General features: G+C 68.6%; 49 protein-coding genes and 1 tRNA gene (2 of these 50 cut by a window edge). 12 read left to right on the top strand and 38 right to left on the bottom strand.

Going from position 1 to position 56,684, the window contains the following annotated elements; genetic code table 11:
• Together WG898_RS22615 and WG898_RS22610 are read left to right on the top strand one after the other, a co-directional pair.
• A protein-coding gene (locus WG898_RS22615) for an ATP-binding protein (protein WP_339605044.1) crosses the window boundary here: on the top strand, positions 1-2,295 show its 3' portion. Its footprint begins 492 nt before the window's first position; the window shows 2,295 of its 2,787 coding nt (coding positions 493-2,787); its start codon lies beyond the left edge, outside the window; it ends in the stop codon at positions 2,293-2,295.
• A 124-nt stretch (positions 2,296-2,419) separates the two neighbouring features.
• A complete protein-coding gene (locus tag WG898_RS22610; RefSeq protein ID WP_339605043.1) occupies positions 2,420-5,170 on the top strand; it encodes an ATP-binding protein in 2,751 nt (916 codons plus the stop codon).
• Between the two features lie 10 nt (positions 5,171-5,180).
• On the opposite strand, the gene WG898_RS22605 is transcribed toward WG898_RS22610, so the two are convergent.
• The 9 genes from WG898_RS22605 to WG898_RS22565 all read right to left on the bottom strand — a co-directional run bounded on the left by WG898_RS22605 (position 5,181) and on the right by WG898_RS22565 (position 14,984).
• Complete coding sequence (locus WG898_RS22605; RefSeq protein ID WP_339605042.1) at positions 5,181-7,580, bottom strand: putative bifunctional diguanylate cyclase/phosphodiesterase; 2,400 nt, start codon at positions 7,578-7,580, stop codon at positions 5,181-5,183.
• Between the two features lie 10 nt (positions 7,581-7,590).
• Positions 7,591-8,190, bottom strand: a complete 600-nt coding sequence (locus tag WG898_RS22600; protein WP_339605041.1) for a methylamine utilization protein — start codon at positions 8,188-8,190, stop codon at positions 7,591-7,593.
• A gap of 74 nt (positions 8,191-8,264) precedes the next feature.
• Positions 8,265-9,338, bottom strand: coding sequence for a DNA polymerase III subunit delta (gene holA, locus WG898_RS22595; RefSeq protein ID WP_339605040.1), 1,074 nt, complete (start codon positions 9,336-9,338; stop codon positions 8,265-8,267).
• A 12-nt stretch (positions 9,339-9,350) separates the two neighbouring features.
• Complete coding sequence (locus WG898_RS22590; RefSeq protein WP_339605039.1) at positions 9,351-9,845, bottom strand: LPS-assembly lipoprotein LptE; 495 nt, start codon at positions 9,843-9,845, stop codon at positions 9,351-9,353.
• Positions 9,845-12,478 (bottom strand): leucine--tRNA ligase, encoded by a 2,634-nt coding sequence (leuS, locus tag WG898_RS22585; protein WP_339605038.1) that lies wholly within the window; start codon positions 12,476-12,478, stop codon positions 9,845-9,847. The genes WG898_RS22590 and leuS overlap by 1 nt, the downstream gene beginning before the upstream one ends.
• A gap of 38 nt (positions 12,479-12,516) precedes the next feature.
• A complete protein-coding gene (locus WG898_RS22580; protein WP_339605037.1) occupies positions 12,517-12,942 on the bottom strand; it encodes an ExbD/TolR family protein in 426 nt (141 codons plus the stop codon).
• A gap of 1 nt (position 12,943) precedes the next feature.
• Positions 12,944-13,585, bottom strand: a complete 642-nt coding sequence (locus WG898_RS22575) for a MotA/TolQ/ExbB proton channel family protein (RefSeq protein WP_444718989.1) — start codon at positions 13,583-13,585, stop codon at positions 12,944-12,946.
• Between the two features lie 8 nt (positions 13,586-13,593).
• A complete protein-coding gene (dapB, locus tag WG898_RS22570; RefSeq protein WP_339605035.1) occupies positions 13,594-14,403 on the bottom strand; it encodes a 4-hydroxy-tetrahydrodipicolinate reductase in 810 nt (269 codons plus the stop codon).
• The gene (locus WG898_RS22565) at positions 14,403-14,984 is read right to left on the bottom strand and encodes an outer membrane protein assembly factor BamE (RefSeq protein ID WP_285234076.1); all 582 of its coding nucleotides are present in this window, start codon (positions 14,982-14,984) and stop codon (positions 14,403-14,405) included. The genes dapB and WG898_RS22565 overlap by 1 nt, the downstream gene beginning before the upstream one ends.
• 119 nt (positions 14,985-15,103) lie before the next feature.
• Here WG898_RS22565 and fur point away from each other — a divergent pair, with 119 nt between their 5' ends.
• Positions 15,104-15,532 (top strand): ferric iron uptake transcriptional regulator, encoded by a 429-nt coding sequence (gene fur / locus WG898_RS22560; RefSeq protein WP_339605034.1) that lies wholly within the window; start codon positions 15,104-15,106, stop codon positions 15,530-15,532.
• Here fur and hprK read toward each other — a convergent pair whose 3' ends face one another.
• From hprK to hpf, 3 genes are all read right to left on the bottom strand, one after another.
• Positions 15,533-16,498, bottom strand: a complete 966-nt coding sequence (hprK, locus tag WG898_RS22555; protein WP_339605033.1) for an HPr(Ser) kinase/phosphatase — start codon at positions 16,496-16,498, stop codon at positions 15,533-15,535.
• A 17-nt stretch (positions 16,499-16,515) separates the two neighbouring features.
• A complete protein-coding gene (locus WG898_RS22550; protein WP_339605032.1) occupies positions 16,516-16,986 on the bottom strand; it encodes a PTS sugar transporter subunit IIA in 471 nt (156 codons plus the stop codon).
• Positions 16,987-17,217: 231 nt separating this feature from the next.
• The gene (hpf, locus tag WG898_RS22545; protein ID WP_285234072.1) at positions 17,218-17,559 is read right to left on the bottom strand and encodes a ribosome hibernation-promoting factor, HPF/YfiA family; all 342 of its coding nucleotides are present in this window, start codon (positions 17,557-17,559) and stop codon (positions 17,218-17,220) included.
• Between the two features lie 549 nt (positions 17,560-18,108).
• On the opposite strand from hpf, the gene corA reads away from it, so the two are divergent.
• On the top strand, positions 18,109-19,083 hold the full coding sequence (gene corA / locus WG898_RS22540) for a magnesium/cobalt transporter CorA (RefSeq protein ID WP_339605031.1): 975 nt from the start codon (positions 18,109-18,111) through the stop codon (positions 19,081-19,083).
• Here the strand turns inward: corA and WG898_RS22535 are convergent, their stop codons facing one another.
• Genes WG898_RS22535 through WG898_RS22500 form a run of 8 tightly spaced genes read right to left on the bottom strand, consistent with a single transcriptional unit; the run spans position 19,084 to position 26,018 of the window.
• Positions 19,084-19,515 carry a nuclear transport factor 2 family protein gene (locus tag WG898_RS22535; protein WP_339605030.1) on the bottom strand — a complete coding sequence of 144 codons (432 nt, stop codon included), beginning with the start codon at positions 19,513-19,515 and terminating at the stop codon, positions 19,084-19,086.
• Positions 19,512-20,297 carry an SDR family NAD(P)-dependent oxidoreductase gene (locus tag WG898_RS22530; protein WP_339605029.1) on the bottom strand — a complete coding sequence of 262 codons (786 nt, stop codon included), beginning with the start codon at positions 20,295-20,297 and terminating at the stop codon, positions 19,512-19,514. The genes WG898_RS22535 and WG898_RS22530 overlap by 4 nt, the downstream gene beginning before the upstream one ends.
• Positions 20,298-20,299: 2 nt before the next feature.
• Positions 20,300-20,833, bottom strand: coding sequence for a DUF3833 domain-containing protein (locus WG898_RS22525; protein WP_339605028.1), 534 nt, complete (start codon positions 20,831-20,833; stop codon positions 20,300-20,302).
• Positions 20,830-22,113 carry an MFS transporter gene (locus WG898_RS22520; RefSeq protein WP_339605027.1) on the bottom strand — a complete coding sequence of 428 codons (1,284 nt, stop codon included), beginning with the start codon at positions 22,111-22,113 and terminating at the stop codon, positions 20,830-20,832. The genes WG898_RS22525 and WG898_RS22520 overlap by 4 nt, the downstream gene beginning before the upstream one ends.
• The gene (locus WG898_RS22515; RefSeq protein ID WP_339605026.1) at positions 22,100-22,636 is read right to left on the bottom strand and encodes a chalcone isomerase family protein; all 537 of its coding nucleotides are present in this window, start codon (positions 22,634-22,636) and stop codon (positions 22,100-22,102) included. The genes WG898_RS22520 and WG898_RS22515 overlap by 14 nt, the downstream gene beginning before the upstream one ends.
• A gap of 6 nt (positions 22,637-22,642) precedes the next feature.
• Positions 22,643-23,890 carry a class I SAM-dependent methyltransferase gene (locus tag WG898_RS22510; protein WP_444718987.1) on the bottom strand — a complete coding sequence of 416 codons (1,248 nt, stop codon included), beginning with the start codon at positions 23,888-23,890 and terminating at the stop codon, positions 22,643-22,645.
• Positions 23,890-24,663, bottom strand: a complete 774-nt coding sequence (locus tag WG898_RS22505) for a DUF1365 domain-containing protein (RefSeq protein ID WP_339605025.1) — start codon at positions 24,661-24,663, stop codon at positions 23,890-23,892. The genes WG898_RS22510 and WG898_RS22505 overlap by 1 nt, the downstream gene beginning before the upstream one ends.
• Positions 24,660-26,018 (bottom strand): NAD(P)/FAD-dependent oxidoreductase, encoded by a 1,359-nt coding sequence (locus WG898_RS22500; protein ID WP_339605095.1) that lies wholly within the window; start codon positions 26,016-26,018, stop codon positions 24,660-24,662. The genes WG898_RS22505 and WG898_RS22500 overlap by 4 nt, the downstream gene beginning before the upstream one ends.
• A gap of 586 nt (positions 26,019-26,604) precedes the next feature.
• Here WG898_RS22500 and WG898_RS22495 point away from each other — a divergent pair.
• Entirely contained in the window at positions 26,605-27,543 is a 939-nt protein-coding gene (locus WG898_RS22495) for a MerR family transcriptional regulator (protein ID WP_339605024.1), read from the top strand.
• A gap of 81 nt (positions 27,544-27,624) precedes the next feature.
• On the top strand, positions 27,625-28,494 hold the full coding sequence (locus tag WG898_RS22490) for a ferritin family protein (protein WP_339605023.1): 870 nt from the start codon (positions 27,625-27,627) through the stop codon (positions 28,492-28,494).
• Positions 28,495-28,560: 66 nt separating this feature from the next.
• Here WG898_RS22490 and WG898_RS22485 read toward each other — a convergent pair whose 3' ends face one another.
• From WG898_RS22485 to glnE, 7 genes are all read right to left on the bottom strand, one after another.
• Positions 28,561-29,451, bottom strand: coding sequence for a hypothetical protein (locus WG898_RS22485; RefSeq protein ID WP_339605022.1), 891 nt, complete (start codon positions 29,449-29,451; stop codon positions 28,561-28,563).
• A gap of 19 nt (positions 29,452-29,470) precedes the next feature.
• Positions 29,471-30,361 (bottom strand): ABC transporter ATP-binding protein, encoded by an 891-nt coding sequence (locus tag WG898_RS22480; RefSeq protein ID WP_339605021.1) that lies wholly within the window; start codon positions 30,359-30,361, stop codon positions 29,471-29,473.
• Complete coding sequence (locus tag WG898_RS22475; protein WP_339605020.1) at positions 30,358-30,708, bottom strand: GntR family transcriptional regulator; 351 nt, start codon at positions 30,706-30,708, stop codon at positions 30,358-30,360. The genes WG898_RS22480 and WG898_RS22475 overlap by 4 nt, the downstream gene beginning before the upstream one ends.
• A gap of 124 nt (positions 30,709-30,832) precedes the next feature.
• Complete coding sequence (locus WG898_RS22470) at positions 30,833-31,486, bottom strand: glutathione S-transferase (RefSeq protein ID WP_339605019.1); 654 nt, start codon at positions 31,484-31,486, stop codon at positions 30,833-30,835.
• 65 nt (positions 31,487-31,551) lie between these two features.
• Entirely contained in the window at positions 31,552-32,454 is a 903-nt protein-coding gene (locus tag WG898_RS22465) for a DMT family transporter (protein WP_339605018.1), read from the bottom strand.
• Positions 32,441-33,025, bottom strand: coding sequence for a rhombosortase (gene rrtA, locus WG898_RS22460; RefSeq protein WP_339605017.1), 585 nt, complete (start codon positions 33,023-33,025; stop codon positions 32,441-32,443). Before rrtA ends, WG898_RS22465 begins: the two co-directional genes overlap by 14 nt.
• The gene (gene glnE / locus WG898_RS22455) at positions 33,025-35,781 is read right to left on the bottom strand and encodes a bifunctional [glutamate--ammonia ligase]-adenylyl-L-tyrosine phosphorylase/[glutamate--ammonia-ligase] adenylyltransferase (RefSeq protein WP_339605016.1); all 2,757 of its coding nucleotides are present in this window, start codon (positions 35,779-35,781) and stop codon (positions 33,025-33,027) included. The genes rrtA and glnE overlap by 1 nt, the downstream gene beginning before the upstream one ends.
• 102 nt (positions 35,782-35,883) lie before the next feature.
• On the opposite strand from glnE, the gene WG898_RS22450 reads away from it, so the two are divergent.
• From WG898_RS22450 to WG898_RS22440, 3 genes are read left to right on the top strand one after another with little or no spacing between them, the layout of a single operon-like run.
• Positions 35,884-39,981, top strand: coding sequence for a YhdP family protein (locus WG898_RS22450; protein WP_339605015.1), 4,098 nt, complete (start codon positions 35,884-35,886; stop codon positions 39,979-39,981).
• Positions 39,978-40,790 (top strand): carbon-nitrogen hydrolase family protein, encoded by an 813-nt coding sequence (locus WG898_RS22445; RefSeq protein ID WP_339605014.1) that lies wholly within the window; start codon positions 39,978-39,980, stop codon positions 40,788-40,790. Before WG898_RS22450 ends, WG898_RS22445 begins: the two co-directional genes overlap by 4 nt.
• Positions 40,791-40,804: 14 nt before the next feature.
• On the top strand, positions 40,805-41,374 hold the full coding sequence (locus WG898_RS22440) for a hypothetical protein (RefSeq protein WP_339605013.1): 570 nt from the start codon (positions 40,805-40,807) through the stop codon (positions 41,372-41,374).
• Between the two features lie 400 nt (positions 41,375-41,774).
• Here the strand turns inward: WG898_RS22440 and WG898_RS22435 are convergent.
• The 5 genes from WG898_RS22435 to rsmB form a co-directional block, all read right to left on the bottom strand.
• A tRNA-Phe gene (locus WG898_RS22435) sits at positions 41,775-41,850 on the bottom strand.
• A gap of 68 nt (positions 41,851-41,918) precedes the next feature.
• The gene (locus WG898_RS22430; RefSeq protein ID WP_339605012.1) at positions 41,919-42,623 is read right to left on the bottom strand and encodes a response regulator; all 705 of its coding nucleotides are present in this window, start codon (positions 42,621-42,623) and stop codon (positions 41,919-41,921) included.
• Positions 42,624-42,636: 13 nt separating this feature from the next.
• Positions 42,637-44,898 (bottom strand): sensor histidine kinase, encoded by a 2,262-nt coding sequence (locus WG898_RS22425; protein WP_339605011.1) that lies wholly within the window; start codon positions 44,896-44,898, stop codon positions 42,637-42,639.
• The gene (locus WG898_RS22420; RefSeq protein ID WP_339605010.1) at positions 44,895-45,518 is read right to left on the bottom strand and encodes a DUF4390 domain-containing protein; all 624 of its coding nucleotides are present in this window, start codon (positions 45,516-45,518) and stop codon (positions 44,895-44,897) included. The genes WG898_RS22425 and WG898_RS22420 overlap by 4 nt, the downstream gene beginning before the upstream one ends.
• A gap of 15 nt (positions 45,519-45,533) precedes the next feature.
• Positions 45,534-46,883: a 16S rRNA (cytosine(967)-C(5))-methyltransferase RsmB gene (gene rsmB, locus WG898_RS22415; RefSeq protein WP_339605009.1), complete on the bottom strand. Its 1,350-nt coding sequence runs from the start codon at positions 46,881-46,883 to the stop codon at positions 45,534-45,536.
• A gap of 94 nt (positions 46,884-46,977) precedes the next feature.
• Here rsmB and folE point away from each other — a divergent pair, with 94 nt between their 5' ends.
• Complete coding sequence (gene folE / locus WG898_RS22410; RefSeq protein ID WP_339605008.1) at positions 46,978-47,697, top strand: GTP cyclohydrolase I; 720 nt, start codon at positions 46,978-46,980, stop codon at positions 47,695-47,697.
• A gap of 7 nt (positions 47,698-47,704) precedes the next feature.
• Positions 47,705-48,127, top strand: a complete 423-nt coding sequence (locus WG898_RS22405; protein WP_339605007.1) for a BLUF domain-containing protein — start codon at positions 47,705-47,707, stop codon at positions 48,125-48,127.
• Positions 48,128-48,131: 4 nt separating this feature from the next.
• Here WG898_RS22405 and WG898_RS22400 read toward each other — a convergent pair whose 3' ends face one another.
• The 6 genes from WG898_RS22400 to WG898_RS22375 form a co-directional block, all read right to left on the bottom strand.
• Entirely contained in the window at positions 48,132-48,677 is a 546-nt protein-coding gene (locus tag WG898_RS22400) for a LemA family protein (protein WP_339605006.1), read from the bottom strand.
• On the bottom strand, positions 48,674-49,375 hold the full coding sequence (gene queC, locus WG898_RS22395) for a 7-cyano-7-deazaguanine synthase QueC (protein ID WP_339605005.1): 702 nt from the start codon (positions 49,373-49,375) through the stop codon (positions 48,674-48,676). Before queC ends, WG898_RS22400 begins: the two co-directional genes overlap by 4 nt.
• 109 nt (positions 49,376-49,484) lie before the next feature.
• Entirely contained in the window at positions 49,485-50,759 is a 1,275-nt protein-coding gene (locus WG898_RS22390; RefSeq protein ID WP_339605004.1) for a glutamate-5-semialdehyde dehydrogenase, read from the bottom strand.
• 57 nt (positions 50,760-50,816) lie between these two features.
• On the bottom strand, positions 50,817-52,685 hold the full coding sequence (locus tag WG898_RS22385) for an ATP-binding protein (RefSeq protein ID WP_339605003.1): 1,869 nt from the start codon (positions 52,683-52,685) through the stop codon (positions 50,817-50,819).
• A 62-nt stretch (positions 52,686-52,747) separates the two neighbouring features.
• Positions 52,748-53,653, bottom strand: coding sequence for a pyridoxamine 5'-phosphate oxidase family protein (locus tag WG898_RS22380; RefSeq protein ID WP_339605002.1), 906 nt, complete (start codon positions 53,651-53,653; stop codon positions 52,748-52,750).
• Positions 53,654-53,861: 208 nt separating this feature from the next.
• On the bottom strand, positions 53,862-56,480 hold the full coding sequence (locus tag WG898_RS22375) for a DNA topoisomerase III (protein WP_339605001.1): 2,619 nt from the start codon (positions 56,478-56,480) through the stop codon (positions 53,862-53,864).
• Positions 56,481-56,615: 135 nt separating this feature from the next.
• Here WG898_RS22375 and WG898_RS22370 point away from each other — a divergent pair, with 135 nt between their 5' ends.
• Positions 56,616-56,684: the start of an SET domain-containing protein gene (locus WG898_RS22370; protein WP_339605000.1), read on the top strand. Its footprint extends 435 nt past the window's final position; 69 of the gene's 504 nt are visible here — the first part of the coding sequence; it begins with the start codon at positions 56,616-56,618; the stop codon falls past the right edge of the window.

The raw sequence follows: 56,684 nt of genomic DNA, 5'->3' as shown, positions 1-56,684 counted from the left end.
TTTCGCGAGCTCTCCGGCGCGCGCCAGACCTGGGCGGCGCTGCTGGGCCTGGACGTCGAGAGCCTGAGCCCGGTGGTGGGCGCCGCCGTGGCCGATCTGCAGGGCCTGGTGGCGGGCATGGGCGCCGAGTTTCCCGGCGCCATCGCCGCCATGACGCGGGCCTTCGAGCTCTCGCAGCAGACCGGCCAGTTGCGCCGCGCCATCGCATTGGCCAGCAACCTCGGCCGCGCCTACTGGGGCATGAGCGAGTTCCAGGCCGCGATGGAATGGCTGACGCGCGGCCTGACGCTGGCGCGCGAGGCCGGCTGGCCGGCCTCGATGGCGCTGTGCATGGCGCAGACAGGCGAGACGCTCAGGCGACTGGGGCGCCGCGACGAGGCGCGCGCGCAGCTGCAGGATTGCCTGCGCATGCTGGGCCCGCATCCGGCCTCGCGCACCGCCGCGCTGGCGCTCAAATACCTGGCCCATACCGAGCAGGACGATGGCCGCACCGAGGCGGCGCTGCAGGCCTTCGACGCGCTGATGCAGCGCGCCTTGCATGCCGATGCCAACGATCTGAAGATCGACGCGCTGCTGGGGCGCGCGCGCGCGCTGCTGGCGCTGGGCCGCCATGCCGAGGCGCGCAGCGCTGCCGAGGCGGGCCTGCAGCTGGCGCAAGGCCAGCTGGAAACCAGCGTCGATCTGCTCTGGATCCTGGGCGAGGTGAGCCTGGCCGATACCGGCTCGCCGCAGCAGGCCCTGCATTGCTATCAGCAGGCCATAGCGCGTGCCGAGGCCGTCGAGGGCTTTGTGCCGCCGCCCCAGTTGCTGGAGGCGGCGGCGCGTGCCCATGCGCTGGCGGGCGGCTACCGGCAGGCGTACGAGCTGTCGCAACGCGCCGGCGTGCTGCGCCAGCAACGCTTCACCGAGGAGGCAGGCCAGCGTTCGCTGGCGCTGCACACCCATCACCAGATCGAACGGGCGCGCGCCGACAGCGAGCATCTGCGCCAGCTGGCCGAATCGGAGGCGGCGCGCTTCCAGGCCCTGCGCGGCACGCACGAGGTGCTGCTCAATCTCAGCGAGGTCGGGCGCGAGCTCACCGCCGAGCTTGAGACCGAACGCGTGCTGGCCGTGCTGGAGCGCCATGTGCATGCGCTCATCGAGGTCGACAGCATGGCGGTCTACCTGCTCGACGAGGGCGGCACCCAGCTCTACTGCGCCTTCGGCATGGAGGATGGCCAGCCCTTTGTCGACCCGCCCATTGCGCTGGACGACGCGCGCAGCTACTCGGCGCGCTGCGTGCGCGAGGCGCGCGAGCTCGTCCTCACCAGCGCCGATCTGCCGCGCGAGCATTACCAGGTGCCCGGCACCAGCGCCATGCAGGCGATGATGTTCGCCCCGCTGCGGGTGGGCGAGCGCGTGATCGGCGTGATCACGGTGCAATCGCTGCATCTGCCGGCCTATGGCGAACGCGAGACCCTGGCCTTCCGCAGCCTGGGCGCCTACGCGGCGATCGCGCTCGACAATGCGCGCGCCTACCGGCGTCTGTCCGATCTGCAGCGCCATGTGATGGCGCAGGAGAAGCTCGCCGCGCTGGGCTCGATGGTGGCCGGCGTGGCGCATGAGCTGAACACGCCGATCGGCAACAGCCTGCTGCTGGCTAGCACCCTGCTGGGCAGCGCGCGCGAGTTCAACGCCAAACTGGCGCAGGGTGCGCTGCGGCGCTCGGACTGGCAGCGCTTTGCCGACCAGCATGTGCAGGGCCTGGAGGTGATCGAGCGCAGCATGGACGCGGCGGCCTCGCTGGTGCGCAGCTTCAAGCAGGTGGCGGTGGACCGCAGCGCCGAGCAAAGGCGCGCATTCTCGCTGGCCCAGCTGTGCGAGCAATGCGCGCAGACCATGGGCCTGGCGCTGCGCCGCGCCGGCCTCACGCTGACCCTGCAAGTGCCCGCAGAGCTGCGCATGGACGGTTACCCCGGCGAGGTGGGGCAGGTGCTGTTGATACTCATCAACAATGCCATGGCCCATGCCTTCGAGGGCCGCGACGACGGGCGGATCGAGCTCGGCGCCCAGGCCCTGGGCCCCGACCGCCTGGCGCTGTGGGTGGCCGACAACGGCCAGGGCATGAGCGCGGCCGTGCAGGAGCGCGTCTTCGAGCCCTTCTTCACCACCAAATTCGGCCAGGGCGGCAGTGGCCTGGGGCTGTCGATCTGCCACAACATCGTCGAGACCCTGCTGGGCGGGCGCATCCGCGTCAGCAGCGAGCCGGGGCAGGGCAGCCGCTTCACGCTGGAGCTGCCACTGCGAGCGCCCTGAGCACTGCGATTGTGCTTATGGTGTGACATCCTCGCGCTCGCTGCGGGCGCAGCAAGCCATCTGCGGTAGGCAGGGTTGCCCGCTTGCAGTAGTCTGGCGCTGTCGTTGGCCCTAGAGCATTGGCATGCAATCCTGTGCGGCCCTGGAACTGTTTCCCAGCCAGCCCGCATTGGAGCAGGGTGAGGAGCGCCTGCGCGCGGCGCCGCAGGACGCCCAGTTGCAGCTGTTCGTGGCCTGGGCTCTGCGCCAGCGCGACATGCCACGCGCATTGGCGATGGCCGAGGCCTTGGAGGCCCAGTCCGCAGCGCTGCCCGAGCCCGAGCGTGCCTGCCTGCGCCTGCGTCTGCAGCTGGTGCGCGCCGAGGCGGCGCTGCTCCATGCCCAGCTGGAACAGGTGGAGCCGCTGCTGGCCACCATCGAAGCCGAGGCGCTGCGCCTGGGCGATCGGTGCGCGCAGGCGGACGCGGCCTGGCTGGCCCAGCGTCTGGCGGCCCTGCGCGGCGACTTTGCCGGCGAGCAGCGCCAGTTGCTGGCGGCCATCGCGGCCGCCGAGCAGGCCGGCGATGCCTTGCGCCTGCTGATGTTCCGCGCCGAGCTGGGCCGCAGCAGCGCCTTTCAGGACAATGTAAAGGCCGAGCAGGAATGGGGCGCCCAGCTGCCCACCGAGCTGGACGTGCTGGCGCCGGCGGCGCGCGCCGTGGTGGCCGATTTCCGCGGCGTGCTGGCGGCATTGCGCGCCGACTACGAGGCCTGCATCGCCAGCTTCGGCGCGGCCTTCGAGGCCGCACTCGCATCGGGCCAGCAGCAGCGCGCCATCGCCCTGGCCAGCAACCTCGGTTTCAACTACGGCAATATGGCCGATTACGAGACCGCGCTGAGCTGGCTGCAGCGCGGGCTGGAACTGGCGCGGGCGGCCGGCTGGCCCGCGCTGGTGGGCGGTTGCCTGATGCATGTGGGTGATGTGCTGCGCCATCTCGGTCAGCTGGACGCGGCGCGCGAGGCCCTGCTGGAGGCTCAGCAGGTGCTGCGCCCGCTGCCCTTGGGCCGCGCCCAGGCGGTGCGGCTGAATATGCTGGCGCGCGTCGAGTTGGACGCGGGCCGCTTCGTCGAAGCGCTGGCCACCTACGACGAGATGGCCAGCCTGCCCAGCGCGGCGGCGGCCGATCTGCGCGTGATTGCCGGCATCGGCCGCGCGCGCGCGCTGCTGGGCCTGGGCCGCGTGGCCGAGGCGGCCGCCGGCATCCAGCAGACGCTGAGCCGGGCGCGCACCCAGTTCAATCGCAATTACGAGATCGAGGCCCTGTGGGCCCAGGCCGATATCGCGCTGGCGCTCGATCCGCATGGGCCGCAGGCGCTGGGCTGGTACGAGCAGGCGCTGGCGCTGGCCGCCACGCTGCCGGCCTACCGGCCGCAGGCGGCCCTGCTGGAAGCGGCCTCGGCGGCGCAGGCCGCGCAGGGCAGGTTCGAGCGTGCCTATGCGCTGGCCTATCAGGCGAGCGCGAACCGCCAGCGCCATTTCAGCGAAGAGGCGACGCGCCGCATGACCGGCCTGCGCGCCCAACACCAGATGGAGCGTGCGCGCGTCGAGCATGAGCATCTGCGCCGCAATCACGAACTGCTGCTGCACCTGAGCAGCATCAGCCAGGAGATCACCACCGAGCTGCAGGCCGAGCGCATCTTCGAGGCGCTGGAGCGTCTGGTGCACACCATGCTGGATGCGCAGAGCGTGGCCATCTACACCCTGGACGAGGCCGGCGGGCAGCTGGTGTGCAGCTTCGGCATGGAGGCCGGCCAGGCCTTCGTCGACCCGCCGATCGCGCTGGACAGCCCCACGAGCTATTGCGCGCGGGCGCTGCGCGAGCGCCGCGAGTTCGTGCTGGGCGCCAGCGAACTGGCCGATCCGCACAGCGAGGTGCCGGGCACGCGCCCGATGCTGAGCATGATGTTCGTGCCGCTGCGCCTGAGCGAGCGCATGCTGGGCGTGATGACGGTGCAGTCGGAGCGCGCCGCCGCCTATGGCGAACGCGAGCAGCTGATCCTGCGCATGCTGTGCTCCTATGGCGCCATCGCGCTAGAGAACGCGCGTGCCTACCAGCGCCTGGGCGCGCTGCAGCAGCAGCTGATGGCGCAGGAGAGGCTGGCAGCCTTGGGCGCGATGGTGGCGGGGGTGGCGCATGAGCTCAACACGCCGATCGGCAACAGCCTGCTGGTGGCCTCGACCGTGCTGGCAGCCACGCGCGCGCTCGCCGAGCGCGTGGAGCAGCATCCCCAGGCGATGCGTCGCGCCGAGCTGCAGGGTTATCTGCAGCAGGCGCGCGAAGGGCTGGAGGTGATCGAGCGCAGCATGCAGGGCGCCGGCTCCCTGGTCAGCAGCTTCAAGCAGGTGGCGGTGGACCGCAGCGCCGAGCAGCGCCGCGCCTTCCGCGTTGCCGAGGTCTGCGAGCAATGCGCCCAGACCCTGGGCATGGCGCTGCGCCAGGCCGGCATCGGCCTGCATCTGCAGCTGGACACGGCGCTGCAGCTGGACGCCTATCCGGGCGCGCTGGGCCAGGTGCTGGTGATATTGATGAGCAATGCGCTCACCCATGCCTTTGCCGGCCGCAGCGGCGGCACGCTAACGCTGGAACTGCATGGGTTGGCGGGCGAGCGCCTGAGCCTGAGCGTGAGCGACGACGGCGTGGGCATGAGCGAGACGGTGCGCCGCCGCGTCTTCGAGCCCTTCTTCACCACCCGCTTCGGCCAGGGGGGCAGCGGCCTGGGCCTGAGCATCGCGCACAACATCGTCGAGAGCCTGCTGGGCGGGCAGTTGAGCGTCAGCAGCGCGCCCGGCCAGGGCAGCCGCTTCACGCTGGAGCTGCCGCTGCGCGCGCCCTGACGGCTGGACCTCAGCGCAGCCCAGCCAGCACCGTATCCGGCGCATCCTCGCCCAGATCGGGGGGCTGCCATTGCGCCAGCCAGCGCGCGAACTCCGCCTCGGGCATGGGGCGGCTGATGTAATAGCCCTGGCCCTCGTCGCAGCCCAGGGTGGCCAGCAGCTTCCAGGTCTTGGCGGTTTCCAGGCCCTCGGCCACCACCGAGAGCCCGAGGTTGTGTGCCAGCTCAATGGTCGAGCGCACGATCTTGGCATCGTCGAGCTCGCGCTCCATCGCCATCACAAAGCTCTTGTCGATCTTCAGCTCGTCGACCGGCAGACGCTTCAGATAGGCGAGCGATGAATAGCCGGTGCCGAAGTCGTCGATCGAGAGCTTGAAACCCATCGCGCTGAGCTGTTCCAGCGTCATCATGGCGCGCGTCGGGTCGTCCATGATGGCGCTCTCGGTGATCTCCAGGCACAGCGCCTGCGGCGGCGCGCGGTGCTGCTGCAGCACCGCGGCGATCTTGAGCGGCAGGTCCTGGTCCAGCAGGTCGCGGGTGCTGAGGTTGACGCTGATGCGCAAGGCCTGACCCCGGGCCTCGGCACGCGCCCAGGCCTGCACCGAGGCCTCCAGCACCCAGGTGGTGAGCGCGCGGATGAAGCCGGTCTGTTCGGCAAAGGGGATGAACTGCATCGGCGGCACCAGGCCGCGCTGCGGATGCTCCCAGCGCACCAGCGCCTCGGCGCTGATGACGGCGCCGGTGCGCAGGTCCACCTTGGGCTGCAGGAACAGGCGCAGCTCGTTGGCCTCGACCGCATGCCGCAGCTCGCCCAGCAGCGAGAGCGATTCCTGGCTGCCGGCGTCGAGCTCGGGCGCATAGACCTGGCTGCCCGCCTGCTTGCGCTTGGCCGCGTACATGGCGAGTTCGGCGCGTGCCAGCAGCAGGCTCACCGCGCGCCCCTGCTCGGGGTAGAGCGCGATGCCGATGCCGGCGCTGAGGTCCACGGTCTGGTCCTCGATGTGCAGCGGGCGCTCGAAATCGCGATGGATGCGGCGCGCCGCCTCCAACGCCTCTTCCTCGCCCGCGCCCTCCAGCATCAGCACGAACTCGTCGCCGCCCAGGCGCGCCAGCAGATGGCTCTGGTCCTTCATCAATTGGCGCAGGCGCTCGGCCAGGCCGCGCAGCAGCTCGTCGCCGAAGCGGTGGCCCAGCACGTCGTTGACATGCTTGAAGCGGTCCAGATCCAGCATCAGCAGCGCGCAGGGGGCCTCGCTCTGGCTCAGCCTGGCCTGCAGCTGCTGGCTGAACTGTTCGCGGTTGGGCAGGCCGGTGAGGGTGTCCCAGAAGGCCAGACGGTGTACCTGCTGCTCGCGCTCGCGGATGCCGATGCGCATGCCCTCGAAGGCCTGCGCCAGGTCGCCGATCTCGTCGCTGGAGGTGCGTGCCACCGGCGTGGTGTAGTCGCCCTGGCCGAGCCGCTCCGCCGATTCGGAGAGCGCCCTCACCGGCCCGCTGATGCGCCTGGCGGTGAGAACGCTGCCGCCCGCGAACACCAGCACGCCCAGCGCGCTCAGGCCCAGCAGGGTCAGCTGCAGCCGGCGATAGGGCGCCACGGCCTCGTCGAAGGAGCGCAGCAGCACCGCGCCGAGCTGCTGACCGTCTTGCTCGTGCAGCTTCAGGTAGAGGCCGCGCCAGCGCTCCGCACCCAGCGTGAGCGGGAACTCGCGCTCGCCCTGCGGCACCTGGCCGGCCACGGTGCGCGTGGCGGCTTCGTCCAGCACCGAGGCGAGGGCCTGCCAGGGGCTGGCGGGCCCGCGCAGCAGCAGCACCGCCTGCAGCCTGGAGAGGTTTTGCAGCTCCAGCAGCTCGGTCCGGTCGAGCTCGAAGGCCATCAGCACCCAGCCCCCCAGGCCGGCGGCACGCACCGGCACGGTCACCACCTGGTAGGCCTTGCCGTCGACGACGGTCAGATTGGGCGACTTGGACTTGGCACCGCCGCCGGCCAGCGTGGGCAGCAGCTTGATGAAGGGCGCGGCCTGCTCGGTGGTGGCGGTGACGAGCCGGTAGCTCGGGTCGGCATAGGCCACCAGGTTGGCCTTGACGCGTTCGCCATGACTGACGAGTGCGCTCTTCAGGGTCTCGCGGTCTTCCTCGGTGTTCAGGCCATCGCCCAGCACCTGGCTGAAGCCATAGTCGGCCTCCAGCAGGCGCGCCGCGTCCAGGCGCTGCTGGGCGTCCTGCACCAGCAGGCGCTGCAGCACGCGCGCACCGGTGGCCAGTTCCTGGCTGATGGATGCGTTCGCGTTGCTGTCTATGCTCCGGGTGATGAGCGCGAGGCTGGCGATCTGCACCACCAGCAACAGCACCAGAAAGAGGCCGACGATACGGCCCTCCAGGCGCTTCAGGTTGAGGAAGTCCGGCAGGCTCATGGGCGACGGCTCAGGGCTGCAGGCTCAGCGTGGTGTGGCCGGCGCTGTTGCCGACCTGCAGGGTCTGGGCCTGCAACTGCGGCATCGGCAGGCTGGCATGCCAGACCAGCAGGCGGTGCTCGCCGACGGGCAGGTCCAGCGTCAGCAGGCCCTGGGCATCGGTCTTGCCGAATAGCGGCGTGTCCACCACCACGATGTGGGCGCTCATGCGGTCGTGGATATTGCAGCCCAGCGCGGCGACGCCGGGCTTGTCGAACAGCACCGGCTCGGCCGGCGTGCCCGAGTAGAGCTTGAGGTCGAACTTCTTGGTGGCCGAGAAGGAATAGACATGGTGGCGCACGGTGTCGAAGTTCGGGAAGCTCACCGGCGTGCCGGTCTGCACCACCAGCAGCGCGGGCTGGAACTGGCGCTCGCGCTGCGCCATCTCGGCCCTGGCGCCGGGGCCGGCCTTGCTGGGCTGACCCTTCAGTTCCACCGCCACCGCCGCATTCGCCAGCGGCTGGCCGGCGGCATTGCGTACTTCCACCGTCCATGGCACGGCCTGCGCGGCGGCCGCCGCCATCGTCAAACAGGCCAGCCCACTGCGTGATAAGGGCAGCAGCATTGTCATGATGAGCTTTCTTCCCGGCTTTGCAGCCCAGACCATAACGCGATTTCGGCCGCCGTGGCAGCGGGGCGAAGCTGTCAGGACCGCAAGGCCAGCTTGACGCCGCCGCGTGCCTGGGTCGCCTCGACCAGCATCAGGGCCAGGCGGCGCAGCGCACCCCAGGCGTCCAGCGGCCATTCGGGGTGGCGCAGGCCCTTGACGATGCCGTCACAGATCTGTGCCGCCGCCACCAGGCTGGCCAGATTGTGATCGCTCAGGCCCGGCGCAATGCGCTCGAAAAGCCGTTCCTTGTTGCCCCAGACGCGCGCTTCGCGCAGCGCCAGCGGCAGGGGCTTGCCGGCGTCCAGCGCATCGCGCACCTTCTTGAGCGCGCGCACATCCTCGGCCAGGGTCCAGTGCACCAGCACCGCGGCCTCGCCCTCGGCCTCCAGGCCCTCCAGCATGCGCAGCACGCGCGGCACCTGGCCGGCCAGCACCGCCTCGCTGAGCTTGAAGACGTCGTAGCGCGCCACGTTCAGCACCGCCGACTCGATCTGCGCCAGCGCGATCTCGCCGGGCGGATAGAGCAGGGCAAGCTTTTGCAGCTCCTGGTGGGCGGCGAGCAGATTGCCCTCCACCCGGTCGGCGAAGAAGGCCAGGGCGCGCTGGCCCTCTTCGCCCTCGCCGACGCGCTGGCCCTGCGCGGCCAGGCGCTGGGCGATCCACTGCGGCAGGGCGCGGCGCTCCACCGGCTCGACCTTGAGGGTGACGCCGGCGCCGTCCAGGGCGGTGAACCAGGCGCTGCTCAGTTGCGTCTTGTCCAGGCGCGGCAGGGTCACGAGCGTGACCACATCCTCGGGCAGGCGCTCGCAATAGCGCTGCAAGGCCTCCGAGCCCTCCTTGCCTGGCTTGCCCGAGGGGATGCGGATCTCGATGAACTGGCGCTCGGCGAACAGGCTCATGGCCTGGGCCGCGCCCAGCACCGGGCCCCAGTCGAAGTACGCACCCGAGACGATGAAGACCTTGCGCTCGCCATAGCCCTGCGCACGCGCCGCGGCGCGTATGGTGTCGGCCGCCTCCTGCGCCAGCAGGGGCTCGTCGCCATGCACGGTGTAGATGGGCTTGAGCCCCTTGGCGAGCTGGGCGGCCAGGCCCTCGGCGCGGATCTGCATCAGCCTACCTGTTCAATTGATCGGAAGGCGCACGGCGGCCAGGCGCCGCATCAGCAGGGCCACCGCCTCGGATTGCATGGCGCGGTACAGCGAGGCCTCTTCCTGCTCCTTGGCCAGGGCCTGGCTCTCGGTGTAGTTCATGTCGCGCAGGATGCGCAGCTCGGTGCGCGGCAAGAGGATGTCGTTACCGGGCGTGCGGATCAGGAAGTCCACATTCAGCTTGAGCTGCCATTCGCGCACCTGACCGGCGCTGGTGGACACCACCGCGTTCTTGCTGCGCTCGTCGCGCTTGGCCTCCAGCACCAGCTCGGCCTTGTTGGGGTCTTCCAGCAACTGCACGGGGGTGCGCGCCAGCTGGCGCTTGAGCTCGGCCGCCAAGGGCGAGCCGGGCTTGAAGCCCTGCAGCGCCAGGCTGCGGAACTGCAGCTCGGGCTCGCGGCGCAGCTCGAAGCCGCAGCCCGTCAGGGCCACGGCGCTCAGCAGCAAGAGGCGGCGGTTGAAGGCCATCAGACGACGAGATTGACCAGGCGACCCGGCACGATGATGACCTTCTTCGGTGCCTTGCCTTCGCTGAACTTGGCGAAGTCCTCGCTGGCCAGGGCGGTGGCCTCGATGGCGGCCTTGTCGGCGGCGGCCGGCACCTTGATGGCGCCGCGCAGCTTGCCGTTGACTTGCAGCATCAGCTCGATCTCGTCCTGCACCAGGGCGGCCTCGTCCACCGTGGGCCAGGGCGCGTCCAGCAGATCGCCCAGCTGGGCGGCAAAGCCGAGCTCCTGCCACAGGCTGTGGGCGATATGCGGGCAGGCCGGGTAGAGCACGCGCAGCAGCACCGAGAAGCCCTCGCGCACCGCGGCGTCCTGGCCCTGGGCCTTGAAGCCCTCCAGCGCATTCAGCAGCTTCATGCCGCCCGACACCACGGTGTTGTACTGCATGCGCTCGTAGTCGTAGCTGACCTGCTTGAGCACCATATGCACCTCGCGGCGCAGCGCCTTGCCCTCGCCGCTCAGCGTGGAGAAATCAGTGCCGGCGGCCTGGATGGCGGCCTGGTGCTTGGCACCGAAGCCCCACACGCGCTTGAGGAAGCGGTGCGCACCCTCCACGCCGGCATCGTTCCACTCCAGCGTCTGCTCGGGCGGCGAGGCGAACATCACGAACAGGCGCGCGGTGTCGGCGCCGTACTGGTTGATCAGCTCCTGCGGGTCCACGCCATTGTTCTTGGACTTGGACATCGTCGTCATCTCGTACTCGAGCGGCGTGCCGTCGGTCTTGAGCGTGCCGCCGATCACCTGGCCATGCTCGTTGGTCTGCACGTTGACCTCGTGCTCCCAGTAGTAGTTCTTGCCGGCGTCGGCGGGCTTGTGCGAGAAGGCGCCCTTCAGCACCATGCCCTGGGTGAGCAGGTTCTTGAAGGGTTCGTCGAAGTTGATGAGCTTGAGGTCGCGCATCACCTTGGTCCAGAAGCGCGCGTACAGCAGGTGCAGGATGGCGTGCTCAATGCCGCCGATGTACTGGTCCATCGGCATCCAGTACTGCGAGCCCTCACCGACCATGGCCTCGCTGTTCTGCGCATCGCAATAGCGCATGAAGTACCAGGACGAGTCCACAAAGGTGTCCATGGTGTCGGTTTCGCGCTTGGCCGGCTTGCCGCATTTCGGGCAGCCAACGTTCAGGAAACCGGCATGCTTGTTGAGCGGATTGCCGCTGCCGTCGGGGATGCATTCCTCGGGCAGCACCACCGGCAGGTCCTTGGCGGGCACGGGCGCCGGGCCGCAGTCGTCGCAGTGGATGATGGGGATGGGCGTGCCCCAGTAGCGCTGGCGGCTGATGCCCCAGTCGCGCAGGCGCCAGGTGGTCTTCGTCTCGCCCAGGCCCTTGGCACCGACCAACTCGGCCACCTTGGACACGGCGGCCTTGTGCGCGAGCCCGTCCAGCACGCCCGAATTCACGCAGATGGCCTTTTGCTTGTCGCCATACCATTCGGCCCAGGCGTCCAGGCTGAAGGCCTCGCCCTCGACGGCGATGACCTGCTTGATCTCGATGCCGTACTTCTTGGCAAAGGCGAAATCGCGCTCGTCATGGGCGGGCACGCCCATCACGGCGCCGTCGCCATAGCTCATCAGCACATAGTTGCCGACCCAGACCTCGACCTGCGCGCCGGTGAGCGGATGGGTGACGGTGAGGCCGGTGCGCAGGCCCTTCTTTTCCTGCGTGGCCAGCTCGGCCTCGGTGCTGCCCCCGCGCTTGCATTCCTCGATGAAGGCGGCCAGCTCGGGCGAAGACGCTGCGGCATGGGTGGCGAGCGGATGCTCGGGGGCCACGGCGCAGAAGGTCACGCCCATGATGGTGTCGGCGCGGGTGGTGAAGACGTAGAGCTTGCCGTCCTGGATCAGCGCGCCATCGGCGCCCTTGATCTCGTGCGGGAAGGCGAAGCGCACGCCCTCGCTCTTGCCGATCCAGTTCTCCTGCATCAGGCGCACGCGCTCGGGCCAGCCGCTCAGATAGCTCTTGTCCTCGGGATTCGCCACGGCCGAGAGCAGCTCGTCGGCGTACTTGGTGATGTTGAGGTAGTAGCCCGGGATCTCGCGCTTCTCGACCACCGCGCCGGAGCGCCAGCCCTTGCCATCCACCACCTGCTCATTGGCCAGCACGGTCTGGTCCACCGGGTCCCAGTTGACGACCTGGGTGCGGCGCTCGGCGATGCCGGCCTCCAGCATCTTCAGGAACAGCCACTGGTTCCACTTGTAGTACTCGGGCGTGCAGGTGGCTATTTCTCGAGACCAGTCGATCGCCAGCCCCATGGCCTGCATCTGGCTCTTCATGTAGGCGATGTTCTCGTAGGTCCACTTGGCGGGCGGCACCTTGTTCTTCATCGCGGCGTTCTCGGCCGGCAGGCCGAAGGCGTCCCAGCCCATCGGCATCAGGACGTTGTAGCCCTTCATGCGCAGCTGGCGCGTGAGCATGTCGTTGATCGTGTAGTTGCGCACATGGCCCATGTGCAGCTTGCCGCTGGGGTAGGGCAGCATGGAGCAAGCGTAGAACTTGGGCTTGCTCTGGTCTTCGCCGACGCGGTAGGCGTCACGGGAGTTCCAGTACTGGCGCGCGGCGGCTTCGATCTCGGAGGGGGCGTACTTGTCGTTCATGGCGCAAATTGTAGGGGCAGGGCTCTCGGGCCCCTTCCTCAAGGCGCCGACGCTGCGGCCTCGGCCACGAAGGCAATGCGGTTCAGGCCCACGCCCTGCACCCAGCCGATCAGCTCGGCCACCTGGCCATAGGGCACCAGGCGGTCGGCGCGCAGCTGGATCTCGGCATCGGGCCTGGCCTTGGCCAGCTCGGCGATGCGCGCCCGGAAGGCCTTGGCATCGAGCGCTTCGTCGCCCAGGTGCAGGGCGCCATCGGGAGTGATCGCCACGGCGATGAATTGCGGCGCCTCCGAAGGCGTGGCGGCCTCGCTCTTAGGTAAATCCAGGCGCAGCGAGGAGGACATCAGCGGCGCGGCAATCATGAAGATCACCAGCAGCACCAGCATCACGTCGATCAGCGGCGTCATATTGATCTCGCCCATGGGCTTGGGCTGATCGCGACGTTCGAGCCGGCCGAATGCCATGCTAGTGATCCAGCAACTCGCGCAGATCGTGCGCAAAGCCTTCCAGCTCGGCCTCGCAGGCTCCCACCAGCTTGCCGAACCAGTTGTAGGCCAGCACCGCGGGAATCGCCACGGCCAGGCCGGCGGCGGTCATGATGAGGGCCTCGCCCACCGGGCCGGCAACTTTTTCGATGCTGATATTGCCGGCCGCCGAGATGCTCACCAGCGCGTGGTAAATGCCCCAGACGGTGCCGAACAGGCCCACGAAGGGGGCGGTACTGCCTATCGACGCCAGCAAGACCTGGCCCCATTGCAGGCCGCGCAGGGCCTGGTGCAGGGCATCGCGCAGGCGGCGCGTGAGCTGCGATTCGCGTCGGCCGGCGGCCTCCAGGCTCTGGCCCATGGGTTCGGCCATGGCCGCGTCCAGCATGGGCAGCAGCAGTTGCTCGCGGTCCATGGCCTGCAGCGCGACGCGGCCGGCCTCAAGATCGGCGGCGGCCCAGAAGGCGGGCACGGCGCGCGCCAGATCGCGGCGCGCGCGGCCCAGCACCCAGCTCTTCCAGAGTATCAGCATCCAGGCGCTGACCGACATCGTTAGCAGCAAGAGCGCCACGGCGCGCGTGACCGCGTCGCCCTGGGCCCAGAACTCGGTATAGCTGCCGATGCTGCTCATCAGCCCAGGCCGAGGACTTCGTCCATGCCATAGAGCCCGGCGCCATGGCTGGCCAGGAAGCGCGCGGCGCGCAGGCTGCCCTGGGCATAGGTGATGCGGCTGGAGGACTTGTGCGTGATCTCGATGCGCTCGCCGGTGCCGGCGAACAGCACGGTGTGGTCGCCCACGATGTCGCCGCCGCGCACAGTGGCAAAGCCGATGGTGGAGGGGTCGCGCTCGCCGGTCACGCCTTCGCGGCCGTAGACCGCGCAGTCCTTCAGATCACGGCCCAGGGCCGCGGCCACCACCTCGCCCATCTTCAGCGCGGTGCCGCTGGGGGCATCGACCTTGTGGCGGTGGTGGGCCTCGATGATCTCGATGTCATAGCCCTCGTTGAGGGCGCGCGCCGCCATGTCCAGCAGCTTCATCACCACGTTCACGCCCACGCTCATATTGGGCGCCATCATGATGGCGATGTGCTGGGCATGGGCGCCGATCTGGGCCTTTTGCGCGGCGTCGAAGCCGGTGGTACCGATCACGGCCTTGACGCCCAGTTCGCGGCACACCGCCAGATGGGCCAGCGTGCCTTCGGGGCGGGTGAAATCGATCAGCACCTGGGCATTCTTGAGGCCCTCATGCAGGTCGGCGCTGATGCCGATGCCGCTGCTGCGACCCAAAAAGGCGGCGGGGTCCTGGCCCAGGGCGGGGCTGCCGGGCAGGTCGAGCGCGCCGGCCAGCTGGCAGTCGGGGGCGTTCAGCACCGCCTCGATCAGCATGCGCCCCATGCGGCCGGAGGCGCCGGCCACCGCAATGCGCAGCGGCTCGCTCATCACGAGCGCGGCTCCAGCGGCGGGTAGGCGCGCACCGCGCCCATCGGTTCGACGGCGGCGGCCTCGGGGCGCACCGGCTTGGGCAGGGCCTGGCGCTCGGCCTCGCTCAGCTCCAGCTTGGGCGCCGGGCCGCTGGGCTTGAAGGTGTTGATCGAGGCGATGAATTCCTGTTCGGTGGGCAGGTCGTCCGGCGCCGCGATGGACTTGAGCTTGTCGCCGTCAAACAAGGCCACCACCTGGCGGCTTTGCGACACTACGCCCTGGCGGCGGATGGTGAATACATAGTCCCAGCGCTCGCCATGGAAGAGGTCGGTCAGCAGGGGCGAGCCCAGCAGGTCGCGCACCTGGGCGCGGCTCATGCCCGGCTTGACGCGTTCCAGCTGTTCCTTGGTCAGCACATTGCCCTGCACGATCTCGACGCGATAGGGGCGCATCAGGCCCAGCACCTTGTCGCCGCTGACCGAGAAGGTCTCGGAGCTCGGCAGGGTGGGCAGGTAGGAGCAGGCACCCAACACCGGCAGCAGGGCCAGCACAGCGAGCGGTGCGCGGGCCGCACCTGCAAAACGAGTCAACAGTGGCATGTCTTCAGGGCTCTCGGGGGATGCCTTTAGGGGCTTGGGGCTCGGCCGGCGGCTGAGCTGGCTATGATCGGCGCATTCTAGCGGCAGGCCCATGGAGGGTTTGCCGGCCCAAGTCTGACATGAACCGCACCGACGAGATCAAGAACAGCGGCCTCAAGGCGACGCTGCCGCGCATCAAGATTCTGGAGATCTTCCAGAAGACCTCGCAGCGCCATATGACGGCCGAGGACGTCTACAAGGCCTTGCTGGTCGAGGATGCCGACATCGGGCTGGCGACGGTGTACCGCGTGCTGACCCAGTTCGAGCAGGCCGGCCTGGTGTCGCGCAACCATTTCGAGACCGGCAAGGCGGTGTTCGAGCTCAACCAGGGTCACCATCACGACCATCTGGTCTGCATGACCTGCGGTCGCGTGGAGGAGTTCTACGACGAGCAGATCGAGGCCCGCCAGCATGCCATCGCCAAGGAGCGGGGCTTCGAGCTGCAGGAGCATTCGCTGGCCCTGTATGCGGCCTGCGTGAAGAAGGACTGCCCGCACCGCCAGGGCTGATCAGCCCTCCTCGTCGCTGAGACCCTTCTCGATGGCGCGCTGGTGGCGCTCGACGAACTCGCGATAGGTGTCGATGCCGCGCAGCTGCAGGATGGTGTTGCGCACCGCGGCCTCCACCAGCACGGCCAGGTTGCGACCGGCGTCCACCGCGATGATGACCTTGCGCACTGGCATGCCCAGCACCTCTTCATAGAGGGGCTCATAGGGCAGGCGTTCGAAGTCGCGCTCCATGGTCTCCTTGCGCACCAGGTGCACGATCAGCTTGAGCCGCATCTTGCGGCGCACCGCGGTCTCGCCAAAGATGGCCTTGATATCCAGCAGGCCGATGCCGCGCACTTCCAGCAGGTTCAGCAGCAACTCTGGGCAGCGGCCCTCGATGGCAGTCTGGGCGATGCGATAAAAGTCCACCGCATCGTCGGCCACCAGGCCATGGCCGCGCGAGATCAGCTCCAGGCCCAGCTCGCTCTTGCCCAGGCCGGATTCGCCGGTAAGCAGCACGCCCAGGCCGAGGATGTCCATGAAGACGCCATGGCGCGTGGTGCGGTTGGCGCAGATCTGCGCCAGATAGGTGCGCACCACGTCGATTGCGTGGCCGGCCGATTCCTGCGTGATGAAGAGCGGGATGTCGGCGCGGTCGCACATCGCCACCAGGCGGTCCGGTGGGCTTTCGCCATCGGCCACGATGATCACCGGCGGTTCCAGCGTGACGATGCGCGAGATGCGGCGATCCAGCACCTCGCCCGAGGCCTGGCTCAGATAGGCGACCTCGCGCCGGCCGACGATCTGCACCCGATAGGGGTGGATGTAGTTGAGGTAGCCGACCAGGTCGGCGGCGGACTGCGCATCGCGCACCGCCGCGTCATCGAAGCGGCGCTCCGGATGCGCGTGGCCGGCGATCCACTCCCAGCGCAGGGTTTCGCGGTGCTCTTCAAAGAGCCGGTCGGCACTGATCGAGGTGGGTTTCACTGAGCGCTATCTGGCGTTCAGGCCACGGACTTGAGTGGTTCCCAGTCGGCGATCAGCCGGTGCACGGTGGCGGCGTCGGGTTCGGTCTTGAGCTTCTCGCGCAGCTCGCGGTCCGACAGCATCTCGGCGATCTCGGAGAGGATCTCCAGATGGCGCTGGGTGGCCGCCTCGGGCACCAGCAGGAAGATCAAGAGGCTGACGGGCTCGTCGTCGGGGGCATCGAAGCCGATCGCCTGCTGCACGCGCAGCACCGCGGCGAGCGGGTTCTTCAGGCCCTTGATGCGGCCATGCGGGATGGCCACGCCATGGCCCAGGCCAGTGGAGCCAAGGCGCTCACGGGCGAACAGGTTGTCCGTCACCGAGGCGCGCGAAATCGAATGGTTGTTCTCGAACAGCAGGCCGGCATGTTCGAACACGCGTTTCTTGCTGGATGCGTCCACATTCACCAGCACATTGCCGGCAGGGAGGATGGCTGCGAGACGGTTCATCAGGTCACAGCGCCGATTACGGCTGGGTCAAAGCCTTGGGCGGGACGCTTGTTCGGTAGCTAGGCTGCGGATTATAGAAATTGCCCGGGCCTGGTGGGGCCCCGCAATCGCCGGGGGTGCGGTATTCACGGATTTTGCGGCACTGCAGCAACATCCCGGTACGCAGGGCGAATTGTGCCCTGTAAACAAAAAGGCGACCGATGCGGTCGCCTTCGTTTGTTGCCACAGGGCTCAAGGTGCCGGTACGTCCAGCCGCTTGGCAGAGGCGTGGTGGTGGTCCTGAACCTTTTCCTTGTAGCGTCCGACCTGGCGGTCTAGCTTGTCCATCAACTGATCAATCGCGGCGTAGAGATCCTCGTTGGCCTGTTCGACAAAGATGTCGCGTCCCTTCACATGGACGGTGACTTCGGCCTTTTGTCTGCGTTCCTTTTCCTTTTGCTTCTCCACGGTGAGCAGGACGTTGATGTCAACAACCTGGTCAAAGTGGCGGGTCACCCGGTCTAGCTTGGTAAGCACATACTCACGCAAAGCTGGTGTCACTTCAAGATGGTGGCCGCTGATAGTCAGGTTCATAAAGCCTCCTTTCACAAGGGCTTGGTCGGAAAGACGGGAAAGCGGATCAATCAAAGAGCAGGGGGGATGGAGGGGATGTCAGGTAGCGGATCAGGAGGGAGTGGGGAACTTGCTGTCGAATTCAGTGTGCTCCTGAAGCCTGATCGTGACAAGCGTTTTAAACCAGGGTTTGTGGTCATTTGAAAGTGCAATTCCACCGCTTCAGCGACTTGTGACGGAATGCACACAGGCCCCAGATGCGCCTGTTGATGCGGGTTTCAAGCCCTGCGGCGTTTTTGCGTGGCTGGTCCTGCTGCGATGTGATAATGCGCGCTTCCCATCTCTGGAGCCTTACTTGGACAGCGACCACCCTCGGTGACCGTCCACTCCAGTGCCAAACGCAGCGGTCTGCGCATCTTTGTGAATGCGGGCCGCGCCGCTTGTCCGGAGTGAGACGGGTTCCGAACTTTTGACCCTCATCCGGACGAGCCCCGGGCGCTGTGCGCCCGCATCGACACCAGGCCCGTCCCCCTGCGCCAGGCGCCATCAGCGCCATACGCTGGAGACTGCATGCTGAACGTGTTCACGCTGGACAACGGCCGCCTCAGGGGCGGCTTGTTCCAGGAAGAAATCGAAACCGCCGAAGACCTGGCCCAGAGCCGGCCGATCTGGGTCGACCTGGAAAGCCCGACCCAGGAGGAAAAGGGCTGGATACGCGATCGCTTCGGGCTCACCATTCCCGAGGACATCGTCGACGAGGACCTGGAGGAGTCGGCGCGCTTCTACGAGGAAGACAACGGCGAGTTGCACATCCGCTCCGACTTCCTGATCGACGACGACGAGTCGGCGCGCAATGTGCGCGTGGCCTTCATCCTCTACAACAACGTGCTGTTCTCGGTGCACAACGAGGACCTGCCGGTGTTTCGCCTCTTGCGTCTGCGCGCGCGCCGCATCCCGGCCCTGATCGAGGATGCCAAGGATGTGCTGCTCAAGCTCTACGACGCCGACGCCGAGTACTCGGCCGATGTGCTGGAGGGCATCTATGACAAGCTCGAAAAGGTCAGCGCAAGGGTGCTGAAGAAGGACGTCAACGACGCCGAGGCCGGCGAGGTGCTGGCGGCGATCGCGCAGGAGGAAGACCTGAACGGCCGCATCCGCCGCAATGTGATGGACACGCGCCGTGCGGTCAGCTTCATGATGCGCAGCCGCATGCTCAACGCCGAGCAGTTCGAGGAGTCGCGTCAGATCCTGCGCGACATCGACTCGCTGGACTCGCACACCGCCTTCCTGTTCGACAAGATCAACTTCCTGATGGATGCGACCGTCGGTTTCATCAACATCAACCAGAACAAGATCATCAAGATCTTTTCAGTGGCCAGCGTGGCGCTGCTGCCGCCCACGCTGATCGCCAGCATCTACGGCATGAACTTCAAGCACATGCCCGAGCTGGAGTCGGAATGGGGCTATCCCTTCGCGATCCTGCTGATGATCGCCTCGGTGGCCGCGCCCTTCATCTACTTCCGCCGCAAGGGTTGGTTGCGCTGATCAGGCGCGCAGGCGCTTTTTGATGAAGCGCAGCACGCTGCCCAGCAGCGGCAGCTGCTCGTAGACCTGTGCGGCGGCGTCCCAGTAATCGCGGTGGTAGCTCACACGGCCATCGGGGGCGAAGCGCAGATGGCTGCTGCCGTGGATGCGGCGTTGCTGGGTCTGGCCCTTGAGCCGGAACAGCAGGTCCCAGCTGATGAAACCTTGGGAGCCCTGCCTGATCGCATCCAGCACCACGAAGCGGGGCGATGCCAGGGTCTCGAACATATGGCCGAACACGCGCTGGATCTCGCCCAGGCCCGTGACCTCGTTGAAGGGGTCCTGGAAGTAGGCGTGTTCGGTGTAGAGCTGGCCCAAGTGCGCGATATCGCCGGGCTGAAGTTGCTCGAAGTAGGCGATCAGCGCCGCCATACGCGCGTCGGTGTGCTTCATGATTGGGTGGCCCGCCGCACGAGCCGGAAATACAGACCATAGGGCAGCAGGCGCAGCAGCTTGAGCCAGAGGGTGAAACGCCTGGGGAAATGGATTTCGAAGCGGCCGGCGGCCCAGCCTTGCAGCATGGCCTCGGCCGCTTGCCCGGGCTTGATCAGCGCCGGCATGTGGAAGTCATTGCCGGCGGTCAGCGGCGTGGCCACGAAACCTGGATGCACGACCGAGACGCCCAGCTGCAGCGGACGCAGGTCCAGGTACAGGACTTCGGCCAGGTGCGTGAGGGCCGCCTTGCTGGGTCCGTAGGCCAGCGCCTTGGGCAGGCCGCGGTAGCCGGCCACGCTGGACACCAGGCTCAGATGGCCGCCAAGGCCCTGATGCGCCTGCAGCGTCAGCTGCGGCAGCAGGGCATCGAGCAGGTTCATTGCGCCGACCAGATTAACGTCCAGCTGGCGCCTGGCCTCGGCCAGCGAGAACTGCTGGGCGCGCATGGCCTGGTAATGCCCGGCGCAGAACACGCACAGGTCGATCCGACCATGCTGGCGCGCGATCTGCCGCGCGGCCAGCTGCAGCGCGGCCGCGTCCAGTACGTCCAGCGGCAGGGCCAGACTGCCGGGGTGGTCGAGCACAAAGTCGCGCAGCCGCTCGGCCTGGCGCGCCGAGACGCAGACGCGCGCGCCGCGCGCATGCAGGGCTTGCGCCAGCGCGAGGCCGATGCCGCTGGACGCGCCCACCAGCCAGACGACCTTGCCCTGCCAATCGCGTAGCTTGGGATTGAGCGCCATGGTCAGAGCTTTCGGAACGACAGCGTGACCTCGCCCAGCCGGATGCCGAACTTGCTCATCTGCGCCTTGTTGAGCATCACCTGCTGGTCCAGCAGGAACATCCAGTCGTCGAAATCAACCTCGATGATCCGGCCGTCCACCGGCAGCTTCAGCGTGTAGCGCCAGCGCAGCGCGTTGCCTGCCGAGAGGCCGCTGGCCTCGCCCAGCACATCATCGGCGCGGCCACTCCAGCGCCCCTCGCCCAAATGCTTGAGCCGCCAGACCCGACGCTCCTTGTTGCCGTCGCTGTACTCGAAGTCCTCCTCCAGCACGCCCTCGTCGCCCTGCCAGCGGCCCATCAGCCTGACGATGAAACGGCGCTGCACCTTGCCACCGCGGTCGGTGAAGATGCCGTGCGCGATCAGCGGACCGTTGAAGTAGCGGCGCAGGTCGAGCGCGGGTGTTTCGTGTGCGTAGTCGGCGGGATCAGGGGCGCTGGCGCAGCCGGTCAGAGCGAGGGCGCCCAGCAACAGGGCGCGTCGGGTCGGCATCGTCATGAGGTCTGTTCCTTCAGTGCCAGCGCGGTCGGCGCCTGGCGTATCCACAGCAGATAGAGCAGGGCCAGGGCGGCGGCCTTGAGCACACAGGGCAGCACGCAGTAGGCCAGCGCCAACGCCTGCAGGGCCTGCGGGTCGCGTTGGCCCGGCGCATAACCCAGCAGGCCGAGCAGCGGCAGGGCCAGGCCGGCTGCGAGCGCGAGATTGAGCTTGCTGCACAGCTGCCACCAGCCGAAGAACGCGCCCTCGGCACGGCCGCTGAGGTCGGCGTTTTGCAGCACGCGCGTCAGCATCGCGCCAGGGATGCTGAGATCGGCACCGAGCGCCGCGCCTGAGCCGATGCAAATCGCGGCAAAGCCGAGTTGCGCGCCGGTGCCGAGGACGGCCGCCCAGGCAAAGCAGGCCAATGCCAGCAGCATGCCCAGCGCCCAGCTGCGCGCCTGACCCCAGCGCGCCACGGCGCGCAACCACAGCGGCATCGAGCAGGCGGCGGAAAGGAAGTACAGCCCCAGGTACAGCGGCTCGGCTTGTGGCGTCTGCAGGCGGTCGCGCACAAAGAACAGCAGCAAGGTAGCCGGCACCGCCGCAGCCACACCGTTCAACAGAAACACCGGCAGCAGCCGGCGGAAACCTGGCAGCTGCCAGGGCAGCCAGGGATCGACGCGCGGCGCGGCGACTGCCTGGGTGTCGGGCGCATGGGGGGCGCGCGCCAGCAAGGCCAGGGCGGCGGCGAGGGCCAGAGCCAGCACGCTGCTGGTGGCCGGCCAGCCCGCGAGGCTGGGCAGCACCGACGCGCCCACCACGCCGGCCAGCGCCAGGCCTTCGCGCCAGGCATTCAGGCGGGTCTGCTGCAAGGCGCTGCCGCCCAGGCGTGCCCCCCAGGCCTGGTGCATCACGCTCAGCACGCTGTAGGCCAGATAGGCCAGCATCAGCATCAGCGCGCACCAGGCCAGCAGGGCCGCGCGGCTCAGCGTGGGGGGCATGAAGAGCGCGCCGAAGGCGAGCGCCAGCACGCCGGCGGCCAGGCTCATGAGGCCCAGCGTGCGGCCCTTGCCGGCCTGCAGCCAGCGGTCACTGGCCCAGCCGATGAAGGGATCGGCGAGGGCGTCGAGCGCGCGCGAGACCAGCAGCAGCAGACCCAGCGTGGCCAGCGGCACGCCGTATTGCTGCGCGTAGAAGGCCGGCAGATTGACGTACAGCGGCAGCGCCACGAAGGCCAGCGGCAGGCCCAGCGCCCCGTAGCGCAGGCCCGCAGCGGTGCTGAGCTCAGCCGCGACCACGTGGGGCTTCCAGCAGCGCTGCGCGCAGCGCCGGCTCCGAGCTGCGCTCGGACAGCCAGATGCCAAAGAACAGCCGCGCAAACTCGGCGTCAGCCACCAGGCGCCCGCGCTGCCCATTGACGAAGAACTGCGCACCCTGCTGAGGGAGCAGCAGGCCGCTCAGGCGATCGCCGGCCTTGACGTCGGGGAAGCTCTGCTGCATCTCGGCCAGCCAGCGCTGGGCGACGGGGTCGGCTATTTCGGTCTGGCGCCGCATCTCCTGCAGCGAGCGCTTGGCAATCTCGGCGCCGCGCAGGTTGCGCGCATACAGCAGCTCCAGCGCCAGCGTCTGCTCGGCCCAGTTGCGGGCCTCGACCCGCTCCTTCACCCACAGTCGGATGTCGTAGACGGCCAAGCCGAAAAATCGCATCTGCGCCTGGCCTTGCAGCTGCAGCCCCGACAGTTCGGCCGGCGTCGGTGTGGCCCGCCCGACGGGCCAAGCGAGTAGGGCAGCCAGGCCCGGCAAGACGGTGCGACGCTGCATCGCGGCTCAGTCACGCGCCAGCGTGAACTGCATGACGTCGGTATTGCCGGCCGCGAAGGCGGCTTCGCAATAGGCCAGGTAGAACTCCCACAGCCGCATGAAGCGGGTGTCGAAGCCCTGCTCGCGCACCATCGCTTCCCGGGCCAGGAAGGCCTCGCGCCAGCGCCTCAGCGTCTCGGCATAGTCGAGCCCGAAGGCCAGCTCGTTGACCACGCGCAGGCCGGCCCTGGCTGCATGGGCGCGGAACTGGCTGGGGCTGGGCAGCATGCCGCCGGGGAAGATGTATTGCTGGATGAAGTCGCTGGAGCGCGTGTAGCGCTCGAACAGATCGTCGCGGATGGTGATGCTCTGGATGCAGGCGCGACCGCCGGGCTTGAGCTTGTTGCGCAGGGTCTGGAAGTAGCCGTCCCAGTACTGTCGGCCCACCGCCTCGAACATCTCGATCGAGACGATGGCGTCGAAGGGGGCATCTTGAATGTCGCGGTAGTCCTGCAGGCGCAGCTCGGCGCGCTCGGCCAGGCCAGCGCCTTGCAGGCGCTGCTGGGCCCAGGCGAGCTGTTCGCTGGACAGCGTCACACCGGTGAGCCGCGCGCCGAAGTCGCGCGTGGCGGTCTCGGCCACGGCGCCCCAGCCGCAGCCGATTTCGAGCACGCGCTGGCCGGGTTGCAGCTTGCATTCGCGCAGCGCGCGCTGCATCTTGGCCTGTTGCGCCTGCGCCAGGGGCTGGCGGCGGTCGCCGTCATACCAGGCGCTCGAGTAGTTCATGCTCGGGTCCAACCAGAGCCGGTAGAAGTTGTTGCCGAGGTCGTAGTGCGCGTGGATGTTCTTGCGGCTGCCCGCGCGGCTGTTGCGGTTGAGCCAATGCCTGCAGCGGTAGGCCAGCGCGCCCCACCAGCGGCCGTAGACCACGCGCTCCAGCGCCTCGCGGTTGCGCACCAGCAGCTCCAGCAGGGCGCAGAGGTCGGGTGTGGTCCAGTCGCCCGCCACATAGCTTTCCGCGAAGCCGATGTCGCCCGCGTGCAGGGCGGCGGCGCAGACCTTCCAGGACTTGATGCGCAGCGCCGCCCGCGGCCCCTCATGCCGGCCGAAGTGCAGCTGGCTGCCGTCGGGCAGCTGCACGTCCAGGCTGCCATGCCGGAGCAGGCTGAGCAGGCGGAATACCCTGCGCGCGGCGCCGGGGGCGCTCTCCGGCAGGCCGAGGCGCTTGGTGCAGGTGATCGAGTTCATCGTGGTGGCGGTTTCTGGCGAGGCCATCAGCGGGTCAGGAATCGCGGCGGCTCGGCCGGCTTGCGGAAGAAGGGCACGCGCTTGAGCCAGAGCCTGAGCGCCTGCCAATGGATGCGCGCCATCACGGCGGCGCTCAGCCAGGGCATGGCAAGAAAGGCTGCGCGGGCGCTGCGCTCGCTGAGCGGCTGCAGCTCCCCGCTGACGCTGGTCTCCAGCAGCGCGCCGGCCTCGTCATGGTGGTCTATGCGCGCCACGGTGCGCGCACGCCCGGCCTGCCAGGCATGCATGAAGCGGAACCGGTAATGCCCGCCGACGCGGCAGAAGGGCGAGACATGGAAGGCCTTGTGGGCGCGCTGCTCGCACCCCAGCTGGGCGCCTTGCAGCAGATAGCAGTGGCGTTCACCGAAGGTGTTGTTGACCTCGACCATGATGGCGGCCGGCGCGCCGTCGGCGCGCTCGCAGTACCAGAAGCTCACCGGCTTGAAGGCATAGCCCAGCACGCGCGGCAGGCAGTGCAGCCAGACCTCGCCGGTGGCGTCGTCAATGCCCTCGCGCGCCAGCAGCGCATCCAGCCACTGCAGGCAGTCGGGCCCGCCGTCGCCATGGTCGGCGTCGTGAAAGCTCAACCAGCCGAAGCCATTGCGATGCAGGGCCGCGCAAGGCTCGTCGCGCAGGCGCCGCATCGGCAACATCAGAAAGTAGCTTGCATAACTGAATTGGTGCTGCACCGGGCGCAGGCGTTTGTGGCGCACCTGGCCGATGCCCAGCAGGGCCTGCTGAGGCCAGTCGCGGCTGCTCACGCTGCGCCTTCGGTCGGTGCTTGGGCAGCCGGATGCGCCGCCCAGTGATTCAGCATGCGCTTGGCCATACTCAGGCCGGAGAGCAGGCCGTCCTCGTGGAAGCCATAGCGTGTCCAGGCGCCGCAGTACCAGAGGTGCTGTCGGCCCTGGATCTCGTGCAGGCGCTCCTGGGCGCGCACCGCGGGCAGGTCGAACACCGGATGCGCATAGTCGAACTCATCCAGCACCAGCGCGGCGGTGGGCTCGCGCACCGGGTTCAGCGACACCAGCACCGGCTGCTGCCAGGGCAGTGGCTGCAGTCGGTTGAGCAGGTAGTGCAGGCAGACCGACCGGTCTTCGCGCCCATGCTGATGCGGGCTGCCGCCATGTTCATAGTTCCAGGCCGCCCAGGCGCGGCGTCGCCGCGGCAGCAGGGACGCGTCGGTATGCAGCACGGCGCGATTGCGGTGATAGCCGATGCTGCCGAGGATCTGGCGTTCCTGCAGGCTGGAGTTGGTGAGCAACGCCAGCGACTGGTCGCTGTGGCCGGCCATCACCACCTCGTCGAACCATTCGGCGCCGGCGCTGCTCTGCACCCGCAGACGTGTGCCGCTGCGCTCGACGGCATGGACGGCGCAGCCCAAGCGCTTGTGCTGGATGCGCGGCAGCAGCTTGTCCACATAGTGGCGCGCGCCGCCGCGTACCGTGAACCATTGGGGTCGCTGGGTGAGCTGCAGCAGGCCGTGGTTGTGGCAGAAGCGGATCAGCGTGTGCATGGGGAACTGCAGCATCTGCGAGGTCGGGCAGGACCAGATGCAGGCCACCATGGGCAGCAGGTACCAGCGCCGGAAGGCATCGCCGAAGCGATGCTGGAGCAGGAAGTCGTCGACAGACCGGGACAAGGCGGCATCGCTGCCACGCTCGGCCAGTTCGGTGCACAGGCGGTTGAAACGCAGCAGATCCTTCAGCATGCCCCAGAAAGCGGGTCGTGCCAGATTGCGGCGCTGGGCAAACACGCCGTTCAGATTGGAGCCGCTCCATTCCAGCGGTAGCTCTGGCAGCTGCACCGAGAACGACATGTCGCTGGTGGCGACATCCACGCCCAGTTGCTGAAACAGCTGGATCAACAGCGGGTAGGTGCGCTCGTTGAAGACAAGAAATCCGGTGTCCACGCCGTGCTGCCGGCCCTGCAGGGTGATGTCCACGGTGTGCGTGTGGCCGCCGAAGTAGTGGGCGGCTTCGTACAGCGTGACATCGGCATGGTGGCTGAGCGCCCAGGCCGCGGAGAGGCCGGCGATGCCCGAGCCGACCACCGCCACGCGGCGCCTTGGCCCGGCTAGCGCGGCTGGCGGTGCGCCGCGGGCTGCGCCGCCCAAGCTGGCGAGGAAGTCGCGCAAGCCTTCGGCGTGCGCGGCGGGCCCGCTTGCGCGCTGCAAAAGCGAAGGGCTTCCGCCGTTGGCGGAAGCCCTGGGTGAAAAAGTAGCCGCAAGACGCCCCGGAGCTAACGAGGGAGGGAGGGAGGAGGAGGAGAACAGCTCCGGGATTGCAGCCCCATTGACGGGGAGATCTTGCGACTGAAAGTTGTTGGAAACTTTACCTGTTTGTTGCGGGCTTGTGCTCAAAGCCGACGCGCCAGTCACGGTATCGGCACACTGACACAAGGGCGTGAACACTGTGTACAGCGTCCGGCCGGACTTGATCTTGGCCATGGCGGATTTGTCCCGGCTAGCAGGGACAATGCTCGGCAGAAGTGCAACAGTGCCGCGCATGAACTCAACGCCAGACTGAGCGCGCGGAAGGCGTGCCGGACTGCCGCAGCCGCGGCGATGCAGTTCCATGTTTGTTCATTGTTTGTCCTGGTCAAATAATTGACTTGACGCTATATTAGGCCATATTTGTTGAGTTGTCATATGTTTGTCCAGGACAAAACTACAAAAATGTGTTCGGCCCTTGGATCCGCCCGTGGCTGAACCCGCACCCGCCGGACTGCCGGGCATTGCCGCGGTCGAGCGTGAGACCGGACTGAGCAAGGACACCTTGCGCATCTGGGAGCGTCGCTATGGCTTTCCGGCGCCGCTGCGCGATGCGCAGGACGAGCGCGTCTATCCTCCCGAGCAGGTCGAGAAACTGCGCTTGCTCAAGCGCCTGCTGGATGCCGGCCATCGGCCCGGGCGTGTCGTGCCCGCCGATCGGGAGGTGTTGCAGGCCCTGCTGACGGAAGCGATGCAGCGGCGCAGCAGCTTGCAGGCCAAGCAGGGCCAGCTGCCTGCCGAGACGCTCGTGCCCTATCTGGACTTGCTGCAATCGCATCGGGTGGAAGACTTGTCCCGCCTGCTGGCGCAGGCCATCGTGCGCATGGGCCTGGGTGCCGCGGTGCTGAACTTGATCGCCCCCTTGACCACGCAGGTGGGCGAACTCTGGATGCGGGGCGAGTTGGCGGTGTTCGAAGAGCATGTCTACTCGGAATGCCTGCAGCGGGTGTTGCGCCAGGCCATCCAGGCGGTGCCGCGCCAGGCGCTGAACGAGCGGCCTCGCGTGCTGCTGAGCACCCTGCCCGGCGAGGCCCATGGCCTGGGCCTGCTGATGGCCGAGGCGATGCTGACGATCGAGGGCTGCCAATGCCTGTCGCTGGGCGTGCAAACGCCGCTGGCCGACATCCCGCACGCCGTGCAAGCCCATGCGTCCGACATCGTGGCGCTGAGCTTCAGCAATGTGCTGCCCGCCAGCGCTGTGCAGGAAAGCCTCCAGCTGCTGCGCGCCATGCTGCCACCGACGGTGGCGCTATGGGCCGGCGGCAGCGGTAGCGCGCTGCAGCGACACGCGGTCGATGGGGTGCAGCGCGTCACGCAGTTGGCCGGGGTGGCGGCCGAGGTGCAGCACTGGCGAGCGGCATCCTCCTGAGCGAGGCCTTGCCGCTCGTCCGGCGATGCGCGTGCTGTCACAGCAGGCGCCTAGAATTTGCTGCCTTAGGGAGGATTCGTCATGCTTTACCCCGAGCTCTTCAAACAACTCGAAGCCGTGCGCTGGAACATGGACAAGGACATCCCCTGGGACAAGTTCGATGCCAGCCGACTCACCGAGGACCAGGCGCGCACCATCAAGATGAACGCCATCACCGAGTGGGCGGCGCTGCCCGCCACCGAGATGTTCTTGCGCGACAACCGCGACGACAGCGACTTCTCGGCCTTCATGAGCGTGTGGTTCTTCGAGGAGCAGAAGCATTCGCTGGTGCTGATGGAATACCTGCGCCGCTTCCGCCCCGACCTCGTGCCCACCGAGCAGGAACTGCACGAGGTGCGCTTCGATTTCGACCCAGCGCCCGCGCTGGAAACGCTGATGCTGCATTTCTGCGGCGAGATCCGGCTGAACCACTGGTACCGGCGCGCCTCGGAATGGCATTCCGAACCCGTCATCAAGGCGATCTACGAGACCCTGGCGCGCGATGAGGCGCGCCACGGCGGCGCCTATCTGCGCTATATGAAGCGCGCCATGCAGAAGTTCGGCGACGAGGCCAAGGCGGCCTTTGCCAAGGTGGGAGTGCTGATGGCCAGCGCGCGCCGCACCGCCCAGGCCCTGCATCCCACCAATCTGCATGTGAACGCCAAGCTGTTCCCGCGCGACACCATCCAGAGCCGCCTGCCCGATCCCGAGTGGCTGGAGAAGTGGCTGGACACGCAGATCCAGTTCGACGCGGTGTGGGAGAACAAGGTGGTGGAGCGCATTCTCCACAATATGAGCCTGCTGATGGAACGCAGTTTCGCCAGCGTGCAGGAGCTGAACCGCTTCCGCAAGGAGATGGCGGCGCGGGTGGCGGCGGTGGCGGGCGGCTCGCCGCCCTTGCCCTCGATCTGAAGCCCGAGCCTAAGCAAAAGAGCCCGCGTCAGCGGGCTTTTCTTCTAGACGGGCGGCCGTAGCGGCTTAGTGGGTGTCGCGGCGCTTCAGCACCAGCAGGGCGAAACAGCCTGCCGCCACCATCAGGCCACCAAACAAGTGTGGCGAGGCCAGCTGAGCCAGTGCGGCGAGCGCGTCGTGCAGCGCCCAGCTGGAGATCTCGCCGATGAACTGCTGCAGGCTGGCCGGGCCGTCCACCGCGCGCTCCAGCTCCTTGTTGGCATCCAGCATGGCGCGGCCGGCGCCATCCGCCTGGGCTTGCAACAGCCGCCAGACGATGGGGTTGTCGTAGACCTTGTTCAGCAGATTGCCAATGGTCAGTGTGGCCACGATCAATGCCGGCGCACCCCAACGCTTCAGCCAGGCCGAGGCGGCCATCAGGCCCAGGTAGATGGGCGCCAGCCACAAGCTCATCAGCAGCACGCCGAAGCCCAGGCGCAGCACGCCCACCACGCCGGCGATCGACAGGCCCAGCCAGGACACCTCGGTGAGGGCCGCCAGGTCGCCAACCTTGATCACCACCGCCGCGGCCATCACCAGGCCCAGCCCGGCGCTCATCGCCAGCGCCAGCACGGGCACAAACACCACATGCATCAGCACGGTGGCGGCAATGCTCTCGGTATGCGTGCCGGGCAGCGAAAGCCAGAACTCGATCGAGCGATCCTGCTGGTCGCGCCTTGCCAGGCCAGGAATCTGAAACACCGACACCAGCCAGCTGATGGCGAAGCCGCTGATGGCGGTGGCGCCCAGGGCCACGGCGGCCGCCGCCATGATGGGCGCGCTGCTGACATCGGTCTCGACATGGCCGAAGGGCATGATCAGCAGCACCAGCAGCGGCGGGATCAGGATCAGCATCAGCCAGCCCTTGTGGTGCTGCATCCATTCGCGCTGCAGCAGGGTCAAGAAACGTGTGGACATCATGTTCTCCTCGTGTTCTTCAGGCCTGGCGGCTCTGCATTTCGGGCTTGCGGGTCAGTGCCATGAACAGGTCTACCAGGCTGGGGCGGAAGCGCTGACCCAGGCCCTGCAGGTGCAGCGGCGGCTCGCCGTCGAACAGCGCCGCGGGCCTGCCCTGCTGGCGGTAGCGCAGCAACGGGTGGGCCGAGGCCACCGCATCGGCGGCGGCGGCATCGTGCGAGAGGGCCACGAAGCGCGAGTCCATCTCCTCCAGGCTGATGTTGAGCACCAGCTTGCCCTCGTCCAGCATCATGACGTCGGAAAGAAGCGTCTCGATCTCCTCCACCTGATGGGTGGAGATGATGACGCTGCGCTCGCCATCGCACCATTCGTCGATCAACATCTCGTAAAAGCTCTTGCGCGACATCACGTCCAGGCCCAGCGTGGGCTCGTCCAGAACCATCAGCTTGGTGTCGATGGCGGCGATCAGCGCCAGGTGCAACTGGGTCACCATGCCCTTGGAGAGGTTCTTCACCTTGTCCGTGGTGGTGACGCTGGTGCGCTTGAGCAGGGTGCGGGCGCGCTCGGCCGAGAAGCGCGGCTGCAGCCCGCTCATCAGGGTCAGCAGCTCGTCCACCTTGGCCCAGCGTGGCAGCACCGCCACATCGGGGATGTAGGAGAGCGAGGCCAGCAGCTCGTTGCGCTGGGCGCGCGGGTTCAGGCCCAGCACGCTCAAGCTGCCCGTGCCGCCGATCAACCCCACCATGGCCTTCATCAGCGAGGTCTTGCCGGCGCCGTTATGGCCCAGCAGGCCCACCACGCGGCCCTTGGGGATCTTGAAGCTGATGTTGTCGACGGCGGTCTTGCGGCCGTAGCACAGGCTGAAGCCGCTGGCTTCGACGAGGTTGGCATGGTCCGTGTTGTTCATCATTGTTGTCCCCAGTTCAGATCCGAGGCTGTGAGGCCCAGGCGTTGCAGCTTGGCGCGCAGCTGCGGCCATTCCTTTTGCAGGAACTGCTGGCGCTCGCTCTGCAGCAGGCGCTCGCGCGCCCCCTGGCGCACATACATGCCCACGCCGCGGCGGCTCTCGACCAGGCCGTTGTCCACCAGGGCCTGCAGGGCCCGGCTGACGGTGAGCGGATTGATCAGGTAGCGGCTTGCGAGGCTGCGGACCGAGGGCAGGACTTCGCCCTCGGGAGGGCTGCCGTCCAGCAGCTGCGCGGCCAATTGGTCGGCCAGCTGCTGGTAGATCGGCGCGTTGTCGTTCCAGCTTTGCATGTCCTTGTCGGGGCGGGACCCCGCGGTGTGTTGCTGATGTAGCACACCATAACAAGTGCGGCCCGGGGGACCCAGGCCGCAGCGACAGTCTGCAGAAAACGGCGCCTGAAGCGTCGCGCCGCGCTTACTTGGCGGCGAAGCGCTCCTGGTCGGCCTTGCGGTCGGCCGCTACTTTCTGCGCCGTGGGGCGCTCGCCGATCAGCTTGGCATAGGGCTTCCACTCGACGCCATGGGCGGCCAGCAGGTCCTCGCCCAGCACCGACTTGGTGGCCATCGCCACCAGGGGCAGGCTGACCCAGCCGGCGCAATCGGCCTGGGTGAAGGTATCTCCGGCCAGATAGGGGCCGAACTTGGCAAGGCGTTTGAAGGCCGGGATGTTCTTGTTCAGCAGCGTTTTCACGCGCTCCTTGTTGGCATCGCTGCAAGTGCCGCCGAAGAAGGCCTGGCCATAGAGTTCGCGCGCCACGAGCTCCAGATGCAGCTCCAGGAAGGTGATCAGCTCATGCACCTTGGCGCGCGCATAGGGCTCGGCCGGCAGCAGCGGCTTCTCGGGATAGGCGGCCTCCAGATAGTCCACGATCACCTGGCTCTCGCACAGCGGGCCCTGCGCGGTCTTGATGAAGGGGATCTTGCCCAGCGGCGAGCAACTCAGCACCGCCTCGTCGCTGGAGCGCGTCATCACCGCCTCTTCCTGGAAGGGGATGCCTTTTTCCAGCAGGGCCAGCTTGACCTTGTTGTAGTAGTTCGAGAGCGAGAAGCCGCAGAGCGTGATCGTCATGGTTGGTGTCTCCTGATAGGGTGGGCGCAGTCTATGCCGAGGCGCGGCGCGACTGTGCCGTAGGCCTATTTGTTGACCAGCAGGATGCCCAGCGCCAGGCCGAGCAGGGCGATGAGCAGGCGCAGCGTGATCGCCTCGCCCAGCACCAGCACGCCGGCCAGCAGGCCGAACAGCGGCGTGCTGAGCGTGAAGCTGGCCAGGCGCGTGGCCGGGTAATGGCGTATCAGCCAGAACCACAGCAGATAGCTGGCAAAGGAGACGATCAGCGCCTGGAAGCCGAACCAGCCCAAGAGCCGCGCCGACCAGGCCAGCGGCAGCGGCTCGTGCAGGGCCATGGCAGCCAGGCTGAGCGCAAGACCTGACACCGCCAGCTGGTAGAACAGCGTCTTCTCGGCGCTGGCGCTGGCGAGCCGGCTGCCGCGTATCGCCAGCGTGGTGCCGCCCCACAGCAACGCGGCCAGCAGGCCCAGCGCATCGCCCAGCCATTGCAGCTGCGGCTGCCCGCCCGCACTGCTGACAAAACCCTCGGCAAAGGCGAACGCCACCGCGCCAAAGGCCAGCAGCAGGCCCAGGCCCTGGCGCGGCGTGAGCTTCTCGTGGCGCGAGATGAAGGGCATGCCCAGCGCCACCACAAAGGGCGCGAGGTAGATGAACACCACCATGCGCGAGGCACTGGTGTACTGCATGCCCCAGAAGATGGCGGCGAACTCGGCCGCGAACAGGCCACCGGCCAGCAGGCCGCCGCCCAGGCTGCCGTCGCGCTCGAACAGCGCGATGCCACGTGCGCGCGCCCACAGCCATACCAGCGCGCCAGCGACCAGCGAGCGCAGCCCCGCCTGCCAGAACGGCGTGATCTCGCTCAGCGCCGCCTTGATCGCCACCTGGCCCAGGCCCCAGAGGGCGCAGCAGAACAGCACGGCGGCGACGGCAAAGGCGTCGAGATGGGGCTTGCGGTCAGACATCGGCATGGCGCGATGATGCCCGCAGCCGCCGCCAGGCCAGCCACGACAGGGCGCTGAGCGCACCGGCCAGCGTGCCGCTGAGATGGGCAAAGGGCGCGATCGCGATGTCCCAGCCGGGCACGCTGCGCAGCGCCGGACCCAGCGGCTGTTCCAGCCAGAGCTTGACCAGCAGGCCGATGCCGATGCCGGCGGCCAGCCAGCGCTGGTGTCCGCCGCGCGCCAGCAGCTCCACCACCGCCACCGCCACGCCCGCATGCAGCAGGCCCGAGAGCCCGCCGTAATGCAGCAGCTCGGCTTGCATCAGCAGGCCCAGCTGGGTGAGCGGCCAGGCGGCCAGCCAGGCGGGCGTGGCGCGCAACCGGCCGGCCCGGCCCAGCAGCGCGAGCACGGCACAGCCGGCCAGGTTGGCGAGCAGATGCTGGGCGCTCCAATGCACCAGGGCGCCCGTCAAGATACGCCAGGGCTCGCTGACACATAGCGCGGGCTGCCAGTCCAGCCAGGCGCGCGGCAGCCACCAGGCGAGGCTGGCCAGCAGGGCCAGGCCCGCGCTGAACGCCTCCCAGGCCGCCCAGGGCATCAGCCGAACACGGCGCGCCAGAGCGCCAGCACCGCGTCGCGGTGCGGCACGATGCCTTGCGCCGCCTGCGCCGCCTCGTCCAGCGCGGTGGACTGTTCGTCCAGGCGCGCGCGGTGCTGCACGCGGCGCAGCTCGCGGTAGGCATCGGCGGCGGCCTTGCCCACCCCGGCCGGCAGCAGCCCGGCGGCCTCGGCGCGCTGCAGCAGCGCGATATTGCCGGCATTCGCCAGCAGCTCCTCATGCTGGCGCGCATGCGCAAGGATGAGGAACTGCAACGCGAATTCCGCATCCATCATGCCGCCGGGGCTGTGCTTCACATCGAACAGGCCGGCGCGCACCGGGCGTGCCTGGCGCACCTTCTCGCGCATCGCCTGCACCTCCTGGCGCAGCGCCTGGATGTCGCGCTCGGCGGTCAGCACGGCGCGGCGCACACCTTCGAAGCGCGCCGCCAGCTCGGGTGCGCCGGCGCAGAAGCGCGCGCGCGTGATGGCCTGGTGCTCCCAGGTCCAGGCGGTGTTGCTGCCGCGGCCGGTCTGGTAATGCTCGAAGCTGGCCAGCGAGGTCACCAGCAGGCCCGAGTTGCCGTTGGGGCGCAGCGCGGTGTCGATGTCGAACAGCTCGCCGGCGGCGGTGCGCAGGGTCAGCCAGGTGATGAGCTTGCGCACGAAAGCGCCGTAGATCTCGGGGGAGTTTTCGTCCGGGTCGTCGAACAGGAACACCACGTCCAGGTCGCCGCCATAGCCCAGCTCCTTGCCGCCCAGCTTGCCGTAGGCGATCACCGCAAAGCGCGGGGCCGGGCGATGCGCCTGCTTGAGGCGCGCCCAGGACCAGTCGATCACGCATTGCAGCGTGGCATCGGCCAGGGCCGAGAGGTCGTCGGCGACCTGCTCGACGGTGATGCGGCCTTCGACATCGCGCACCAGGGTGCGGAACACCTCGGCATGGTGGGCACGGCGCACGCTGTCCAGCAGCGCCTCCTCGTCGGCCTCGCCATGCTGGGCCCAGGCATCGTGGCGCGCCTGCAGGTCCTTGATGAAGGTGGCGCCGTCGAAGCGCTCGTGCATCAGCCGGCCGTCGGCCAGCTCGTCGATCACGCCCGGGTGCTGCATCAGATAGCGCATCGGCCAGCGCGCCAGGCCCAGCAGGCGCAACAGCCTTGTCTGCACCGCGGGGCGCTCCACCAGCAGGGCCAGATAGCTCTCGCGGCGCAGCAGCGGCTCGACCCAGTCGACAAAGCGCAGCGCGGCGTCCAGCGAGCATTCGCCCGCCTGCACGCCCAGCGCCGCGCGGCCCACCAGCTTGGCCAGGCGCAGGCGCGATTCCTCGCGCAGGTTCTGCACGCGCGGCTGCTGGGCCCAGCGGCGCACCGCCGCGGCCAGCTCGGGCGGCAGTTTTTCCAGGAATTCATCGGCGTCGATGGGCAGCGCCGGGCCGCCGCATTGGCCGTTCTTGCAGGCGCCGGGCTTGGGCGCCTGGCCGTCGTGCAGCAGGGCATCGAACTCGGTGGCCACCAGCTCGCGCACCTCGCACAGGCGGTCCAGCAGCTGGCAGGTTTCGGCATCGCAGACCATGCCCATGGAGCGCGCGATCCACCGCAGATCCTCGTCGGTCCCCGGCAGGCAATGGGTCTGCTGGTCGTCCAGGAACTGGATGCGGTGCTCGACGCGGCGCAAGAAGTCGTAGGCCTCGGCCAGCTTGGCGGCGGTGGCCGGCTTCATCAGCCCGCGCGCCGCCAGCCTGCTCAAGGCCTTGACGGTCGAGCGTGTGCGGATCTCGGGGAACTGGCCGCCGCGCACCACCTGCAGCAGCTGCACCGTGAACTCGATCTCGCGGATGCCGCCGCGCGAGAGCTTTACATCGTTGGCGCGCTCGGGCCGGCCGGCGGCGCGCTTTTGCGCCTCGTCGCGGATCTTGCGGTGCAGCTGGCGCAGGCCCTCGAACACGCCATAGTCCAGGTAGCGGCGGTAGACAAAGGGCGTGACCAGCGAGCGCAGCGCCACCGCGGGCGAGGGCGGCGCGCCCGCCTCGGGCTGGCGCGGCGCCACCACCCGGCTCTTCAGCCAGGCAAAGCGTTCCCATTCGCGCCCCTGCACCAGGAAGTATTCCTCCAGCATCGACAGGCTCACCACCGGCGGGCCCGAATTGCCATTCGGGCGCAGCGCCAGGTCGACGCGGAACACCTGGCCGTCCTCGGTCACTTCGCCGATCAGCGCATAAAGCTTCTTGGCCACCTGGGTGAAGTACTCGTGCGCCGAGACCTGCTTGGCGCCATCGGTCTCGCCCTCGTCGTCGTAGACATAGATCAGGTCGATGTCGGAGCTGACATTGAGCTCGCGCCCGCCCAGCTTGCCCATGCCCACGACCCAGAACTCGATCACCTCGCCGGCGGCATTGCGCGGCTGGCCGTGGATGGCGTCCTGCTCGACGCGCGCCTGCGCCAGCGCCGCGCACAGCGTCACCTCGGCCAGCGTGGTCATCGCCTCGGTGATGGCCTTCATCGGTGCGGCCAGCTCGATGTCGTGCACCGCCAGGCGCTCCAGCACCAGATGGCGGGTCACGCGCAGCGCGCTGGCGAGACCACGGCCCTCGGCCTGCAGCCGCGCGATCAGCGCCTGCATCGCGGCGCGGTCGGGCAGGCCGGCGGCAAGCAGCGGCAGTTCCTGCGCGTAGCGGCGCCGGATGCGTTGCACGAAGCGGCTGTGCTCGGCCAGTGCGTCGGCAGCGGGTGGCAAGGAAGAATGCGCTTCGACGCTCATGGGGCAGGGTGGCCTGTGCTAGATTCGCTGCGATCCTGAGGCTTTGCGAGTGTCATCGTTTCTCATCCTGTGTGCACGCGCTCGCGAGCGCCTGCCTTCTACATGTCCTTGCTAGCCACCGTCTTCGCCGCCGCCAAACGCCCCGCCCGCTGGGCCCGCCGCTGCGCCGGATGGGCCGTGGCCTTGGTGCTGCTGGCATGGAGCCTGGTGCTGCTGGCCTGGCTGGTTTTGCACTGGGCGATTCTGCCGCACATCGATGAATGGCGCCCCGCACTGGCGCGACAGGCCTCCAAATCGCTGGGTTTGAACCTGCAGATCGGCCAGATCGAGGTGCGCTCGGGCGGCTGGATACCGGCGCTGGAAATGCGCGATGTGCGCCTCATCGACCAGCATGGCCGCGAGGCCCTGCGCCTGCCGCGCGTGGCGGCGGCGCTCTCGGCGCGCTCGCTGCTGGCGCTGGAGCTGCGCTTCGAGCAGCTGCTGATCGACGCCCCCGAGATGGTGGTGCGGCGCGACGCCCAGGGCCGCATCTTCGTGGCCGGCCTGAGCGTGGACGAGGCCGAGCGCGCCGAGGCCGGCGGCGATCTGGCCGACTGGTTCTTCGTCCAGCATGAGTTCGTGATCCTGAACGGCCGCGTGCGCTGGATCGACGAGGCGCGGCAGGCGCCGCCGCTGGAGCTCGCGCGCGTGGACCTGGTGCTGCGCAACGGCCTGCGCCGCCATGAGCTGCGGCTCGACGCCACGCCCCCGCCGGCCTGGGGCGAGCGGCTCTCGCTGCGCGGCCAGTTCACCCAGTCGCTGCTCAAGCGCCCCGGCGATCTGCAGCATTGGAGCGGCTCGCTGTTCGCCGACCTGCCCCGCGCCGATGTGCGCGAGCTGCGCCGCTACCTGGACCTGCCCTTCGAACTCAGCGAGGGCGATGGCGCGCTGCGCGCCTGGCTGGAGATCAAGCAGGGCCAGAGCCAGGCCGCCACCCTCGATCTGGGGCTGCGCGCCGTTAAGCTCAAGCTGGGCAAGCGCATCGAGGCGCTGGAGCTGGCCCAGATCGCCGGCCGGCTCGCCATGCAGCGCAATGCGCAAGGCCTCAGCTTCAGCGCGCGCCAGCTCGGTTTCGAGGATGGCGAGGGCCTGGTGTGGCCGCGCTCGGACTGGTCGCTCTCGCTGCGCACGCGCCAGGCCTCCCAGGTGCTGGGCGCCGAACTGGGCGAGCTGCTGGGCGGCGAGCTGACGGCCCAGCAGATGGACCTGGGCCTGGCCGCGCGCATCATGGCGCGCCTGCCGGTGCCGCCGGCCGCGCACCAGCTGGCGCAGCAGATGGCGCCCAGCGGCCGCGTCAGCGCCTTCAGCGCGCGCTGGGAGGGCTCGCCCGAGGCGCCGCAGAGCTACCGCATCAAGGGGGCGCTGGACCAGCTGAGCCTGGCCGCCGGCGTGCCCGCCGATGCGCACAGTGCAGCCCGCCCGGGCCTGTCCGGCGCCCAGCTGCAGTTCGACGCCACCGAGAAGGGCGGCACGGCGCGGCTGGCGATACGCGACGGCATGCTGGAATTTCCCGGCGTGTTCGAGGAGCCGCGCATCCCCCTGCAGACGCTCAGCGCCGGGCTCGACTGGCGCATCGAGACGACGCGCAAGGACGGCGGCCCGCCCCAGGTGGAGCTGCGCGTCAGCGAGCTGCGCCTGCAGAACGAGGATTTAAAAGGCGAGTTCGAGGCCAGCTGGCGCACCGGCAGCAAGCCCGGCAGCGGCCGCGGCGCGCGCCTGCCCGGCAGCCTCGATCTGACCGGACGCATCGACCAGGCGCCCGCGCGGCGCGTGGTGCGCTACCTGCCGCTGGTGGTGGGCGAGACCGCGCGCGGCTATGTGCGCGATGCCATCCGCGGCGGCGAGGCGCAGCAGGTGCAGGCACGCGTGCGCGGCGACCTGGCGGACTTTCCCTTCGACGGCCCGCGTGCGGCAGGCGGCGGCATTTTCCGCATCAGCACCCAGGTGAAAGATGTGGAGCTGGCCTATGTACCCAGCCACGCCGCCACCGAGCAAAGCCCCGCCTACAACTCGCCCTGGCCGGTGATGGAGCAGCTCAATGCCGAGCTGATCTTCGAGCGCGGCAGCATGTGGATCCGCAAGGGCCGCGCCAAGGTGCTGGGCTACGAGCTCTTCAATGTGAACGGCGGCATCCCGACGCTGGCGCACCAGGCCCAGCTGGAGATGGACGGCCAGGGCCGCGGCCCGCTGGCCGAGCTGCTGCGCTTCATGCGCAGCTCGCCGCTGTCGGAATGGACCTCGCATGGCCTGGACGCCGCCAGCGCCAGCGGCAACGCCAACCTCAAGCTGGGCCTGAAGATTCCGCTGCTGGACGCCAGCAAGTCCAGCGTCAAGGGTCAGGTCTTGCTGGTCGGCAACGAGCTGCGCCTGCGGCCCGATGCGCCGCTGTTTGCCAACACGCGCGCGCGCATCGACTTCGACCGCAAGGGCGTGCAGCTGCAGGCCGCCGGCGCACGCGTGCTGGGCGGCGAGACCCTGTTCGAGGGCGGCAGCCAGGCCGACGGCAGCCTGCGCTTCAGTGCCCAGGGGCAGTTCAGCGCCGAGGCGCTGCGGCGCGCCAGCGAGCTGGGCCTGCCCAGCCGCCTGGCCCAGTTCATGAGCGGCTCGACCGGCTACAAGCTGGAGCTGGGCTTTGTCAGGGGCCAGACCGAGTTCAGCCTCGGCAGCTCGCTGCAGGGCCTGGCGCTGGAGCTGCCGGCGCCGCTGCGCAAGGAGGCCGACAGCACGCTCAGCCTGCGCCTGCAATCGCGCCTGTTGCCGGGCAATGCGAATGACGGCGCCATGCGCGACGAGCTGCGCCTGGAGCTGGGCAACCAGCTGCAGGCCCATTACCTGCGCGAGCTGGGTGGCGAGAGCGCGCAGGTCTTGCGCGGCGCGCTGAGCGTGCAGGACAACCTGCCACCCCTGCCACCCAGCGGCGTGCAGCTGCAGGCCAATCTGGCCAGTTTCGATGCCGACGCCTGGCTCGCCAGCGCGCAGCGCCTGCTCGGCCCGGTGAGCCTGGAGAACATCGACAGCGGCTACGCGCCCAGCCAGCTGGCCCTGCGCGCGCAGAGCTTCAAGGCCGCGGGCCGCCAGATCACGCGCCTGGTGGCGGGCCTGAGCCGCGCGCCCGAGCAGAACGGCTGGCGCGCCACCATCGATGCCGAACAGCTGAGCGGCTACCTGGAGCTGCGCCAGGCGCGCGCCGGCCAGCCCGGCCGCGTCTACGCCCGTCTGGGCCGCCTGGCCCTGCCCAAGAGCGAGGCCGACTCGGTGCTGCAGCTGCTGGACAAGCAGCCCAGCAGCGTGCCGGCCCTGGACATCGTGGTGGAGGACTTCGAGCTGCGTGGCAAGAAGCTGGGCCGCCTGGAGGTCGATGCCCAGCTGGTGGGGCCGACGCGCGAGTGGAAGCTCGCCAAGCTGCAGCTCAAGCACCCCGACGCGCTGTTCAACGCCACCGGGCAATGGCTGGCCGACGCCGGACAGAGCCAGCGCCGCACCGTGCTCGATTGGCAGCTGGACGTCAGCGACGGCGGCAAGCTGCTGCAGGCCCTGGGCCAGGGGCAGATCCTGCGCGGCGGCAAGGGCAGGCTGAACGGCCAGCTCGGCTGGCAGGGCTCGCCGCTGAGCCCCGACTACCCCAGCATGGGCGGCCAGCTGCATGTGGCGCTGGACGCCGGCCAGTTCCTGCAGGCCGAGCCCGGGGTGGGCCGGCTGCTGGGCGTGCTGAGCCTGCAATCGCTGCCGCGCCGCCTGCTGCTGGACTTCCGCGATGTGTTCTCGCAGGGCTTTGCGTTCGACAGCTTTGGCGGCGACCTGCGCATTGCCAAGGGCGTGGCGCACACCAGCAATCTGCGCATGGTGGGCGTGCAGGCGGCGGTGCTGATGGAGGGCCAGGCCGATCTCGCCGCCGAGACCCAGGACCTGCGCGTGCTGGTGGTGCCCGAGCTCAATATGGGTGGCGCTTCGCTGGCTTATGCGGCCATTAATCCGGCGATCGGCCTGGGCACCTTCCTGGCCCAATGGCTGTTGCGCAAGCCCATGGCGGCGGCCGGCACGGAGGAATTCCATGTCACCGGGAACTGGGATGCGCCCAAGGTCGATCGCATCGAGAAGTCGTCCGAGCGCAGCAACAAGCCGCCCGAGGAGGCGGCCTCAGGAGTGGCACCGTCATCATGAAGCTGGCAGCGATACAGATGGTCTCGGGCCCCGAGCTGGCGGCCAATCTGGCGCGCGCGCGCCACTGGATGGAGGCCGCCAGGGCCGAGGGCGCCGAGCTGGTGGCCCTGCCCGAGTACTTCTGCCTGATGGGCACGGCCGACACCGACAAATTGGCCATCGCCGAGGTCGATGGCGAGGGCCCCATCCAGGCCATGCTCGCCCAGGCGGCGCGCGAGCTGGGCCTGTGGGTGATAGGCGGCACCCTGCCGATCAGGACCGCGCAGCCCGACAAGGTGCGCAATGCCTGCTGCGTCTATGCGCCCGACGGCAGCCGCGCCGCGCGCTACGACAAGCTGCACCTGTTTCGCTTCGACAACGGCCGCGAGCGCTATGACGAGGGCCGCGTGCTCGAGCCCGGCGAGGCGCCGGTGACGCTGCGGGCCGGGCCGCTCAAGCTCGGGCTCTCGGTCTGCTACGACCTGCGCTTTCCCGAGCTTTACCGTGCCATGGGCGCCATGGGTGGGGGTGACCCCTGCGACCTGCTGGCCGTGCCGGCGGCCTTCACCTACACCACCGGGCAGAAGCATTGGGAGCTGCTGCTGCGTGCCCGCGCTGTGGAGAACCTGGCCTATGTGATCGCGCCGGCCCAGGGCGGCATGCATCCCAACGGCCGCCGCACCTGGGGCCACAGCATGATCGTCGACCCCTGGGGCGAGGTGCTCGCCTGCCTGCCTGAGGGCGAGGGCCTGGCCATCGCCGAGTTGGACGCGCCGCGCATGGCCGCCCTGCGCGCCCAGCTGCCGGCCCTGCAACACCGCCGACTTTGATCGAGGAGCACGCCATGCAACGCCGCACATCACTCCTGGCCCTGCTGGGGTCAGGTCTTGCGCTGACCGGCTGCGGCACGCCCGCCGACCCCGAGGGCATGCGCCTGAGCGTGGCCGAGGGCCTGCAGCTGCGCGGCTGGGTGCCCGAGGCGCTCAAGCAGCAGGTGCAGCTCGGCCAGGTGCTGGGCGGCCAGCCGACCGGCCGCCTCTGGGGCTCCAAGATCGGCGACGAAGCGCTGCGCGTGGCCTTGCAGGAATCGCTCAAGGCCGCCGGCATGCTGGCGCAGCAGCCGCAGGGCGGCCGCTACGAGCTGCGCGCCGCGCTGCTCGCGCTGGAGCAACCGGTGGTGGCGGTAGGCGACGCCCGCGTGGTGCTGACGATGGCCTACGAACTGCTGGACAAGGCCGGCGGCGGCAATGGCAACAACAACAAGCTCTACCAGCGCGAGCTGCGCAGCGTGCATGTGGCCGAGTTCGGCGACGCCATGCTGGACCAGAACGAGCGCCTGCGCCTGGCCAACGAGGGCGCGCTGCGCAAGAGCATCAATGCCGTGCTGCGGGAGCTGCTGGAGCTGCGCTACTGACAAGACCTGGCACCGGCCGCGGCGGCTTGACCAACCAGGCTTGCCGGGTGGTCTGCAGGAGCCGATGGAGGTGCTGGGCCTGGATGCTGTGGCTGTTGCTGTTCATGGCGCCAGTGTCGGCGGGCTTGATGACAGCTTGAAGACGCGGGGGGTGGGGATGTGGGGATCTCGCCTAAGTGCGGGAGTGTTGGCCCAACACCGCTGCGCGCCTGCCACCCGGGCGGATTGTGACTGCTCGGCTTGGGCCGATCAGTCATCCTCCGTGCCCTCCCGGGCACTTCGGACCATCGCTGCGCGATGTCCTACGGCAGCCACTGGCTGCCGTAGAGCGAACGTGGTTCTCATCCGCTCCGCGAACCGCCAAACGAAAATGGCTCCCACGAGGGGAGCCATTTGCGTTTGGTGGCCTGGGGCGGAATCGAACCACCGACACGCGGATTTTCAATCCGCTGCTCTACCAACTGAGCTACCAGGCCTTGTCTTGTCGCCGCTGCTTGGTGGCTTTTTCAAGCCGCTCAAATCAGCGAAGACCGAGAGTGTAGCACTAAATTCCGCTGTTGCGCTTGTTTCTTGTGAGATCGACACCCAGCTGCTTGAGCTTGCGGTACAGATGGGTGCGCTCGAGGCCGGTTTTTTCGGCCACGCGGGTCATCGAGCCGTTCTCCTTGGCGAGGTGGAATTCGAAATAGCTCTTCTCGAAGGCATCGCGCGCCTCGCGCAGCGGTCGGTCCAGCTCGAACACCTGCTCGGAGGCCAGGCCCTGCGGCGGTAGCACGGCCACGGGCGCGACGCTCAGGCCGGTGGGCGCATGCGAGATGGGCAGGCCGCCCACCAACTCGCTGCGCTCGAAGCTGGCCATGGTCACCGTGGGCGCGGGGCGCGGCGCGGTCTTCACCAGGGCCTGCTCCACCGCACGCAAGAGCTTCTGCAGGGTGATGGGTTTTTCCAGGAAGGCGATGGCGCCGAACTTGGTGGCTTCCACCGCGGTGTCTATGGTGCCGTGGCCGCTCATCATGATCACCGGCATCGAGAGCTGGCCCGAACTGCCCCACTCCTTGAGCAGGGTGATGCCGTCGACATCGGGCATCCAGATGTCCAGCAGCACCAGGTCCGGACGCATGCGCTCGCGCACGCTGCGGGCCTGGGCGGCGTTCTCCGCCAGTTCGATGGTGTGCCCCTCGTCGGAGAGGATTTCAGACAGAAGGGCTCGAATGCCCAGTTCGTCGTCGACTACAAGAATGGTTGCCATGTATGCCTACTGTTCACGCGGGCCGGCGCGTCTCTGGCGTCTCGGCCGGGCTCGGTGCAGTCGCGAGTTTTGAAAATGATAACGAAACTTGAGCGCCCACTACCGGCAGCGCCTCGTCGCCTTCCTTGTGCAGATTCACCAGGCGGATGCGCGCGCCATGTTCATCTGCGATTTTCTTCACCACCGCCAGTCCGAGGCCGGTGCCCTTGGACTTGGTCGTCACGTAAGGCTCGAAGGCCCTCTTGAGCACCTTGTCCGCAAAACCGGGGCCATTGTCCGTCACTTGCAGACGCAGGCCGCGCAGCTCGCCAGCATCGCTGAAAGCCTTCTGCGTGCGCACGCTTACATGCCCGTCGGGGCGCTCGCTCACGGCGTCGAGCGCGTTCTGCACCAGGTTGTGGATGACCTGGCGCAGCTGGGTGGCGTCGCCATTGATGAGGGGTGGGTCGCTCGTCAGCTCGGCATGCAGGCGGCCGGCTTCCTGGGCCGGCGCGTACAGCATCAGCACCTCGCTCACCAACGCGTTCAGGTCCAGGCCCTTGAGGCTGGCGGCGGGCAGGCGCGCGTAATCGCGGAACTCGTTCACCAGCTGCTTCATCGCCTGCACCTGGTTGACGATGGTGGCCACCGAGCGCACCAGCATGGCTTGGTCGGCACCCTCGAGCTTGGCCTCGAGCTTGTGCTGCAGGCGCTCGGCCGAGAGCTGGATGGGGGTGAGCGGGTTCTTGATCTCATGCGCCAGGCGGCGCGCCACCTCGCTCCACGCCTGGGAACGCTGGGCTGAGACCACCTCGGAGATATCGTCGAACACCATCAGGCGCGCATCATGCGGCAAGGAGGCGCCTCGCACCAGCAGGGTTAGCACGTCCTGGCTCTGGTCCAGCTGCAGCTCGAAGGCCTCCTGCCAATGGTCGCGCTCGGCCGCGCCCTCGGCGCCCAGCTGGGTGCCGGCATTCATCTCAAAGCGCTGCCAGACCGCCTTGGCAAAGGCCGCCAGCTGCGGCACCTCGTCCAGCTGCCGGCCGCGGTAGGCCGCCAGCGGCAGCTTGAGGATGCGGGTGGCACCGGGGTTGACGGTGTCGATGCGCTGCCGGGCATCGAACACGATCACGCCGGCGGTGAGGTTGTCGAGGATGGTCTGCAGATTGGTGCGCGCGCTCTCCAGCTGGGCCACGCTCTGCTCCACCAGGCCGCGCGCATCCGCGAGCTGCTGGGTCATGTCGGCAAACGAGCGCGTCAGCCCGCCCAACTCGTCGCGCGAGCTCAGCACCGGCTTGCGCGTGAGGTCGCCCTGGGCCACCTGGCGCACGCCGTCGGCCAAGAGCAGCAGTGGCCGCGCCAGCTGGTTGCCCAGGGTCACCGCCAGCAGCAGGGCGGCAAACACCGCCAGCACCAGCACCAGGGTGAGGGTGCCCAGGTACATGCGGCGCAGACCGTCGCGCTCCAGGCCGCGCTGCAGGTATTCGGCATTCGCCGCCTGCACCGCCAGCGCATTCGCCACCATGCTGGCGGGCAGGGCCTGCACCACCATCAGGTAGCGATCGCCGCCGCCCAGGCTGAGCTCGCTGGAAGGCAGCAGGGCCAGCGCGCGCAGGCGCGGCGGGTCTTCCTCCAGGCTGTCGATCTTGCTCACCAGGCCGCGGGCGCGCACCTGGCGCAGCAGCTCGGGCTGGGGCCGGTCGGGGGTGAGCGAATGGGTGTCGCCGCCCACGCCCACCAGGATCTGGCCGTTGGGCCCCACCAGGGCCACGGTGCGCGCCGAGAGTTGCTCGCGCACGCGCTCCAGCGCCAGCGTCTGCGGCATGCTGCCCAGCTCGGCCAGGCGCTCGGCGGCGCTGCGCGTCTTCACGCCCAGGTCTTCCACCAGGCTGTCCAGCGTGCCCTGGCCCAGCTTGAGGCCGGCATCCAGCGCGCTCGCCAGCTTGACATCGAACCAGCTCTCGATGCTGCGGTTCACGAACTGGTAGGAGACGGTGTAGATCAAGAGGCCCGGCACCACCCCCACCAGTGCGAAGATGGCCGCCAGCTTGAGCAGCAGCCGGCTGCCGAACTTGCCGCGCTTCACGCGCACCACCAGGCGTACCGCGGCGATGCCGATCACCAGCACCAAGAGCGCCGCCACCACCACATTGAGCCAGAACAGCCAAACATAGTGGCGCTCGAAGAAGCCGCGCGGCGCGGTGGCGCCGATCGATAGCAGGAAGGCCAGCACCCCGCAGGCGCCGGTCACCGCCACCAGGGAGACCACCCAGGCCCAACGCGCCGCTTTTGTCATGGCGCCAGCTTGGCGCTGAAGTCCGGGTTCAGGTTGAGCGTGCGCTCGACCTTCAGGTCCCAGCCCTGCGGCGCGCCCAGGCCGATCTGCATGGGCCGCGGCAGCTGGCTGGTGTCGAGCTTGTAGCTGAACTCCAGGTAGTAGCGGCCATCGTCCTCCAGCTCCTTGGCCTCGGCGATGCGCCAGCCCGACACGCCGCGCAGCGAGGCCACCGCCTCGGCCAGGCTCTCATAGCTCTGATTCAGACCGCCGGTGCTGACGCGGTATTGCCGGGTCAGCGGCTGCCAGGCCAGGCGCCAGCTGCGCGAGGCACGCGCCACGCGGGCATCGCGCCAGTACCAGCGGTTGCGCAGCACCGCCGCCTCGGCGGAGAAATAGATGGGCACGCCCTTGGCCAGCGCCTCTTCCACCGGCTTGGGCAGCTCGAAACGGGTGCTGAAGCTGAGCGCCAGACCATCGTCGACGCGCTCGGTGCTGAGCTGGTTGAGCAGCACGCCGTCGGCGCGCGCCAGCCCCAGCCCTAGCCACAACAGCAGCCCGGCCAGCCACAGCAGCGCCCGGCCCGGGCGGGCGGCGCTGGCGAGCGTGGCGGTGGACGGGAAGGGCGTGCTGAGGATCAAGGCGCGTGTCAGGGGTCAGGCTTGCTTGGTGATGAGGGCGTAGTAGAAGCCGTCCAAAGCCGCGGCTCCCTGCGTCTCATTGTCGGCCAGGGGCAGCAGGTGACCCGTGACGCCTTGCACCGCGATCGACTTGGCGTCGGCATGGCGTTGCAAAAATGCGTCGGTCTGCGCCTGGCCCTCGGCCTTGAAGACCGAGCAGGTGGCATAGACCAGGCGGCCGCCCGGCTTCAGCGTGGGCCACAAGGCCTCCAGCAGCTCGGTCTGGATGGCCGCGAGCTGGGGGATGTCGCCCGGCCGGCGCAGCCAGCGCACGTCGGGGTGGCGGCGCACGATGCCCGAGGCGCTGCAGGGCGCGTCCAGCAGGATGGCGTCGAAGGGCTCGCCATCCCACCAGGCGGCGGTCTGGCGCGCATCGGCGGCCTTCAACGTCGCGCGCTGGCCCAGGCGGTCGAGGTTCTGCTGCACGCGCTGCAGGCGCTTGGCATCGGCATCCAGGGCCAGCAGCTCGATGTCCGGGCGCAGCTCCAGCAGGTGCGCGGTCTTGCCCCCTGGCGCGGCGCAGGCATCCAGCACCCGGGCGCCCGGGGTCAGGTCTTGCGGCTGCCAGTGCAAGAGCAACAACGGGGCGGCCAGCTGGGCGGCGGCGTCCTGCACCGACACCTCGCCCGCCTCGAAGCCCGGCAGGGCAGTGACGGGCACGGCCTTGGCCAGGCGCAGCGCCTGCGGCGTCACGCCGCCCAGGGCCTGGGCGGCGATGCCGGCCGCGGCCAGGCGTTCCACATAGGCGGCGGCCGTGCCGTGGCGGGCGTTCGCGCGCAGCGTCATCGGCGGCTGCAGATTGTTGGCGGCCAGGATGGCGGGCCATTGCGCGGGCCAATCCTGGCGCAGCTGCGCGATCCACCAGTCCGGGTGGTTGTGGGTCGCCACCGCATCGGCCTGCAGCTGCGCCAGCAGGGCGCTGCGCTCGCGCAGAAAGCGGCGCAGCACCGCATTGACGAAATTGGCGCTGCCCTGGGCGCGCTGGCGCACCGCGCTGACCGCCTGGTCCACCACGGTGTGCTCGGCATAGGGCGGGGCGGCCTCACCCTGGGACGGCAGCAGCAGGGCCAGGGCGCAGATCAGCAGGTTGTCCACCTTGGGCGGCGGCGCCTTGGGCGCCAGCAGCGCGCGCAGGGCCTGGGCGCTGCCGAGCCGGCGCAGCACCAGAAAGCTCAGCGCCTGCGTGCCCGGGCGCAGCGCTGCCGGGCAGCGCCCCAACAATTCGGTGAGCGATTGGCCGCTGCGCACGGCTTGTACGGTATCGGCCACTTGCAGCAGCAGGCGCTGCAAGGTGGCGGCTTGGGGAGTGGCGGCGGGCTTGGACACGGCGGCAGTGTAGAGCCAGCCCAGCGCTGCAAGGTTATGCCAATCCGGCCACAATGCCCGGCAACCGACTCATCCGACGAGTGACGAGACACCCATGCCCGCCAAGAATCAGCCCCAGCTGGCCGCCGCCGAACTGGCCGCCCTGCCAGCGTCCGAGCGCATCCGCTACCGCCTCATCAGCGCCAACTGCCGCCACCATGCCAACGACAATATCGCGGCCTTCATCGAAGCGGGCGAGCTGGACGAGCTGCAGGCCGAGGTGCAGGCCAAGCTGCAGGAGGTGCTGCGCGCGATGGTGATCGACACCGACAGCGACCACAACACCCAGGAGACCGCCAAGCGCGTGGCCAAGATGTTCGTGCGCGAGATCTACAAGGGCCGCTATGTCGAGGCGCCGCCGGTGACCGAGTTCCCCAACGTCACCCGCCTCAACGAGCTGATGATCGTCGGGCCCATCAAGGTGCGCAGCGCCTGCTCGCACCACCTCTGCCCGATCCTGGGCCGGGTCTGGATCGGCCTCCTGCCCAACGAGCATTCCAACCTGATCGGCCTCTCCAAGTACGCGCGCCTGACCGACTGGATCATGAGCCGGCCGCAGATCCAGGAAGAGGCTGTCACCATGCTGGCGAACGAATTGCAGGAACGCGTGCAGCCCGACGGCCTGGCCATCGTGATGGAGGCCGACCATTTCTGCATGCATTGGCGCGGCGTCAAGGACAGCGAGTCCATGATGACCAATAGTGTGATGCGCGGCGCCTTCCTGAAGGACCCGAACCTGCGCCGCGAATTCCTCTCACTCTTGAGCAAGAAGTGACCCCATCATGCTAGTCCGCCTCCTCTACGCCAGCCGCGCCGTCCAGCCCCTGAGCGACGCCGATCTCGCCACCATCCTGAAGCAGTCGCGCGAACACAATCCCGCCGAGGGCCTGACCGGCCTGCTGTGCTACAGCGAGGGCGTGTTCATACAGCTGCTGGAAGGCGGCCGCGACGCGGTGAACGCGCGCTACAAGCACATCGTCGGCGACGCGCGCCACAAGGATGTGATCCTGCTCAGCTACGAGGAGGTGCCCGAGCGCCAGTTCGCCGGCTGGACCATGGGCCAGGTCAACCTGCACCGCCTTAACCCCGCGCTGGTGCTGAAGTACTGCGCCTCGACCAAACTCGACCCCTACGCGATGAGCGGCCGCGCGGTGATGGCCTTGTTCCAGGAGCTGGTGAGCTCGGGCGCGATCGTCTGCAGCTGAGGCCCTACAGCGAACGTGCCTCGGCGAAGCCGAAGAAGCTGCTCAAGACCCGGGTTGGGAACTGCTGCACCGCCTGGTTGTAGGCGCCCACCGCCTGATTGAAGACCTGGCGCGCGAAGGCGCGGTGGCGCTCCACCATCTTGAGTTCGTCGGCCAGGGTGTAGACCTCGGCATGCTCGCGCAGCTCGCCATGGTGCTCGATCAGCGACATCAGGCGCGTCAGCGCGGCCGCATGCACGGCCGCGGCCACCGCCAGATTGGCCAGCGGGTCGGCCGCAAAGGGGCGCGCGCGCACCGCCTGGGCCGCCGCATGGGCTTCGGCCTGGGCCGTCTCCAGTGCGTCGAAGGTGGCCTGTTCGGTGACCAGCAGCGGGCGCAGCAGGCCCAGCAGCTTGGCACACAGCGCGGCGCGCTGGTTCAGCGCCTCGTCCAGTTGGGCATAGGCCGCCACAATGGCATTGCGCAGCCGCATCACGCGGTTGTAGGCGCCCACGGCCCAGAAGAACAGCGCCGCCAGGCTGGCCCAACCGGCCCAGGACCAAACGTTCATTGCGACAGCCCGGCCCGGTATTCCTCATGGCCGCGCGCGCGCAGCTCGCAGGCCGGACAGCTGCCGCAGCCATAGCCCCAGGCATGGCGCTGGCTGCGCTCGCCTAGGTAGCAGGTATGGCTGTGCTCGATGATCAGCTCGTTGAGCGCCGCGCCGCCGAGCTGCGCGCTGAGCGCCCAGGTCTCGGCCTTGGTGAGGAACATCAGCGGGGTTTCCAGCGTCATGGGCGCGTCCAGGCCCAGGCTCAGCGCCACCTGCAAGGCCTTCAGCGTGTTGTCGCGGCAGTCGGGGTAGCCAGAGTAGTCGGTCTCACACATGCCGCCCACCAGCACCGAGGCGCCGCGGCGGTAGGCCAGGGTGGCGGCGAAGCTCAGGAACAGCAGATTGCGGCCCGGCACAAAGGTGTTGGGCAGGCCGTTGGCCTGCATCTCGATGGCGCGCGCCTCGGTCAGCGCGGTGTCCGAAATCTGGCCGAGGAGGCTCAGGTCCAGCAGATGGTCCGCGCCCAGTTTGGCGGCCCAGGCCGGGAACTGCGCCGCCAGCTCGCGGCGCAGCACCTGCCGGCAGTCCAGCTCGACGCGATGCCGCTGGCCGTAATCGAAACCTATGGTCTCGACCTCGGCATAACGCTGCAAGGCCCAGGCCAGGCAGGCGGTGGAATCCTGCCCGCCTGAAAACAGCACCAGGGCCTTCTTCATGACAGCCCCTCGCATGGCGGGTACGCCACGCGGTCCCCCGAGGGGACGCGGGCCGGCTTGGGAGCGGCCCGGCGCTCGGCCCGCCACGCACTGCGATATGCCAATGGTCTCATTCGCGCACCTCGCCCTGTCCCAGCACCAGCCACTTCATCGAGGTCAGGCCCTCCAGGCCCACCGGGCCGCGGGCGTGGAACTTGTCGGTGGAGATGCCGATCTCGGCGCCCAGGCCGTACTCGAAGCCATCGGCAAAGCGCGTGCTGGCGTTCACCATCACGCTGGCCGAATCGACCTCGCGCAGAAAGCGCATCGCGTTCGGGTGGTTGCTGGTGAGGATCGCATCGGTATGGTGCGAGCCGTAGCGGTTGATATGGGCAATCGCCTCGTCCAGGCTGTCCACCACCTTGACACTGATGATGGGCGCCAGGTATTCCTCGCTCCAGTCGGCCTCGCTGGCCGGCACGGCCGCGGGCAGCAGCGCGAGCGTGCGCAGGCAGCCGCGCATCTCCACGCCCTTGGCCGCGAAGATCGCCGCGATGCGCGGCAGGAAGGCGCCCGCCTGCCTGCTGTGCACCAGCAGCGATTCGGTGGCATTGCAGGGGCTGTATTTCTGCGTCTTGGCGTTGTCCACCACCTTGAGCGCCAGTTCCAGGTCGACCTCGGCATCCACATAGCTGTGGCAATTGCCGTCCAGATGCTTGATCACCGGCACGCGCGCCTCGCGGCTGATGCGCTCGATCAGGCCCTTGCCGCCGCGCGGGATGATCACGTCCACATACTCGGGCATGGCGATCAGGAGCCCCACCGCGGCGCGGTCGCTGGTGTTGACGAGCTGCACGCCGTCGGCCGGCAGGCCGGCCTCCTGCAGCGCCGCCGCCACCAGGGCGGCCAGCGCCAGATTGGAATGCAGGGCCTCCGAACCCCCGCGCAGGATGCAGGCATTGCCGCTCTTGATCGCCAGCGAGGCGGCCTCGATGGTGACATTGGGCCGGCTCTCGTAAATCATGCCGAACACGCCCAGGGGCACGCGCATCTGGCCCACGCTGATGCCGCTGGGGCGGCGCTTCACGCCGCTGATCTCGCCGATCGGATCGGGCATGGCGGCGATCTGCTCGCAGCCGTCGGCCACCGTGGCCAGCACCTTGGGCGTCAGCTTGAGGCGATCCAGCATTGGCGCATCCAGGCCGCCGGCGGCCTGCTGCAGATCGCGCTCGTTGGCGGCCTGCAGGGCCGGACCGGCCTCGCGCAGGCGGCGCGCCAGCGCCAGCAGGGCCTGGTTCTTGGCGGCCGTGGAGGCCGCGGCCATCAGGGTGGCGGCGGCGCGGGCGCGCTCGCCCAGCTGGCGCATATAGGGCGCGAGATCGTTGGGAATGGCTGCTGCGTTCATGGCGAGCATTCTCGCCCAAGCCCGCCCATCACGCGGTGAGCGGCCAGGCCCAGACGCTCAGGGCAGCGCCGCCATCGCCTGCACCGGTAGCTCCAGCACGAACTGGAAGCTGCTGCCGCGGCCGAGTTCGGTGCGCACCTCGATCTCGCCGCCCATCAGCCGCACCAGCTCCTGGCTGATCGACAGGCCCAGGCCGGTGCCGCCCTGGCGCCGCGTCGCCTCCGAGACTTGCTCGAAGGGCTGGAACAGGCGCGCCAGTTGCTCGGCCGGGATGCCGATGCCGGTATCGCTGACCTCGAAGCGCACCCGTGCCATGCCGCCCTGGAAGGCGAGCAGGTCCAGGCGCAGGCTGACATGGCCATGGTCGGTGAACTTGACCGCGTTCGAGAGCAGGTTGAGCAGGACCTGGCGCAGGCGCTGGCCATCGGCACGCACCCGCGTTGGCACGCCGGGGTGCAGCTCAAGGCGGAACTCCAGACCCTTCTCATGGCTGCGCAGGCGCACCGCATCGCAGACCATCTCCACCAGCGCCAGCAGGTCCAGGGTGGCGGTCTGCAGGCTGACCTTGCCGGCCTCGATGCTGGCCATGTCCAGCAGGTCGGTGATCAGGCTCAGCAGATGCTCGCCCGAATCGCGTATCAGTTTGATCTTGCCCTGCTGCGCCGGCTGCAGGCTGGCGTCCATCTGCAGCAGCTGGGCAAAGCCCAGGATGGCGTTGAGCGGGGTGCGGAACTCATGGCTCATGGTGGCCAGGAAGCGGCTCTTGCTCTGGTTGGCGCTCTCGGCGCGCTGCTTGGCCTGGCTCAGCTCCTGGGTGCGCTCGGCCACCAGATCCTCCAGATGGTCGCGGTGGCGCGTCAGCTCCTGCTCGGCCAGGCGGCGCTGCGAGATGTCGCTGACCATGCCCTCGATGCGCTGGCGGCCCTGTGCGTCGGCGACGAGGTGCACGCTCAACTCGATCCAGAGCTCGCGGCCGTCGCGCGTGGCCACCAGCATGGGCACTTGCTGAAGCAGGCGGTGGCGCAGCAGGGCGCGCGCGATGCGGCGGTATTCGTCCGGCTGCACACGCGCCAGGCGGCGCAGGCTGGCGCCCTGCAACCTGGCCTGCTCGGGCCGCGCATAGCCCAGCATGGAGGCGAGGGCGCGGTTCAGGCCCAGCAGCCGCCCATGCGAATCGGCCTGGAAGATGCCCTCGCTGGCGTTCTCGAACAGGCTGCGGTAGCGCTCCTCGCTGGCGCGCAGGCCCAGCGAGCTTTGCTGCAGTTGCAGGCTCATGGCGTTCAGCTGCGCCGTCAGCACGCCGACCTCGTCGGCCCGCTCCACCGGCAGCTGGGCGCCCAGCTCGCCCTCGGCGACGCGGCTGGCCAGATCGCCCAGGCGCGACACCGGCCGCTTCACCAGCCGGTTCACCAGCACATAGCTGGCCCCCACCACCGCCAGCAGCACGGCGGCCAGCAGGCTGGCGACGAAGCGCCTTGTGCTGGCCACGCTCGCGCGCACCAGGGCGCGCGTGTAGACCAGGTCCACATGACCGACCACGCTGGAGGCGCTGCCGGCACGGGCCTGGTAGATCACCTCGAAGCGATGCGCCAGCGGCTGCACGGCCGCCTCCTTGCGCGAGCGCGACAGCACCAGGCCCTCGACCCCCATGGCGCTCAGCGTGATGGCATGCACCTCGGGATCGGCCATCACCGCATCGAGCAGATTGGCGATGGCGGCGTTGTCGAGGTTCCATACCGGCCCGGCAAAGCCACGCGCCAGCAACTGGGCCATGCGCGCCTCGCGCAGCTCCAGCGCAGCGTTGAGCTCGCGCTCCTCACGCGCGGTCCAATACCAACCCACCAGCATCACCAGGGCGGTGGCGGCCAGGCCGATGCCGGCAATCAAGCGCGTCTGGATGCTCAGCACTCTGTGCGACAGGCGCAAGCCCCTCTCCCATACGCTGCCGCCGCGGCAGCTTGGCCCGCAGTGTCGCCCAAAAAGCGCGCTCAGGGTCGGAATTGCGGCGCCGGCTCGGCCTCGCTCCAGCGCCAGGGCAACACGGCGGGGCGCCACAGCCCGCCTTGCACCGCCAGGCGCAGATCCTGCCCGTCGATCTCGGCGCGCACGCGCAGGTGCAGCAGGCCGCCGTCGCGGTAGTCCAGCAGCAGCAGTCCGGCCTGCGGATGCACCGAGAGATTGCCCAGGGTGTTGAAGAACAGATTGCCCGGGTAGTCGGCCAGGTCGAGCCAGAGCTGTCCATGCTGCCAGCGCTGGCGCAGAAATCCCGGCGGCCCGCCGCGGTGCGAGACATCCAGACCCTCGCTGCCATCCGGGCTGCGCGCGCGCGCCGAGGCGCTTGCGATGAAGGCGGTGTCGCTGCGGGCGATCAAGGCCAGCGCCGCATCGTCCAGGCCCGGGCCGAGCGTCTGGCTGGCCGGCGCCGGGCCGGGTGGGCGCGGCAGCGGCTGCCGTGCCTGGATGTATTTGGGGCAGTTGCCGAAGCTCTGCAGCACCTCGATGCGCAGCCGGCCCTCGGCATGCGCCAGCACGCGGCCGTTCATGCGATTGCGCCGGCGCGTGTGCGGCTCCAGGCCCAACACGCCCACCGGCGCACCGGGGGCCAGCAGCGCCAGCACCGGATCGTCCGGCGCGGCCCCCAGCGCCAGCGCCAGCTCGCGCTCATGCGGGCTGCTCACAAAGCCTGGCGCTCCCGCCACCATGCTGGCCCAGGGCTGGCCCGCGGAATCCAGCGCCGCCAGCAAGAGCGTGGGCAGCTTGCCAAACAGCTCGCGGTGCTGCTCGGGCATATAGCTGCGCACCACCTTGGCGCCGACCTGCGCCATGCGTTCGCGCACGCCGAGCCGCGCCTGCAGGGCCTGCTCGCCGGCGTGGAAGGGATCCGCGCCCGTCATGGCTGCACCATCAGGCCTGCGGCATGTGCTGCCAGCGCGGTGCGGTGTGAAAGCGAGGCCGGGGGCAGCGGCAGGAGTTGGCGTGGTGGATGCATGGCGGGACCGGGTTGACAAGGCGCCCAGCGTAAGGGGCACAGTCGCCCAAGAGAACGGCGCCGCAGCGCCATTCACTATTTCAGCCTCTGCATGAATCGCGTGGCCGATCTGGCTAGGCCTTCTTGGCCGCCGCCTTCCTGGCCGGTGCCTTGCCAGGCGCCTTGGCGGCACGCGGTTCGAACTCGAACATCACCTTGCCCTCCTTCTTGTCGAAGGCGAGGAAGGCCTTGAACTTGCGGCGCGTCTTGTTGGAGACGAAGTTCTCCAGCAGATCGGTCTTGCCGGTTTCCAAGAGCTTTCTCATCTGGCCCAGCTCGACCGGCTGCTGCAGGATGATCTTGCCGCTCTTGAAATCGCAGGCGGCCTTGGCGCCGACCGCGTGCTGGCAGATGTAGTTCGAGCCATGCTCGTAGACATGGCCGCCGCACTTGGGGCAATGGCCCAGCGATTCCTGGGCGCTGAAGTCCACCGGCTCGCCCTCTTCCTCGGCCTTTTTGGCGTCCTCGCCAAAGTCGAACTCGAGCTTCCAGTTGGCCAGCTCCTCGTCATAGACCAGGGCCAGCTCGGCGGTGAAGGGCCAGCCCGCCTTGGAGCGGAAGCCTTCCAGCGGGCCGATCTTCTTGTGCGCGAGGAACTGCTCCACCTCGGCCAGCTCGAAGCTGCGGCCGCCGGGGATCTTGCCGATGGAGAAGCCGCAGCCCTCATCGCCGTTGCCGTTCTTGCCCACGCAGCTGAAGCGGCGGTAGTTCTCCTTCACCACGCCGCCGCATTTGGGGCAGGGCGTCTTCAGGGTCGCGTAGTCGCCCGGGATGGTGTCGCGGTCGTATTCCTTGGCCTTTTGCACCACGCGCTGGGTCATGGCGGCGATCTCGGCCATGAAGGCATCGCGGTTCAGGCGCCCCTTCTCCATCTCGGCGAGCTGGAACTCCCAGTTGCCGGTGAGCTCGGGCTTGGTGAGATCTTCCACGCCCAGGCCGCGCAGCAGTGTCATGAGCTGGAAAGCCTTGGCCGTGGGGATCAGCTCGCGACCCTCGCGCAGCATGTATTTCTCGGTGATCAGGCCTTCGATGGTGGCGGCGCGCGTGGCAGGCGTACCCAGGCCCTTCTCGGCCATGGCCTCGCGCAGCTCGTCGTCGTCCACCAGCTTGCCCGCACCTTCCATGGCCGAGAGCAGGGTGGCTTCGGTGTAGCGCGCCGGCGGCTTGGTCTGCAGGGCCTTCACGTCCGTGCCCTCGGTGCGCACCATCTCGCCGGCAGCCACCGGCACCAGGTTGGCGCCCGTGCCATCGGCGGCATCGTCGCTCTGGCTTTCCTTGCCGTAGATGGCCAGCCAGCCCGGCTTGACCAGCACCTTGCCATTGGTCTGGAAGCAATACTCCTTGCCGGCGTTCTTCACCGTCGAGATGCGCGTGGTGACCTGGAACTCGGCGGCCGGGAAGAACACCGCCAGGAAGCGCTTGACCACCATGTCGTAGAGCTTGGCCTCGGCCTCGGTGAGGCTCTTGGGCGCCTGCAGCGTGGGGATGATGGCGAAGTGATCCGAGACCTTGGCGTTGTCGAACACCTTCTTGGTCGGCTTGATATAGCCGTTCTTCAGCGCCGTGCTGGCATGCTGGGCCAGCGCCATCAGCGGGCCGGGCAGGTCCTCCGAGGCGATCATCTCGGCGGTCTGCTTGGCCACCGCCAGATAGTCCTCGGGCAGGTAACGCGAGTCGGTACGCGGGTAGGTCAAGACCTTGTGCTTTTCGTACAGGGCCTGGGCCAGGCCCAGCGTGGTCTTGGCCGAGAAGCCGAAGCGCGAGTTGGCCTCGCGCTGCAGCGTGGTCAGGTCATACAGGCCCGGGCTGGCCTGGGTGCTGGGCTTGCTTTCCTCGCTGACACTGGCGGGCTGGCCTTTGGCGGCGGCGGCAATCGCATCCGCCTCGGCCTTCGTCCAGACGCGATCGGCGCGCTGTTCGGCATCCTCGGGATTCTTCTTCCACTTCGGGTCGAACCATTTGCCCTCGTACTGGCCGGCCTGCGCGTCGAACGTGCCGCGCACCTCCCAGTAATCGCGGTAGATGTGCTTGCGGATCTTTTCCTCGCGCTCCACCACGATCGAGAGCGTGGGCGTCTGCACCCGGCCCACGGTGGTGAGGAAGAAGCCGCCGTCGCGCGAATTGAAGGCCGTCATCGCACGCGTGCCGTTGATGCCCACCAGCCAGTCGGCCTCGGAGCGGCAGCGCGCCGCATCGGCCAGCGGCAGCATCTGCGCGTCGCTGCGCAGCTTCTCGAAGCCGTCGCGGATCGCCTGCGGCGTCATCGACTGCAGCCACAGCCGCGACACCGGCTTGGTGATGGCGGCCTTGGCGGTGCCCGCGTATTGCACGATCAGGCGGAAGATCAGCTCACCCTCGCGGCCCGCGTCGCAGGCGTTGATCAGGCTCGTGACGTCCTTGCGGCGGATCAGCTTCACCAGCGCGTTGAGGCGGCCCTTGCTCTTGTCGATCGGGTTCAGGTCGAAGTGCGGCGGGATCACCGGCAGATTGTTGAAGCTCCACTTGCCGCGCTTGACGTCGAACTCCTCCGGCGCCTTGATCTCGACCAGGTGGCCGACGGCCGAACTGACCACGTAGGCGTCGTTCTCGAAATACTCGTCGTGCTTCTCGAACTTGCCCGAAGCGGGCGTGAGCGCTCGCACGATGTCCTGGGCCACGCTGGGCTTCTCGGCAATGATCAGTGACTTGCTCATGGTTCCTTCGTTGTCGTTCGTTCTGTTCGCCAAACTGCGGCTTGCTACGGGGTGCTCGAAGCCATGCCTACAATGCGGCCTCGCGCGCACACGCACACGCGCGCACCCATGATTTCAATGTAACCAACTCGAGCCATGCCGCAAGCCAAGCCCAAACCTGCCGCGCGCCACGCTGCCCACGTCATCAAGACGGCGGGTCGACGC

Source organism: Paucibacter soli (genome assembly GCF_037482845.1).
GTDB classification, from domain to species: Bacteria; Pseudomonadota; Gammaproteobacteria; order Burkholderiales; family Burkholderiaceae_C; genus Paucibacter_B; species Paucibacter_B soli.
This window is presented reverse-complemented; position numbering and strand designations above follow the sequence as displayed.

Coding starts and splice junctions, on each gene's coding strand:
- WG898_RS22525 (WP_339605028.1), bottom strand. CDS start 20,833: ATGACGATGCCGACCCGACGCGCCCTGTTGCTGGGCGCCCTCGCTCTG.
- WG898_RS22375 (WP_339605001.1), bottom strand. CDS start 56,480: ATGAGCAAGTCACTGATCATTGCCGAGAAGCCCAGCGTGGCCCAGGAC.
- glnE (WP_339605016.1), bottom strand. CDS start 35,781: ATGAGCGTCGAAGCGCATTCTTCCTTGCCACCCGCTGCCGACGCACTG.
- WG898_RS22580 (WP_339605037.1), bottom strand. CDS start 12,942: ATGGCATTCGGCCGGCTCGAACGTCGCGATCAGCCCAAGCCCATGGGC.
- WG898_RS22550 (WP_339605032.1), bottom strand. CDS start 16,986: ATGAACCGTCTCGCAGCCATCCTCCCTGCCGGCAATGTGCTGGTGAAT.
- WG898_RS22565 (WP_285234076.1), bottom strand. CDS start 14,984: ATGCCACTGTTGACTCGTTTTGCAGGTGCGGCCCGCGCACCGCTCGCT.
- WG898_RS22610 (WP_339605043.1), top strand. CDS start 2,420: ATGCAATCCTGTGCGGCCCTGGAACTGTTTCCCAGCCAGCCCGCATTG.
- WG898_RS22380 (WP_339605002.1), bottom strand. CDS start 53,653: ATGACGGGCGCGGATCCCTTCCACGCCGGCGAGCAGGCCCTGCAGGCG.
- WG898_RS22530 (WP_339605029.1), bottom strand. CDS start 20,297: ATGGCGCTCAATCCCAAGCTACGCGATTGGCAGGGCAAGGTCGTCTGG.
- WG898_RS22490 (WP_339605023.1), top strand. CDS start 27,625: ATGCTTTACCCCGAGCTCTTCAAACAACTCGAAGCCGTGCGCTGGAAC.
- WG898_RS22605 (WP_339605042.1), bottom strand. CDS start 7,580: ATGAGCCTGCCGGACTTCCTCAACCTGAAGCGCCTGGAGGGCCGTATC.
- WG898_RS22475 (WP_339605020.1), bottom strand. CDS start 30,708: ATGCAAAGCTGGAACGACAACGCGCCGATCTACCAGCAGCTGGCCGAC.
- WG898_RS22600 (WP_339605041.1), bottom strand. CDS start 8,190: ATGACAATGCTGCTGCCCTTATCACGCAGTGGGCTGGCCTGTTTGACG.
- rrtA (WP_339605017.1), bottom strand. CDS start 33,025: ATGCCCTGGGCGGCCTGGGAGGCGTTCAGCGCGGGCCTGGCCCTGCTG.
- WG898_RS22425 (WP_339605011.1), bottom strand. CDS start 44,898: ATGACAAAAGCGGCGCGTTGGGCCTGGGTGGTCTCCCTGGTGGCGGTG.
- WG898_RS22515 (WP_339605026.1), bottom strand. CDS start 22,636: ATGCAGCGTCGCACCGTCTTGCCGGGCCTGGCTGCCCTACTCGCTTGG.
- WG898_RS22470 (WP_339605019.1), bottom strand. CDS start 31,486: ATGACGATCACGCTCTGCGGCTTCTCGCTCTCGAACTACTACAACAAG.
- dapB (WP_339605035.1), bottom strand. CDS start 14,403: ATGAGCGAGCCGCTGCGCATTGCGGTGGCCGGCGCCTCCGGCCGCATG.
- WG898_RS22445 (WP_339605014.1), top strand. CDS start 39,978: ATGAAGCTGGCAGCGATACAGATGGTCTCGGGCCCCGAGCTGGCGGCC.
- WG898_RS22450 (WP_339605015.1), top strand. CDS start 35,884: ATGTCCTTGCTAGCCACCGTCTTCGCCGCCGCCAAACGCCCCGCCCGC.
- hpf (WP_285234072.1), bottom strand. CDS start 17,559: ATGAACCTGACTATCAGCGGCCACCATCTTGAAGTGACACCAGCTTTG.
- WG898_RS22535 (WP_339605030.1), bottom strand. CDS start 19,515: ATGAAGCACACCGACGCGCGTATGGCGGCGCTGATCGCCTACTTCGAG.
- WG898_RS22480 (WP_339605021.1), bottom strand. CDS start 30,361: ATGATGAACAACACGGACCATGCCAACCTCGTCGAAGCCAGCGGCTTC.
- leuS (WP_339605038.1), bottom strand. CDS start 12,478: ATGAACGACAAGTACGCCCCCTCCGAGATCGAAGCCGCCGCGCGCCAG.
- WG898_RS22590 (WP_339605039.1), bottom strand. CDS start 9,845: ATGGCCTTCAACCGCCGCCTCTTGCTGCTGAGCGCCGTGGCCCTGACG.
- WG898_RS22485 (WP_339605022.1), bottom strand. CDS start 29,451: ATGTCCACACGTTTCTTGACCCTGCTGCAGCGCGAATGGATGCAGCAC.
- queC (WP_339605005.1), bottom strand. CDS start 49,375: ATGAAGAAGGCCCTGGTGCTGTTTTCAGGCGGGCAGGATTCCACCGCC.
- WG898_RS22400 (WP_339605006.1), bottom strand. CDS start 48,677: ATGAACGTTTGGTCCTGGGCCGGTTGGGCCAGCCTGGCGGCGCTGTTC.
- WG898_RS22510 (WP_444718987.1), bottom strand. CDS start 23,890: ATGGCCTCGCCAGAAACCGCCACCACGATGAACTCGATCACCTGCACC.
- WG898_RS22465 (WP_339605018.1), bottom strand. CDS start 32,454: ATGCCGATGTCTGACCGCAAGCCCCATCTCGACGCCTTTGCCGTCGCC.
- WG898_RS22430 (WP_339605012.1), bottom strand. CDS start 42,623: ATGGCAACCATTCTTGTAGTCGACGACGAACTGGGCATTCGAGCCCTT.
- holA (WP_339605040.1), bottom strand. CDS start 9,338: ATGCAGATCCGCGCCGAGGGCCTGGCCGCCCAGCTCGCCAAGGGGCTC.
- WG898_RS22405 (WP_339605007.1), top strand. CDS start 47,705: ATGCTAGTCCGCCTCCTCTACGCCAGCCGCGCCGTCCAGCCCCTGAGC.
- WG898_RS22440 (WP_339605013.1), top strand. CDS start 40,805: ATGCAACGCCGCACATCACTCCTGGCCCTGCTGGGGTCAGGTCTTGCG.
- fur (WP_339605034.1), top strand. CDS start 15,104: ATGAACCGCACCGACGAGATCAAGAACAGCGGCCTCAAGGCGACGCTG.
- folE (WP_339605008.1), top strand. CDS start 46,978: ATGCCCGCCAAGAATCAGCCCCAGCTGGCCGCCGCCGAACTGGCCGCC.
- WG898_RS22390 (WP_339605004.1), bottom strand. CDS start 50,759: ATGAACGCAGCAGCCATTCCCAACGATCTCGCGCCCTATATGCGCCAG.
- corA (WP_339605031.1), top strand. CDS start 18,109: ATGCTGAACGTGTTCACGCTGGACAACGGCCGCCTCAGGGGCGGCTTG.